The organism is Chryseobacterium sp. CFS15 (assembly GCF_031118795.1).
In the GTDB taxonomy this organism is placed as follows: Bacteria; Bacteroidota; Bacteroidia; order Flavobacteriales; family Weeksellaceae; genus Chryseobacterium; species Chryseobacterium indoltheticum.
Map to the genome: position 1 here is coordinate 346029 of NZ_JAVHYL010000004.1, position 56331 is coordinate 402359.

Annotated in this window: 66 protein-coding genes and 3 tRNA genes (2 of these 69 running past the window's edge); 23 read left to right on the forward strand and 46 right to left on the reverse strand. The window is 34.6% G+C overall.

Going from position 1 to position 56331, the window contains the following annotated elements:
* The 21 genes from secY to rplC all read right to left on the reverse strand — a co-directional run.
* On the reverse strand, positions 1-808 hold the 5' portion of the coding sequence (secY, locus tag OH814_RS08650) for a preprotein translocase subunit SecY (protein ID WP_074230969.1). The gene continues 572 nt to the left of window position 1, outside the view; only the first 808 of its 1380 coding nucleotides appear in the window; the start codon lies at positions 806-808; its stop codon lies beyond the left edge, outside the window.
* Positions 809-817: 9 nt separating this feature from the next.
* Positions 818-1267, reverse strand: a complete 450-nt coding sequence (gene rplO, locus OH814_RS08655; RefSeq protein WP_308827899.1) for a 50S ribosomal protein L15 — start codon at positions 1265-1267, stop codon at positions 818-820.
* A 19-nt stretch (positions 1268-1286) separates the two neighbouring features.
* Positions 1287-1463: a 50S ribosomal protein L30 gene (gene rpmD, locus OH814_RS08660; RefSeq protein ID WP_007839493.1), complete on the reverse strand. Its 177-nt coding sequence runs from the start codon at positions 1461-1463 to the stop codon at positions 1287-1289.
* Between the two features lie 10 nt (positions 1464-1473).
* Complete coding sequence (gene rpsE / locus OH814_RS08665) at positions 1474-1995, reverse strand: 30S ribosomal protein S5 (RefSeq protein WP_034678028.1); 522 nt, start codon at positions 1993-1995, stop codon at positions 1474-1476.
* A gap of 18 nt (positions 1996-2013) precedes the next feature.
* Entirely contained in the window at positions 2014-2367 is a 354-nt protein-coding gene (gene rplR / locus OH814_RS08670; protein ID WP_076557477.1) for a 50S ribosomal protein L18, read from the reverse strand.
* A gap of 14 nt (positions 2368-2381) precedes the next feature.
* The gene (rplF, locus tag OH814_RS08675; RefSeq protein WP_076557475.1) at positions 2382-2927 is read right to left on the reverse strand and encodes a 50S ribosomal protein L6; all 546 of its coding nucleotides are present in this window, start codon (positions 2925-2927) and stop codon (positions 2382-2384) included.
* Between the two features lie 17 nt (positions 2928-2944).
* Complete coding sequence (gene rpsH / locus OH814_RS08680) at positions 2945-3343, reverse strand: 30S ribosomal protein S8 (protein WP_076557473.1); 399 nt, start codon at positions 3341-3343, stop codon at positions 2945-2947.
* 148 nt (positions 3344-3491) lie between these two features.
* On the reverse strand, positions 3492-3761 hold the full coding sequence (gene rpsN / locus OH814_RS08685; protein ID WP_047442254.1) for a 30S ribosomal protein S14: 270 nt from the start codon (positions 3759-3761) through the stop codon (positions 3492-3494).
* Positions 3762-3764: 3 nt separating this feature from the next.
* Positions 3765-4316 carry a 50S ribosomal protein L5 gene (gene rplE / locus OH814_RS08690; RefSeq protein WP_076557471.1) on the reverse strand — a complete coding sequence of 184 codons (552 nt, stop codon included), beginning with the start codon at positions 4314-4316 and terminating at the stop codon, positions 3765-3767.
* A 13-nt stretch (positions 4317-4329) separates the two neighbouring features.
* Positions 4330-4656, reverse strand: a complete 327-nt coding sequence (rplX, locus tag OH814_RS08695; protein WP_076557469.1) for a 50S ribosomal protein L24 — start codon at positions 4654-4656, stop codon at positions 4330-4332.
* A gap of 22 nt (positions 4657-4678) precedes the next feature.
* Positions 4679-5047 carry a 50S ribosomal protein L14 gene (gene rplN, locus OH814_RS08700; RefSeq protein ID WP_034684837.1) on the reverse strand — a complete coding sequence of 123 codons (369 nt, stop codon included), beginning with the start codon at positions 5045-5047 and terminating at the stop codon, positions 4679-4681.
* Between the two features lie 2 nt (positions 5048-5049).
* Positions 5050-5304 (reverse strand): 30S ribosomal protein S17, encoded by a 255-nt coding sequence (gene rpsQ / locus OH814_RS08705; protein ID WP_034678021.1) that lies wholly within the window; start codon positions 5302-5304, stop codon positions 5050-5052.
* 14 nt (positions 5305-5318) lie between these two features.
* Complete coding sequence (gene rpmC, locus OH814_RS08710; RefSeq protein WP_074230962.1) at positions 5319-5504, reverse strand: 50S ribosomal protein L29; 186 nt, start codon at positions 5502-5504, stop codon at positions 5319-5321.
* 12 nt (positions 5505-5516) lie between these two features.
* The gene (rplP, locus tag OH814_RS08715; protein WP_076557467.1) at positions 5517-5942 is read right to left on the reverse strand and encodes a 50S ribosomal protein L16; all 426 of its coding nucleotides are present in this window, start codon (positions 5940-5942) and stop codon (positions 5517-5519) included.
* Between the two features lie 78 nt (positions 5943-6020).
* The gene (gene rpsC, locus OH814_RS08720) at positions 6021-6758 is read right to left on the reverse strand and encodes a 30S ribosomal protein S3 (protein ID WP_076557465.1); all 738 of its coding nucleotides are present in this window, start codon (positions 6756-6758) and stop codon (positions 6021-6023) included.
* Between the two features lie 8 nt (positions 6759-6766).
* Complete coding sequence (gene rplV / locus OH814_RS08725; protein ID WP_066679843.1) at positions 6767-7165, reverse strand: 50S ribosomal protein L22; 399 nt, start codon at positions 7163-7165, stop codon at positions 6767-6769.
* A gap of 2 nt (positions 7166-7167) precedes the next feature.
* A complete protein-coding gene (gene rpsS, locus OH814_RS08730; RefSeq protein WP_066679844.1) occupies positions 7168-7446 on the reverse strand; it encodes a 30S ribosomal protein S19 in 279 nt (92 codons plus the stop codon).
* Between the two features lie 2 nt (positions 7447-7448).
* Complete coding sequence (gene rplB, locus OH814_RS08735) at positions 7449-8270, reverse strand: 50S ribosomal protein L2 (protein ID WP_076557463.1); 822 nt, start codon at positions 8268-8270, stop codon at positions 7449-7451.
* Between the two features lie 22 nt (positions 8271-8292).
* Positions 8293-8583: a 50S ribosomal protein L23 gene (gene rplW, locus OH814_RS08740; RefSeq protein ID WP_047442263.1), complete on the reverse strand. Its 291-nt coding sequence runs from the start codon at positions 8581-8583 to the stop codon at positions 8293-8295.
* Positions 8584-8586: 3 nt separating this feature from the next.
* Entirely contained in the window at positions 8587-9216 is a 630-nt protein-coding gene (gene rplD, locus OH814_RS08745) for a 50S ribosomal protein L4 (RefSeq protein ID WP_076557461.1), read from the reverse strand.
* Positions 9207-9833 carry a 50S ribosomal protein L3 gene (rplC, locus tag OH814_RS08750; protein ID WP_076557459.1) on the reverse strand — a complete coding sequence of 209 codons (627 nt, stop codon included), beginning with the start codon at positions 9831-9833 and terminating at the stop codon, positions 9207-9209. Before rplC ends, rplD begins: the two co-directional genes overlap by 10 nt.
* Before the next feature lie 241 nt (positions 9834-10074).
* On the opposite strand from rplC, the gene OH814_RS08755 reads away from it, so the two are divergent.
* Genes OH814_RS08755 through OH814_RS08765 form a run of 3 tightly spaced genes read left to right on the forward strand, consistent with a single transcriptional unit; the run spans position 10075 to position 14234 of the window.
* Positions 10075-10488, forward strand: coding sequence for a hypothetical protein (locus OH814_RS08755; protein WP_308827900.1), 414 nt, complete (start codon positions 10075-10077; stop codon positions 10486-10488).
* Positions 10488-11462 (forward strand): hypothetical protein, encoded by a 975-nt coding sequence (locus tag OH814_RS08760; protein WP_308827901.1) that lies wholly within the window; start codon positions 10488-10490, stop codon positions 11460-11462. The genes OH814_RS08755 and OH814_RS08760 overlap by 1 nt, the downstream gene beginning before the upstream one ends.
* Positions 11463-14234, forward strand: coding sequence for a hypothetical protein (locus OH814_RS08765; RefSeq protein WP_308827902.1), 2772 nt, complete (start codon positions 11463-11465; stop codon positions 14232-14234). It abuts the gene before it with no gap.
* Positions 14235-14277: 43 nt separating this feature from the next.
* Here the strand turns inward: OH814_RS08765 and OH814_RS08770 are convergent, their stop codons facing one another.
* The 10 genes from OH814_RS08770 to rpsL form a co-directional block, all read right to left on the reverse strand.
* Complete coding sequence (locus OH814_RS08770) at positions 14278-15117, reverse strand: GLPGLI family protein (RefSeq protein ID WP_308827903.1); 840 nt, start codon at positions 15115-15117, stop codon at positions 14278-14280.
* A gap of 264 nt (positions 15118-15381) precedes the next feature.
* On the reverse strand, positions 15382-15867 hold the full coding sequence (locus OH814_RS08775) for a low affinity iron permease family protein (RefSeq protein WP_076558028.1): 486 nt from the start codon (positions 15865-15867) through the stop codon (positions 15382-15384).
* Positions 15868-16015: 148 nt separating this feature from the next.
* A complete protein-coding gene (locus OH814_RS08780; protein WP_308827904.1) occupies positions 16016-18202 on the reverse strand; it encodes a TonB-dependent siderophore receptor in 2187 nt (728 codons plus the stop codon).
* A gap of 136 nt (positions 18203-18338) precedes the next feature.
* Positions 18339-19166, reverse strand: coding sequence for a GLPGLI family protein (locus OH814_RS08785; protein WP_308827905.1), 828 nt, complete (start codon positions 19164-19166; stop codon positions 18339-18341).
* A gap of 211 nt (positions 19167-19377) precedes the next feature.
* On the reverse strand, positions 19378-22239 hold the full coding sequence (locus OH814_RS08790) for a metallophosphoesterase (RefSeq protein WP_308827906.1): 2862 nt from the start codon (positions 22237-22239) through the stop codon (positions 19378-19380).
* Between the two features lie 77 nt (positions 22240-22316).
* Positions 22317-23108, reverse strand: a complete 792-nt coding sequence (locus OH814_RS08795; protein ID WP_308827907.1) for a T9SS type A sorting domain-containing protein — start codon at positions 23106-23108, stop codon at positions 22317-22319.
* Positions 23109-23557: 449 nt separating this feature from the next.
* Positions 23558-23863 carry a 30S ribosomal protein S10 gene (gene rpsJ / locus OH814_RS08800; RefSeq protein ID WP_002661363.1) on the reverse strand — a complete coding sequence of 102 codons (306 nt, stop codon included), beginning with the start codon at positions 23861-23863 and terminating at the stop codon, positions 23558-23560.
* Between the two features lie 17 nt (positions 23864-23880).
* A complete protein-coding gene (fusA, locus tag OH814_RS08805) occupies positions 23881-25998 on the reverse strand; it encodes an elongation factor G (protein WP_076557439.1) in 2118 nt (705 codons plus the stop codon).
* 6 nt (positions 25999-26004) lie between these two features.
* Positions 26005-26481, reverse strand: coding sequence for a 30S ribosomal protein S7 (gene rpsG, locus OH814_RS08810; RefSeq protein WP_027387226.1), 477 nt, complete (start codon positions 26479-26481; stop codon positions 26005-26007).
* A gap of 23 nt (positions 26482-26504) precedes the next feature.
* Entirely contained in the window at positions 26505-26918 is a 414-nt protein-coding gene (gene rpsL, locus OH814_RS08815) for a 30S ribosomal protein S12 (protein ID WP_031503575.1), read from the reverse strand.
* 459 nt (positions 26919-27377) lie between these two features.
* Here rpsL and OH814_RS08820 point away from each other — a divergent pair, with 459 nt between their 5' ends.
* From OH814_RS08820 to OH814_RS08845, 6 genes are all read left to right on the forward strand, one after another.
* On the forward strand, positions 27378-27854 hold the full coding sequence (locus tag OH814_RS08820; RefSeq protein WP_074230950.1) for a Dps family protein: 477 nt from the start codon (positions 27378-27380) through the stop codon (positions 27852-27854).
* 94 nt (positions 27855-27948) lie between these two features.
* A complete protein-coding gene (gene pncB / locus OH814_RS08825; RefSeq protein WP_308827908.1) occupies positions 27949-29127 on the forward strand; it encodes a nicotinate phosphoribosyltransferase in 1179 nt (392 codons plus the stop codon).
* A gap of 40 nt (positions 29128-29167) precedes the next feature.
* Positions 29168-29638 (forward strand): YciI family protein, encoded by a 471-nt coding sequence (locus OH814_RS08830; protein WP_308827909.1) that lies wholly within the window; start codon positions 29168-29170, stop codon positions 29636-29638.
* A 3-nt stretch (positions 29639-29641) separates the two neighbouring features.
* On the forward strand, positions 29642-30169 hold the full coding sequence (locus OH814_RS08835; RefSeq protein WP_308827910.1) for a hypothetical protein: 528 nt from the start codon (positions 29642-29644) through the stop codon (positions 30167-30169).
* Between the two features lie 9 nt (positions 30170-30178).
* The gene (gene rmuC, locus OH814_RS08840) at positions 30179-31672 is read left to right on the forward strand and encodes a DNA recombination protein RmuC (RefSeq protein ID WP_308827911.1); all 1494 of its coding nucleotides are present in this window, start codon (positions 30179-30181) and stop codon (positions 31670-31672) included.
* 56 nt (positions 31673-31728) lie between these two features.
* Positions 31729-32496: an RNA methyltransferase gene (locus OH814_RS08845; RefSeq protein WP_308827912.1), complete on the forward strand. Its 768-nt coding sequence runs from the start codon at positions 31729-31731 to the stop codon at positions 32494-32496.
* A gap of 66 nt (positions 32497-32562) precedes the next feature.
* Here OH814_RS08845 and OH814_RS08850 read toward each other — a convergent pair whose 3' ends face one another.
* Positions 32563-32790, reverse strand: coding sequence for a hypothetical protein (locus tag OH814_RS08850; RefSeq protein ID WP_308827913.1), 228 nt, complete (start codon positions 32788-32790; stop codon positions 32563-32565).
* A gap of 184 nt (positions 32791-32974) precedes the next feature.
* Here OH814_RS08850 and OH814_RS08855 point away from each other — a divergent pair, with 184 nt between their 5' ends.
* Both OH814_RS08855 and OH814_RS08860 read left to right on the forward strand, forming a co-directional pair.
* A complete protein-coding gene (locus tag OH814_RS08855) occupies positions 32975-34141 on the forward strand; it encodes a hypothetical protein (RefSeq protein ID WP_279196682.1) in 1167 nt (388 codons plus the stop codon).
* On the forward strand, positions 34125-34706 hold the full coding sequence (locus OH814_RS08860) for a hypothetical protein (protein ID WP_115620458.1): 582 nt from the start codon (positions 34125-34127) through the stop codon (positions 34704-34706). The genes OH814_RS08855 and OH814_RS08860 overlap by 17 nt, the downstream gene beginning before the upstream one ends.
* Here the strand turns inward: OH814_RS08860 and OH814_RS08865 are convergent.
* Together OH814_RS08865 and OH814_RS08870 are read right to left on the reverse strand one after the other, a co-directional pair.
* Positions 34655-35230: a 5-formyltetrahydrofolate cyclo-ligase gene (locus OH814_RS08865; protein WP_308827914.1), complete on the reverse strand. Its 576-nt coding sequence runs from the start codon at positions 35228-35230 to the stop codon at positions 34655-34657. The genes OH814_RS08860 and OH814_RS08865 overlap by 52 nt on opposite strands.
* Before the next feature lie 194 nt (positions 35231-35424).
* The gene (locus OH814_RS08870) at positions 35425-36780 is read right to left on the reverse strand and encodes a rhodanese-related sulfurtransferase (RefSeq protein WP_308827915.1); all 1356 of its coding nucleotides are present in this window, start codon (positions 36778-36780) and stop codon (positions 35425-35427) included.
* 293 nt (positions 36781-37073) lie between these two features.
* Between OH814_RS08870 and OH814_RS08875 the strand changes: the two genes are divergently transcribed.
* Positions 37074-38600 (forward strand): trypsin-like peptidase domain-containing protein, encoded by a 1527-nt coding sequence (locus tag OH814_RS08875; protein ID WP_076557415.1) that lies wholly within the window; start codon positions 37074-37076, stop codon positions 38598-38600.
* A 70-nt stretch (positions 38601-38670) separates the two neighbouring features.
* Here the strand turns inward: OH814_RS08875 and OH814_RS08880 are convergent, their stop codons facing one another.
* From OH814_RS08880 to OH814_RS08890, 3 genes are all read right to left on the reverse strand, one after another.
* Positions 38671-39123 (reverse strand): hypothetical protein, encoded by a 453-nt coding sequence (locus tag OH814_RS08880; RefSeq protein WP_076557412.1) that lies wholly within the window; start codon positions 39121-39123, stop codon positions 38671-38673.
* Complete coding sequence (locus OH814_RS08885; RefSeq protein ID WP_066679870.1) at positions 39123-39503, reverse strand: RidA family protein; 381 nt, start codon at positions 39501-39503, stop codon at positions 39123-39125. The genes OH814_RS08880 and OH814_RS08885 overlap by 1 nt, the downstream gene beginning before the upstream one ends.
* A 104-nt stretch (positions 39504-39607) precedes the next feature.
* Positions 39608-42196, reverse strand: a complete 2589-nt coding sequence (locus tag OH814_RS08890) for a putative LPS assembly protein LptD (protein WP_076557410.1) — start codon at positions 42194-42196, stop codon at positions 39608-39610.
* Positions 42197-42248: 52 nt separating this feature from the next.
* On the opposite strand from OH814_RS08890, the gene OH814_RS08895 reads away from it, so the two are divergent.
* From OH814_RS08895 to OH814_RS08940, 10 genes are all read left to right on the forward strand, one after another.
* Positions 42249-43541 (forward strand): N-acetylmuramoyl-L-alanine amidase, encoded by a 1293-nt coding sequence (locus OH814_RS08895; RefSeq protein ID WP_076557408.1) that lies wholly within the window; start codon positions 42249-42251, stop codon positions 43539-43541.
* A gap of 55 nt (positions 43542-43596) precedes the next feature.
* Positions 43597-43671, forward strand: a tRNA-Glu gene (locus tag OH814_RS08900).
* A 120-nt stretch (positions 43672-43791) separates the two neighbouring features.
* Positions 43792-44355, forward strand: a complete 564-nt coding sequence (locus OH814_RS08905; RefSeq protein ID WP_308827916.1) for a hypothetical protein — start codon at positions 43792-43794, stop codon at positions 44353-44355.
* A gap of 6 nt (positions 44356-44361) precedes the next feature.
* Positions 44362-46485 carry a cation:proton antiporter gene (locus tag OH814_RS08910; protein ID WP_308827917.1) on the forward strand — a complete coding sequence of 708 codons (2124 nt, stop codon included), beginning with the start codon at positions 44362-44364 and terminating at the stop codon, positions 46483-46485.
* Positions 46486-46687: 202 nt separating this feature from the next.
* Positions 46688-47008 (forward strand): hypothetical protein, encoded by a 321-nt coding sequence (locus OH814_RS08915; protein WP_076557402.1) that lies wholly within the window; start codon positions 46688-46690, stop codon positions 47006-47008.
* 77 nt (positions 47009-47085) lie between these two features.
* Entirely contained in the window at positions 47086-47340 is a 255-nt protein-coding gene (rpsT, locus tag OH814_RS08920) for a 30S ribosomal protein S20 (protein WP_076557400.1), read from the forward strand.
* 10 nt (positions 47341-47350) lie between these two features.
* A tRNA-Glu gene (locus OH814_RS08925) sits at positions 47351-47422 on the forward strand.
* A gap of 98 nt (positions 47423-47520) precedes the next feature.
* Positions 47521-47592: transfer RNA gene (locus OH814_RS08930), tRNA-Glu, on the forward strand.
* Between the two features lie 131 nt (positions 47593-47723).
* Positions 47724-48380, forward strand: a complete 657-nt coding sequence (locus OH814_RS08935; protein WP_308827918.1) for a FadR/GntR family transcriptional regulator — start codon at positions 47724-47726, stop codon at positions 48378-48380.
* A gap of 50 nt (positions 48381-48430) precedes the next feature.
* The gene (locus OH814_RS08940; protein ID WP_308827919.1) at positions 48431-49636 is read left to right on the forward strand and encodes an MFS transporter; all 1206 of its coding nucleotides are present in this window, start codon (positions 48431-48433) and stop codon (positions 49634-49636) included.
* A 240-nt stretch (positions 49637-49876) separates the two neighbouring features.
* Here the strand turns inward: OH814_RS08940 and OH814_RS08945 are convergent, their stop codons facing one another.
* The 3 genes from OH814_RS08945 to OH814_RS08955 are packed head-to-tail and all read right to left on the reverse strand — an operon-like array spanning position 49877 to position 52695.
* On the reverse strand, positions 49877-50818 hold the full coding sequence (locus OH814_RS08945; RefSeq protein WP_308827920.1) for a transporter: 942 nt from the start codon (positions 50816-50818) through the stop codon (positions 49877-49879).
* 10 nt (positions 50819-50828) lie between these two features.
* A complete protein-coding gene (locus OH814_RS08950) occupies positions 50829-51875 on the reverse strand; it encodes a cytochrome c peroxidase (protein ID WP_308827921.1) in 1047 nt (348 codons plus the stop codon).
* Entirely contained in the window at positions 51868-52695 is an 828-nt protein-coding gene (locus OH814_RS08955) for an MbnP family protein (RefSeq protein WP_308827922.1), read from the reverse strand. Before OH814_RS08955 ends, OH814_RS08950 begins: the two co-directional genes overlap by 8 nt.
* Before the next feature lie 114 nt (positions 52696-52809).
* Here OH814_RS08955 and OH814_RS08960 point away from each other — a divergent pair, with 114 nt between their 5' ends.
* The gene (locus tag OH814_RS08960; protein WP_308827923.1) at positions 52810-52959 is read left to right on the forward strand and encodes a hypothetical protein; all 150 of its coding nucleotides are present in this window, start codon (positions 52810-52812) and stop codon (positions 52957-52959) included.
* A gap of 9 nt (positions 52960-52968) precedes the next feature.
* Here the strand turns inward: OH814_RS08960 and OH814_RS08965 are convergent, their stop codons facing one another.
* The 6 genes from OH814_RS08965 to OH814_RS08990 form a co-directional block, all read right to left on the reverse strand.
* Positions 52969-53337 carry a hypothetical protein gene (locus OH814_RS08965; RefSeq protein WP_308827924.1) on the reverse strand — a complete coding sequence of 123 codons (369 nt, stop codon included), beginning with the start codon at positions 53335-53337 and terminating at the stop codon, positions 52969-52971.
* A gap of 4 nt (positions 53338-53341) precedes the next feature.
* A complete protein-coding gene (locus OH814_RS08970; RefSeq protein ID WP_308827925.1) occupies positions 53342-54016 on the reverse strand; it encodes a superoxide dismutase in 675 nt (224 codons plus the stop codon).
* 121 nt (positions 54017-54137) lie between these two features.
* Positions 54138-54821, reverse strand: a complete 684-nt coding sequence (locus tag OH814_RS08975) for an SCO family protein (RefSeq protein WP_308827926.1) — start codon at positions 54819-54821, stop codon at positions 54138-54140.
* Positions 54808-55083: a YHS domain-containing protein gene (locus OH814_RS08980; protein WP_308827927.1), complete on the reverse strand. Its 276-nt coding sequence runs from the start codon at positions 55081-55083 to the stop codon at positions 54808-54810. The genes OH814_RS08975 and OH814_RS08980 overlap by 14 nt, the downstream gene beginning before the upstream one ends.
* An 82-nt stretch (positions 55084-55165) precedes the next feature.
* Positions 55166-55528, reverse strand: a complete 363-nt coding sequence (locus OH814_RS08985; protein WP_308827928.1) for a hypothetical protein — start codon at positions 55526-55528, stop codon at positions 55166-55168.
* A gap of 323 nt (positions 55529-55851) precedes the next feature.
* Positions 55852-56331: the 3' end of a heavy metal translocating P-type ATPase gene (locus OH814_RS08990; RefSeq protein WP_308827929.1), read on the reverse strand. The gene runs 1467 nt beyond the window's last position; only the last 480 of its 1947 coding nucleotides appear in the window; its start codon lies off the right edge, out of view — the gene reads right to left on this strand; it ends in the stop codon at positions 55852-55854.

A 56331-nucleotide genomic window follows, 5' to 3' on the forward strand; every position in this document is an offset into this window, starting at 1 on the left:
CTCCCCTTGCTTGAGCTCTGCTTACATACTGAATAGGGATTTTTCTTACTGCAACAGATAATACTACTGCCAAAAGAACCACCAACATCCAGAATATTACTTCGATCATAATCATGATAGAACCTAATCCTCCTTTTCCGTTTTGTACTGCAATTTCCTGTACAAATGCTTCTGGTAATCTAGATAAAATACCTACCATAATAAGGATAGAAATACCATTTCCTATACCTTTATCGGTAATTTTTTCACCTAACCACATTGCAAATACAGAACCTGCAACCAAGATTACAATACTTGGCAACCAGAACATAATAGAGTTTGGATCTATGAAATATGCAGACTGGAACTGAGCATAAGGTAAGAACAACTGAGTAATAGAAGTTAAATAAGAAGGTGCCTGTACAAGACAAACCCCAATCGTTAACCATCTAGTAATTTGATTCAATGTGTTTCTACCAGACTCTCCGTCTTTTTGAAGTTTCTGAAGATAAGGAATTGCCATTCCCATCAACTGAACAATAATAGAAGCAGAAATATAAGGCATGATACCCAACGCCATTACGGAAGCGTGGCTGAAAGCTCCTCCCGTAAACGACGAAAGCAAGCCAAGGAGACCTGCTCCTTGCTTGTTACCGCCTTGATTTTTATAATGCTCTAAGAGATCTCCTACTTCTGCAAGGTTAATTGCAGGTAAAGAGATGAAAGATGCGAATCTATACACAAGGATAATCCCTAAAGTAAATAGAATTTTATCTCTAAGTTCCTTAAGACTCCAAATATTTTTGAGGGTTTGTATAAATTCTTTCATTAGTAATTATTATAAGGTAATTGCTTTTCCACCTGCTTTAGCAATAAGCTCTTCAGCAGATTTAGTGAATTTGTCAGCAGTAATTGAAACCGCAGATTTCAATTCTCCTCTCCCCATAATTTTCACTATTTCGTTTTTAGTTGCCAGACCGTGCTGTACCAAAATTTCTTTTGTAATATCTCCTGTTACAGATTTATTTTCAATTAAAATTTGGATATCATCAAGGTTAATAGCTCTATATTCTTTTCTGTTTACGTTTTTGAAACCGAATTTAGGTAATCTTCTTTGCAAAGGCATTTGTCCTCCTTCAAAACCGATTTTCTGAGAATAACCAGCTCTTGCTTTCTGACCTTTGTGCCCTTTTGTAGAAGTACCTCCTTTTCCACTACCTTGTCCTCTACCAATTCTTTTTGAACTAAATGTAGAACCTGCAGCAGGCTTTATGTTGTTTAAATTCATTTTAAAATTATTTTAAAAATTATTTTTGAACTTCAAGTAAGTGACTAACTGCAGCTATCATCCCTAAAATAGAAGGTGTAGCTTCGTGCTCTACAACTTGGTGAAGTTTCTTAAATCCTAATGCTTCAAGCGTTCTCTTTTGGGTTTTTGTTCTACCAATAGCGCTTCTTACTTGCTTTACTTTAATTGTTGCCATTGTTTTATTATTAACCGTTAAACACTTTAGTTAAAGAAACTCCTCTCATTCTTGCAATTTCTTCTGGTCTTCTGATGTCTAACAATGCTTTGAAAGTTGCCTTTACTACATTGTGAGGGTTTGAAGATCCTTTAGATTTTGAAAGGATATCGTGAATACCAGCAGACTCAAGTACCGCTCTTACCGCACCACCGGCGATAAGCCCTGTACCGTGAGAAGCAGGTCTCAAGAAGATATCTGCACCACCGTATCTAGCAGTAGTCTGGTGAGGGATAGTATGGTTCATTACAGGAACTTTTACCAAGTTTTTCTTAGCATCTTCTACTGCCTTAGCAATAGCAGAAGCAACTTCCTTAGATTTTCCTAAACCAAAACCGATAGTTCCAGCTTCGTCTCCTACAACAACAATTGCAGAAAATCCGAAAGCTCTACCTCCTTTAGTTACTTTTGTTACTCTATTAACAGCTACGAGACGATCTTTAAGTTCTAATCCTCCCGGTTTTACTCTTTCTATATTATCTAGTCCTAACATATTTCCGAAATTTAATGATTAGAATTTAAGTCCTCCTTCTCTCGCACCATCAGCTAGAGCTTTTACTCTTCCGTGGTATACGAATCCGTTTCTATCAAATACAATATTTTCAATTCCTGCAGCAAGAGCTTTAGCAGCGATTGCTTTACCTACAGCAGCAGAAATTTCACTTTTTGTTCCGTTAGCATCTACACCTTTCTCTCTAGAAGAAGCTGATGCTAAAGTTTTACCGTCTTTATCGTTGATTAACTGAGCGTAAATTTCCTTATTACTCTTGTATACAGATAATCTTGGCAATTCAGAAGATCCAGAGATTTTTCCTCTTACTCTTCTTTTGATTCTTATTCTTTTTTCTAATTTACTTAGTGCCATTTTCTTAAATTTTATTAAGCAGATTTACCAGCTTTACGTCTAACAATTTCTCCTACGAATCTTACACCTTTTCCTTTGTATGGCTCAGGCTTTCTGAATGAACGGATCTTTGCAGAAACCATTCCTAGAAGTTGCTTGTCATGAGACGTTAAAGTAATAATTGGGTTTTTACCTTTTTCAGTCAATGTGTCGATTATCACTTCTTTTGGAAGTTCTAGAACGATACCGTGAGAGAATCCTAAAGCTAACTCAAGTTTTTGACCTGCGTGTGAAGCTCTGTATCCTACCCCTACTAGTTCCAACTTTTTTGTGAAACCTTCAGTAGTTCCCACAATCATGTTATTGATTAACGCTCTGTATAAACCATGAAGCGCTCTGTGTTGTTTAGAATCTGATGGTCTGCTAACAGTTAACTGACCTTCGTTTTGTTCTAAAGTAATTCCTTCTGTAAGCTCCTGAGTAAGTTCTCCTTTGGGACCTTTTACAGTTACTACACCTTCTTTCTCAGTGATTGTAACTCCAGCGGGAATTGTTATAATTGCTTTACCAATTCTTGACATTTTCCTTTGATTAAAAATTAATAAACATAGCAGATTACTTCACCGCCTACTTTCTCTTCTCTAGCTTTCTTGTCAGTCATTACTCCTTTAGAAGTAGAGATGATAGAAATACCCAAACCGTTTAGTACTCTTGGAAGTTCACCTGAACCTTTGTACTGTCTCAAACCTGGTCTAGAAGCTCTTTGGATAGACTTGATAGCTGGTTTGCTTGTTTGTTTGTCATACTTCAAAGCGATTTTGATTGTCCCTTGAACAGCGCTTTCTTCAAACTTGTAGTTTAAGATATACCCTTGTTCAAATAAGATTTTCGTAATCTCCTTTTTGATTTTCGATGCAGGAATTTCCACCACTTTGTGGCCTGCGCTTTGTGCGTTCCTTACTCTAGTTAGGAAATCTGAAATTGGATCTGTTACCATTTCTTGTTTTAAATTATTGGTTAAAGAACAATCAGTATTGAAAAGACTTGAAGATTAAAATATCAGACTTCAGAAGATCTTGGGTCTGATATTTATTTTCTTTAGTATCTCGACAACTTAATTGTCCCGATTTTTTAATTAGTAATTATTACCAACTAGCTTTTTTAACTCCCGGGATAAGACCGTTGTTGGCCATTTCTCTGAAAGTTACTCTAGAAATACCGAAGGTTCTCATGTAACCTCTTGGTCTACCTGTAAGTTTACATCTGTTGTGTAATCTTACCGGAGAAGCGTTTTTAGGTAATTTCTGAAGTCCTTCATAGTCACCTGCTTCTTTAAGAGCTTTTCTTTTCTCAGCGTATTTAGCTACAGTAGCTTCTCTTTTGCGCTCACGCGCTTTCATTGATTCTTTAGCCATTTCTTAGTTCTTTTTGAATGGTAAACCGAAGTGAGTTAATAATGCTTTAGCTTCTTTATCTGTTTTCGCAGTAGTAACGAAAGTGATATCCATACCTTGGATTTTCTTTACTTTGTCGATTACGATCTCAGGGAAGATAATCTGCTCAGTAATACCTAAGTTATAGTTACCTCTACCGTCGAAACCGTCAGCTTTGATACCAGAAAAATCTCTGATACGTGGCAAAGCAGAAGAAGTTAATCTGTCTAAGAATTCGTACATTTTCTGAGCTCTAAGAGTTACCTTAGCACCTACAGGCATACCTTTTCTTAGTTTGAAAGCAGCTTCATCTTTCTTAGAGATAGTACCAACAGCCTTTTGACCAGTGATATTTGTAAGTTCTTCTACAGCATAATCGATGATCTTTTTATCAGCAGTAGCATCACCTAAACCTTGAGATAAAATAATTTTCTCTAGTCTTGGTACCTGCATTACTGATTTGTATCCGAATTCTTCCATCATTGCAGGAACAATCGTTTCTTTATATGCTTTTTTGGGTCTTGCTATATATTCCATGTGTTATTTAAAATTATAAAGTTTCACCCGTTTTTTTGTTGATTCTTACTTTCTTATCTCCTTCGATTTTATAACCTACTCTGATAGCTTTTCCGTCTTTACCAACTAAAGCTACGTTTGAGATATGAATAGAAGCTTCCTTCTCAGTGATTCCTCCTTGAGGGTTAGAAGCTGAAGGCTTAACGTGTTTTTTAACGATGTTTAGTCCTGCAACAATAACTCTAGGGTCTCTTCCTTCTTTTTTGATCACTTCAATAACTTCACCAGTTTTACCTTTGATATCTTTTTTACCAGTAGTAATGATTACGTTATCTCCTCTTTTTATTTTTAACTTTGACATTTTCTTTTAAAAATTTTTAAAATTAAAGTACTTCAGGAGCTAATGAAATGATTTTCATATATTCTTTGTCTCTCAACTCACGAGCAACCGGTCCGAAAACACGTGTTCCTCTCATTTCTCCTCCAGCGTTTAGTAAAACACAAGCGTTGTCTTCGAATTTGATGTACGAGCCATCTTTTCTTCTTACTGCTTTTTTTGTTCTTACTACAACTGCTTTAGATACCTGACCTTTTTTTGCGTTTCCTGATGGTGTAGAATCTTTAATAGTAACTACGATTTTATCACCAACTGAAGCATATCTTCTTCTGGTTCCTCCCAGAACTCTAATAACTAGTACTTCTTTTGCACCTGTGTTATCAGCAACTTTTAATCTTGATTCTGTTTGTAACATTATTACTTAGCTTTTTCAATGATTCTTACTAATCTCCATCTCTTACTCTTGCTCAAAGGTCTAGTTTCAGAAATTAAAACTGTATCTCCTTCGTTGCATTCGTTGTTCTCGTCGTGTGCAGTATATTTTTTCGTTTTCAAAACGAATTTACCATACATCGGGTGTTTTACTCTAGTCGTTTCACTAACAACAATAGTTTTTTCCATTTTATTGCTGGAAACCACTCCGATTCTTTCTTTTCTTAAATTTCTATCCATTGTAAAAAGGAATATTATTGTTTGTTAGTTAACTCAGTGTTTAATCTTGCGATTGTTTTTCTCAAATCTCTGATTTGGATCGGATTTTCAAGTGGACTGATTTTGTGAGCCAATTTCATTTTTGAAAATTGAGCTTTAGCTTCAGTCAATTTAGCTTGAACATCTTCAAGGCTTAGATTTTTAATTTCAGCTTGTTTCATTGTATTCAGAGATTAAAGAGGTTTAACAAAATCGTTAGCAACTATAAATCTAGTCGTAACTGGTAATTTCTGTGCAGCAAGTCTTAAAGCTTCTTTAGCGATATCGTAAGATACACCTCCAACTTCGAACATAATTTTACCTGGTTTTACTACAGCTACCCAATATTCTACAGCACCTTTACCTTTACCCATCCTTACTTCGGCTGGTTTCTTGGTAATAGGCTTATCCGGGAATATTTTGATCCATAGTTGACCTTCTCTTTTCATATATCTTGTCGCAGCGATACGAGCAGCTTCGATTTGTCTTGCAGTGATCCAAGCACCTTCGTTAGCTTTAATTCCGAAAGTTCCATAAGCAAGTTGATTACCTCTCTGAGCAATCCCCTTCATTTTCATCTTATGAACTCTACGGAATTTGGTTCTTTTTGGTTGTAACATAATTTCTTAAATTTTAGATTTTAGAATTTAGATTTTAAAAAAGTAACGGTCATTTAAAAACTATCCTCTAAAATTTTATTAATTATTTTTTTTATCTCTTGAAGGTCTTCTGTTATCTCTATCTCCTCTGTTTCCACCTCCTGAAGGACCACCTTTTTTCTGTTGTCCTACTAGCGGCATAAGATCTCTCTTACCATAAACTTCTCCTTTCATGATCCAAACTTTAACTCCTAACTTACCGTACTGAGTTAATGCCTCACCGATATGATAGTCGATATCTGCTCTGAAAGTAGACAATGGGATTCTTCCGTCTTTGAAAGACTCAGATCTTGCCATTTCAGCACCGTTCAATCTACCAGAGATTTGAACTTTGATACCTTCAGCACCCATTCTCATTGTAGAAGCGATAGCCATTTTCACAGCTCTTCTGTAAGAGATTCTGTTTTCGATTTGCTTAGCGATACTGTCTGCAACTAATACTGCATCAAGCTCAGGTCTTTTGATTTCGAAAATATTGATTTGAATATCCTTTTTAGTAAGTTTCTTCAATTCTTCTTTTAACTTGTCAACTTCCTGACCTCCTTTCCCGATGATTAATCCCGGTCTAGCAGTAGTGATTGTTACGGTTACTAATTTAAGTGTTCTTTCAATATAAATTTTTGAAATACCACCTTTAGATAATCTTGCTTCAAGGTATCTTCTGATTTTGTAGTCTTCCGCGATTCTGTCTCCATAATCGTTTCCGCCAAACCAGTTAGAATCCCATCCTCTGATGATACCTAATCTGTTACCAATTGGATTTGTCTTCTGTCCCATACCTTGAATTAATTTTCTTTTGTTCCTAAGATTAGTGTAATGTGGTTTGATCTTTTTCTGATTCTGTACCCTCTACCTTGTGGCGCTGGTCTCAGTCTCTTCAATTGTCTTGCACTGTCTACAAAAATTTCTTTAACGATAAGGTTAGCTTCTTCGATATCTGCACCTTCGTTCTTAGATTGCCAGTTAGCCATCGCAGAAAGAAGTACTTTCTCTAATTTGTTTGAAGCGTCTTTTTTCGAATATTTTAGGATGCTTAAAGCTTTTTCAACTTCTACCCCTCTGATGATATCAGCTACTAATCTCATCTTTCTTGGAGATGAAGGGCAATCGTTGTGTAATGCTTTTACTACATCTTGATTTGTTAATTTACGTGCTAATGCACTTTCTCTTTTTCTTGATCCCATGATTATCTGCTTCCTTTGTTTTTGTTACCACCATGACCTCTGAAAGATCTTGTTGGAGAAAATTCGCCTAGCTTGTGACCTACCATGTTTTCTGTAACGTAAACCGGGATAAAAGATTTCCCGTTGTGCACAGCAATAGTTTGTCCTACAAAGTCTGGAGAGATCATTGATGCTCTAGACCAAGTTTTGATAACAGTCTTCTTACCAGACTCTACATTTGCCTGAACCTTCTTATCTAAAGTATAGTGAATGAATGGTCCTTTTTTAAGTGATCTTGCCATAATTATTTTCTTTTAGATACGATGTAACGGTTAGACACTTTGTTTTTCTTTCTAGTTTTGTAACCTTTAGCCGGCATACCGTTTCTAGATCTTGGGTGACCTCCAGAAGAACGTCCTTCACCACCTCCCATTGGGTGATCTACAGGGTTCATTACTACTGGTCTTGTTCTAGGTCTTCTACCTAACCATCTGCTTCTACCAGCCTTACCTGATACAGTCAACTGGTGATCAGAGTTAGAAACAGATCCAATCATTGCATAGCACTCAGTAAGGATCATTCTAGATTCTCCTGAAGGCAATTTGATGATTGCATATTTTCCGTCTCTTGAAGTCAACTGAGCTGAAGAACCAGCACTTCTTGCTAAAATAGCACCTTGACCAGGCTTCATTTCAACACAAGAAATTACAGTACCCAATGGAATATTTTTCAATTTCATTGCGTTACCGATGTTCGGTTCTACGCTTTCGCCAGAAATAATTTTTTGGTCAACTTTGATTCCGTTTGGAGCGATGATATATCTCTTCTCTCCGTCTGCGTACTCCACTAAAGCGATGAAAGCAGTTCTGTTTGGATCATATTCTACAGTTTTTACCGTTGCTTCAACATCATGCTTGTTTCTTTTGAAGTCGATAATTCTGTATTTCTTTTTGTGTCCACCTCCGGTGTAACGCATGGTCATTTTACCAGTTTGGTTACGTCCACCTGACTTACTAATACCAACTGTTAGAGATTTCTCTGGTTTGTTGGTAGTAATTTCCTCAAAATTGTTTACAATTCTGAATCTCTGTCCTGGGGTGATAGGTTTTAATTTTCTAACAGACATTACTATTATTTATAATTAATAATTAATTTACAGCAAAAATGTCGATTACTTCCCCTTCAGCAAGAGTGATAACCGCCTTTTTTAATTTGTTTGTCTTCCCTACTTGAAGACCTTTTTTCGTGTATTTCGAAGAAACTTTAGGAGCATAAATCATGGTTCTAACGTCTGCTACTTTCACACCGTAAGCTTGCTCTATTGCATTTTTAATCTGGATTTTATTCGCCTTAGGTTGTACTAAGAAAGAATAAGCACCTCTTAAATCTGTAAGATAGTTTGCTTTTTCTGAAATAACTGGTTTAATAATTAGTGACATGATTTATTTCTTTAAATTTTCCTGGAATTTTTCAACTGCACCTTCTAAGAAAACGATCTCACCTGCGTTGATTAAGTCATAAGAAGAAATTTCGTTGAATTTCATAACTTTAGTCTTAGGCAAGTTTCTTGAAGATAAATATACATTCTTGTTAGTATCAGGAAGAATGAATAAAGACTTCTTATCGTTCAATGCCAATGCATTCAAGATAGTAACGAAATCTTTAGTTTTAGGAGCAGCGATGCTCAAACCTTCCACGATTCTAATGCTGTTGTCTTTCATTTTTTGAGAAAGAACAGATTTTTTTGCTAATCTCTTAAGAGCTTTATTCAATTTGAATCTGTAGTCTCTTGGCTTAGGACCGAATACTCTACCTCCACCTCTAAAAGTAGGAGATTTAATATCACCGTATCTAGCAGAACCAGATCCTTTTTGCTTCTTAAGTTTTTTAGTAGAAGCAGTAATTTCGCTTCTTTCTTTTGATTTATGAGTACCTTGACGCTGAGCAGCAAGATATTGTTTTACTTCTAAGTAAACCGCGTGCTTATTTGGCTCAATTCCGAATACTGTTTCGTCTAGAGTTACTTTTTTTCCGGTTTCTTTTCCTGATGTATTTAATACTACTAGTTCCATTTTCTGATAATTACATAAGAATTTTTAGCTCCCGGAACAGCACCTTTTACTACTAAAAGATTTTGTTCTTGATCCACTTTTAATACTTGAAGGTTTTGTACAGTTACCTGCTTACCTCCCATTCTACCTGCCATTCTCATTCCTTTGAATACTCTCGAAGGATCCGATCCCGCACCGATAGAACCTGGAGCTCTAAGTCTGTTGTGCTGACCGTGAGTAGCTTGCATTACACCTCCAAAACCGTGTCTTTTAACAACACCCTGGAAGCCTTTACCTTTTGAAGTTCCTGTTACGTCAACAAATTCACCTTCAGCGAATAGATTAACTTTTACTTCCTCTCCTACTTTTACTTCGTCTACGAATTCTCTGTAGAATTCTACCAACTTAGCTTTAGGAGCAGAACCAGCCTTTTTAAAATGGCCAGCTAACGCTTTACCAACGTTCTTTTCACTCTTGTCATCGAAACCTAACTGAACAGATTTGTATCCGTCCTTTTCAATGGTTCTGACCTGTAAAACTGAGCAAGGACCTGCCTGAATAACGGTACACGGCATATTTTTGCCGTTTTCGTCAAACAGAGAAGTCATCCCAATTTTTTTTCCAATAATACCTGACATTATTTATATAATATGTTATAAAATTTTCTTGTATTCACTCTCATTTTTCGGGCGCTCAAATAATTACCAAGTTTGAATTGGGCATATTCCTCCCCTAAAATGAGTGTGCAAATGTATGAATAAAATTTAATTTGACAAATATATATTGCAAAATATTTTGATTTTTAATGATTTAGAGATTTGCACAGATTTTGAAAACAATTTCTTCTGAATAATTTTTTAATTTTGAGAAAAAAGTAATATGAAAAACATTTTCACCACACTCGTTTTATTCTTCGGAATCATTTCTTTTGCACAAACTGCTATACCGTTTACAGGAAAAAGAGATTTTAATATCGAACAGGGAGCAAGCGGCTCAGGAACTCCCGCTTATTATCTGGATGTAAAGAAAAACGGAAACGTGCATTTTGGCTTTCTGCAAATCAATCAGGCCGACGGAAAAGAAACCAAGGAAGAGATGAATGCCGGAAAATATAATCCCAAAGTAATGAAAATACATTTCAAAACATACAATGAAACTTTCTATGTGAAATTTGATAAAGAAAAAATCTACCTTACCGATGAAACCGGCAATATTAAAAGGTCTGACGACTGCTGCCCAGTTTCTGAAATGGCAGAACTCAACTGTAACTGCGAAAGTATTCTTTATAAATAATGAAAGTCTTATCACTTCTTTTTGCTATTCTTTTAGTTACCTCGTGCAACAACACAAAAGAACATCCTTATTCATTTTACTACTGGAAAACCCATCTTAAATTAAATGAAACTGAAAAAAAATCGTTGAATGAATCTACAGAGCCGTATTTGTATACTCGTTTTTTTGATGTTGATAAAGTTGGTGGGAAATTTCAGCCTGTTGCTGTGATTACAAAAGATAAAAGTTTCGAAACAGATAAACTTATCGTTCCGACAGTTTTTATAACCAATCAGACTTTTTTGCATATTCAAAAAGAAGAAATACATTTTCTGGCCGAAAGCATTCATCAGCTAATTCAAAAGAAAGCTAAAGATTATCAATTAAAAATAAATAACGAAATTCAAATCGATTGCGATTGGACGGCAGGAACTAAAGATGATTATTTTGAATTTTTAAAAGAATTAAAAAAGATCTCCGAAAAAGACATCACTTGTACTCTTCGACTTCATCAGGTGAAAGATAAAATTCTCACCGGAATTCCACCCGTTGAAAAAGTGTATCTCATGTGCTACTCTACTTCTTCGCCATTAGAAAACTCAGATAAAAATTCGATTTTAGATTTGAATATTCTGAAAAGTTACTTATCGAAGCTGGAAGATTATCCGATAAAGAAAATTGAAGTCGCTCTCCCAATTTATTCGTGGGGAATTGTGACCAATCATTTAGGAAAGCACAAACTCATTAATGCACTTTCTGCAAAAGATCTGGATAATCCAGATTTCAAAAAGATTTCCGATAACGAAATTGAAATTCTGAAAGACGGTTTTTATTTTGGAAATTTCTTAAACAAAGGCTTCAAAATAAAAGTGGAAGAAATTTCGCAGGAGCAGCTTAATAATGCAACAGAATTTTTAGACAAAAAAATAAGTCATTACAACATTATATATTATCAATTAGATAGTAAATTTGTAGAAGGACGGAATTTTAAATAGATGGAAGCACGAAGTTTGATGATGGAAGTTTCCAAAAACAAAAAAATAAATAAAACACCAAAAATAAATATGAAAAAGTATATTCTATCCATAGCCGTAGCATCACTTTTCTACACTAAAACTGAAGCTTGTGCATGGTCTGATCCTGATTATGATTATTTTAATCTTTTCACGCAGAGTATAATCAAAGACAAATCGTATCTGCCTTTTTTACATAACTATTCTGACCGATTTTACACCAATTACAAACCGTCTCAGATTCCTAATGAAAACATAGAATCTTGGAAGAAGTTTTTCGGTAATCAACTGAGTTATACGGAGACCGATTATCTGGTGAATAAAATTCCAATGGCAGATTTGAATGATCTTAAAAAAGGCAGTCCCAATAATCAGTTATTAAAAAAATTAGGTTCAGGTTTTTATGCAAAATACCGTGAAGCGATAGATTATTTAATTGAAGCAAAATATCTGGAGCCTTACATGAAGATTAATTATGTAGAAAGTCCGGATTCTTTTTATTACCGAGAAAATGACAGTGATAAAGATGCTACCCAATTAGATTACAACAAAACCATTTCGGCACTTACCTCATTATATAGCGCCGCCAGAAATCCAGAAATCAAACAGCGTTACGGATATCAGTTGGTGAGATTCAATCATTACACAAGAAATTATGATGCGGCTTTGGACGCATTCAAAAAATATGTACAACCTATTTCGTTGAAAGGCGCACCTTATTATATGGCACTCGATCAGTTGGCCGGAGCCCAGAGAGGTTTGGAAATGGGAACTGAGGCCAACTGGAATTTCTTTCAGGTTTTTATGAATTCTAAAAGCCGTAAAGAATCTTCTTTTGTTTCGATGAAACTTTCAGACACTGCTTCTTTCAACAATATTATGAAACGAGCCGGAACGAATGAAGAAAAAAACATGGCGTATTTTCTTTTAGGCTATGAAGATTTTACCAATCCTATTCCGATGATGGAAAAGATGTACGACATTGATCCCGATTCTGAAATTTTGAAAGTGATGGCCGCAAGAAGCATCAACGAGTTAGAAAGAAATTATCTTCCGACCTATTATTATGCTTCAAAAGATTCCAACTCCACTTCAGCTAAAAAAGATACCACCGCAGAAAAACCGGAAGTAAAGAAAAAGGAACTGAGTTTCTGGCAGAAAATAGTGCTCTTCTTTAAAAATCTCTTCGGCGGTAAAAAATCTGATAAGACCAATGATAAATCTGAGCAAAGCAATGATGATCTATTTGCAAATCCGGACAGGATTCCAACGTATGTAAAGAACAATTCTTATTACTATTCTCAGAATGAAAACCAGAAAGATTTTCTGGACGATTTAGAGAAATTCACCACAAAAACCAAAGAAAAATCTAAAGATGAATATTGGCAGATTGCCGATGCTTATTTGAAATTCCTTAAAAAAGATTACGAAGAAAGCAGCGAAATTTTAGCAGATATAAAAACCAGCAACCCAGAATATCTTGAAGAAATCAAGAGAATGAAAGTGCTGAATGATATTGTTTCGCAACCTAAAATTGATGCGGAATACGAAAATCATTTAATAAAAGATTATGCTGAATATTTTGTTGAAAAACCACCGGTTAAAAAAGACAGCACAGAAATCAATGAATACGAATATTATGGTGAAGTTCCTTCCACAAAAGATTTCCTGAAAGATGTTTTAGCCAACCGCTATTTCCTTCAGGGCGAAGATGGAAAATCTTTCCTGATGAATAATAAACTTTCTGATCTTCAGTACAACCCAAATTCAAACTTGGTAAAAAGTGTTGAAGAGTTTTACAGAAAACCGAATAAGACCCAGTTTGAGCAGCAAATTATCGCCAAAAACCTTGATGCTGTAGGAAACATCGATGCTTTCTTTGCCAACATTTATGGTGACAGAGCGATGAGATCGGCAGATTTTGACAAAGCTAAATCTTACTATCAAAAAGCTGTAAGCTTTGCAGGAATCCCGCGAGACAATTACGAAAAATACAATCCTGAAACCGGAAAATACGAGAAACTGGTTTATAATGGTGAAAACTACGACGGTTACAACGGTATTTCAAGCTTAGTTTTTGGCCATAATGTTTGGGAAAGTTTCCAAAGTCCTGAAGCAGAAAGTATGAAGGCTGAAGATTTTACCGCATTTCCATTTATTAAACCCAAAATGAATAAACTTGAATTGGCAGATGCATTAATTCAGCTCAAAAAAATAGGAAACGGAAAAGATGCAAAATCGGCTAATGCCAATCAGCTGATCGGAAACCTGCTATACAACACATCAATTCTTGGGTATTACCGAGAGCTTTTTGTGATGGATATTGACAACAGCAACGGCGGAAAATATGATTTCTGGAATACCAAAAGAGAAAATCCGTATCAGTATTATTACAAGAATTTTACGTTCACTACTTTTATAGAACCTGATAATTTTGATCTTGCTATCAATTATTACAAAAAAGCATATGACCTTTCGAGCGATAGAGAACAAAAAGCGAGAGTTCTTTTCCAGATGGCGAGTGCCGAACAGGGGAAATATTATCAATATGAAGCTAAAAACCAAGCGAACATTGATTATGCTGATCCGAAATGGTCTGAGAAAAATGATGCTCACGAAAAACAAATGGGTGATCTGAAAAACCAAAAATACAGAACCTATTTTGCTCAGCTCAAATCTCAATATTCAAATACAGAAACCGCCCGCGAACTTTTGGGAAGTTGTACGTATTTTGAATATTTTATGAAGCGATAAATTATAAAATTAAAGCCTTACAGATTTAGTAAGGCTTTATTTTTTATTCTAATTCAAAAGGGTCGTAAAGAAGAGGTTTTGATTTAACAACCATCGGTGAACCATCCTCATTTAAAGCTTTACCATGAAAAGCACCCGGATTATCATGATACGTTTTTTCAACTTCTCTAAACTTTGTTCTGCTTATTTTCAGGATTCCTTTGTCGTTTCGTAGATAAATATCCATTGGTTTTTTATCAATTCCAACTGCTGTAAAATGATATTTATTTTGTGAATCTTCAAGTTCTAAAATCAAACCCGGTAAACCTTCAAAAATATAAGGACCATTGTTTACAGGAATATCTGCTGTGTACCAAGCGACAAATTCTCTTCCTCTGTATTTTACGGTTGCCTTTTTACAGCTGTAATCAAGAATTCTCTTCGATTCGTTATGAAGTTGCCACTTCAATTCCGGCTGTGGTTCTTCATATTCGTATTTTGTTTTGTATCTTTTTTGATAAGTAACTTTTTTATCAGCTGCCGATTTTAGACTTTCCATATTCCATAAAGGATTGTATATAAAAAGTTGATTCATTTCTCTGGAACCCACATTTTCAAGATGAGAAAATTTCTCAAACAAAGAATCTTTCTGTAATGTTTTTGTATCGCTGAACTTTGAATAGTTTTCGCCGATTTGTAAAACACACAACCCTTCTCTCGGATTTTGAGAAATCTTTGTGTCTTTTAAAAATTTAAACTGATAATAAATATTAAGATTGCTCTTCTCAAAAACTTTTGCATCGTAAGATGATGCTTTCATCGAAAAATTATCGAGAATTTTAGTTTGCTGAGCAGAAATTAAAACCGAGCAAAAAATCAACATTGGAATGAAAAACTTCATCATATAAAAACTTTAAGCACAAAATATACTAAAAATTATTGATTCTAATTTATTGCCCAAAAAAACACTTGAGTGTCATAAGAAACTGAATATAATATTTTACCACGCAAAGATTTTAATTTTCAAACCAATTATTTTAAGGAGCAAAGAATGGCGACAAAGTCGCTACTGAAGCTTGAATAAAACGAGACCTTCATAGAAATAAATTTATTGACTAAATAACTAATTTACATTTTATTGCTTAATCAGAGTTCACGTTAAATAAGCTTATTTATTTTGCTTAGCTAGCCATTCATCATGCTTCTTTTTGAAAAAGTCATGTTTATAATCCTGATTTCTTTTCGCGGCATCTATAGAATGTGATGCGTGAATATCATTGTCTTCTTCAGCAAAGTCAGCAAGTTTCTCATAATAGCAATGTAGCTGGTCGAGTTCTTTCTCGGTAAGATCTTCGATATCAACAATCCGGTTACTTGCTTTTTCGTTGGCAGCAATCAGTTCATTTAATTTAATTTGAATGGCTTTAGAATCTTTATTTTGAGATTTCTGAATCAGAAAAACCATCAGAAAAGTAATAATCGTTGTTCCGGTATTGATAACCAACTGCCAGGTTTCGGAATAATTAAAAACAGGTCCGGAAACTGCCCAAATTACCACGATCGCAACCGCTCCCAAAAACGCATACGAACTGCCCGTAAATTTGGTTGCCCAATTTGAAAATTTCTCAAAAATACTTCTATCTGATGTCGCCATTATTTTTTTATTAAAAATAATAAAAAATCGCTCATCTGTAAAGACGGGACTCAACAACTTTTTATCATTCAATTAAAAAAAGGAAAGCCTCTGAAAAACTTCAGAGACTCTCCCGATATAGATAAAACTATTACTTGAAAATTATCTATTAAAATTTATAATTAATTTGTGCTGAGAAATTTCGTGGCTGAATCTGGTCAATATACCCACCTCTGAAATACGAATTGTATCCTACAGAATCAAAGATATTATTGAAGAAAACTCTTAAACCTAAACCGTTTTTAAACTTATAACCCACTTGTGCATCAACTGTTGTATATTCCGGCATATTGAAAGGTTTTTCTCCAGGCTGCGTTCCGTTTACATGTCCTCCAACTGCAGTAGTATAAATTTGTTTATAATCATCCACAGGTCTTATTCCTACATAATAAATACCTGCTCCAATGTCAAGACCCTCTAAAATACCTTGATTGAATTTGTAATTTAACCAGCCATTAGCAGAATGTTTTGGAGTATTAATTGGCGCTGAACCATTAACGAATGAAGGACTATCCTGATATTTAGCATCTACATAAGCCCAACCTGTCATAATCTGTAAGTTGGGAAGAATCTTTCCAATCAATTCTACTTCCATGCCTCTTCTTTGAAGTTCTCCTGCTAAAGCGTATGTTCCTGTACCATTGTTGCCGTTCAAAATTTCGTACGACAAATTATCTGTTTTTATATCAAAAAAGGTAAGGTTGAAACGTAATTTTTCATTTAACCAATCAGATTTAATTCCGGCTTCCCATTGTTTTGTTGTTGAGGCACCTACAGTTCCTCCGGTAGCCAACACATTGTTTGCACTTCGCAGACCTGTAGTCGTAGTATATGAACCAAAAACATTCATATTTTCAATTGGCGAGATCATCAATCCAAAAGATGGATTCCAAGCATAATTTTTGTCTTTATCTGAACCATTTAATCTGCTGTAACGAAGTCCTAAATGTGCCTTTAAATATTTATTAAAAGTAACAACATCCTGAGCCATTAAACCCATTGTAGGAGCTAATGTATTTACGATAGGATTTTTATTAATCAAAGCAAAGTTTCCGGCGTCAATATTTGAAGGAAGAATATTATTAATATCATTTAAAACGTTGATTTGGTCAACATCTTTTGCATTATAAGAAGTTGTAGTCACATCAGATTCTTTCCAGTCAAAACCAACCTGAAAAGTATGTTTCATAAAGCCTGTCATTACATCTGCACCAATGAAATCAAATTGAAAAACTTTATTTAAATCTTCACGTTCAGATTTTGCCAAAGTTCTATTTCTAATTTCATTTGGATTATTTCGATCGATTGGAGCCAAAGCTGCCCCTACGATATTTGTGCTATAAGAAGAATTCATAAATGCAGCTCTTACTTTCAACTTATCAGTAAGTCTTCTTGTGGCTGTGGTAGAGAAGTTAAAAGTCTCAGTCGCTGCATTATCGGTAGCAAAACCTAAAAATTTTTTTCCCGGCATCTGGTAAATAGCTTCCGTGTCACCTTTTGCTAAATTTACCGTTCCTCTATCGGGAGTTGTATTGTTTTTCATGTAATCCATTTCGGCAACAATCTCCGTTTTGTCATCCGGACGGAAAGCTACTGATGGATTCACATAAATACGATCTGTATTTACAAATCTTCTGAAACTATTATTGTCTTGATAAGCTGCATTTAAGCGAACTGCAATCTTACCTTTATTATCTAAAACTCTTTGAAAATCAACAGTCGGTCTGTAAAAGTCCCAACTTCCGTATCTGAAACCAACATTCGTTTCATTAATAAATTTTGGAACTTTAGTCACCACATTGATTACTCCTCCTGCAGAACCGAGACCATCACCAATTCCCTGAGTTACCGCCGCAGATCCTTTAATCACCTGAATACTTTCTACACCCTGCATATCGGTAAGCATTCCTCCGGTACGGAAATCAGAATCCATCATGACTCCGTTTTTCAAAACAGGAACTCCACGATATCCTCTTATAGACATACTTTCTCTAGTTCCGCCATAGCTTCCAAATTGGGTTACACCAGGAATATTTTTTGCAACATCAGTTACGGTAAGCCCACCCAAATCTTCAATTACTTTGTGAGAAACTACAGAGATGCTTTGAATTTGATCTCTCGGTTTAAGAGGTAATCTTGTAATCACTTCCAAACCTTCCGGTTGTTTGTTTTTTTCTCCAAAAAGTTCTACCTCTTCAATTGTGGTTTCTTTTCTGATTGTATCGTTTACTTTTTGTTGTGCTTTAGAAAAAGCGACTCCCAAAATTAGCAATGAGACAGATACCGTTTTTTTCATTTCATAAATTTGAAACAAAAATATTATTTTTATTAATTCTAAATAAATTATATCAAGTGACAATTATCACTTCTGTTAAATTTATCCCAAAAAACACTTAGTTTTTAATGAATTTCCAAAAACACAGGATAGTATTTTAATTAACAGGATACTTTATCGCCTTATCAATCTCGATTGGATTGTTTTCTCTACGCATTGCTTTTCTTCGTTCATCTGACATTCCTTTTAGCTGGTCTAAACTTTTTATCTGAACACTCGAAACATAAAAGGTATTTTCAGGATTTGTATTAGATTTGAAAGCTTCAGCGATATCCTGTAAAGGATCGTTGTAAAGTTCTAACTGCTTTTTTACAATGCTTTTCTCCGTAACGGGAAGTGGTTTTTTCCCGGCAAAACTTTCAAGGAACTTAGCTTCATACGTTTTAGGTAGTTTCATACTTTTTGAAAGCTTAAATATGAAATTATTCTTATCGTCTTCAATCTCGAAAATCAATCCGGGAAGCCCCCGAAATTTGTACGGACCTTCGCTCAGATTAACGTCTTTTGAAAACCATGCGATCCAATTTCTTCCGCCAAAAGTTGTCGTTGCTTTTTGTAAAGTATATTGCCCGTCAACTTTGGTATCATTCAAAAGCTTCCAATTCATTTTGTCGGTTGATTTTAAAGAGAAAAAATCATTCATTAAAATTAATGAAGTATTTTCAAAAGAGTTCTTTTTTCTGATAAGAGCAGGAAGATGATCGTCCCATCTCGATACATTTTGATCCCTAATAATATTTAAAGAATCTGTTTCGGCATAAGAATAAGGATAAAATTTAATATCATCAGTATTGATATCCAAAATCATATTTTCGGCAGCCAATTCTGTTGCTGTTGAATCTAATTTGTAATGAAACTGATAAACGAATCGATGTGTTTGTGCTGAAATGATTAAAGGAAACAATAATAAAATCAGTTTTTTCATATATTTATTTTAATCAAAAATATCAATACTATTTGAATTAATATTAATTTATCATTAGATATTTAGTTTACATCATTCAAAATTGAAAACAAAAAATCCCTCTTCTTTCGAAAAGGGATTCATATTTAAGGTGTTGCTAAAAAACTTCCGACTTCCATCATCCATCTTCCAGCTTATTTATCACACTTTAATGAGAAAATGTATAACTCGCTTATTTCACCAGTATTTTTCCTGAAATTACATTTTCTTTTTCGTCAACTATACTATAAAAATAAACTCCTTCGTTGCTAAAGCTTGTTGGGATTTTATTGATTCCTTTTGTAAGAATAGTCGTTTTCACCAATCTTCCTTCAGCGCTTAAAATATGTAAAACGCCTTTACTTCCTAAAAAGTCCACGGTTAGTATATCGTCTTTTTTGAGTAAAGTGGGATATACGGTTATTTTACTTTTTAAAGTATTTTCTGTGTTACTGAGTGTTTGGGTATTAGTTTTTATAAAGAAAGCACCAAAACCAGTAACCGGGAATTTTACAGACCAAATCTGCATTATTGGATCCCAAGTGATGTCGCTATCCGCCGGATTAATAATTGATTCTTGTCCTGAATAACTTTGTGGTAAACCTGAGCCATCCTGAGATGTACCAAGTATTTTTGACACTCTTATATTGGCAATGCCTTGCGTATCTCCTGCAGCAATTGGAAGTTTTGTTGAATTGATTATATTAAAACTATCAAAATCTTCTTGTGAGAAATAAAGAGTCAAGTCACCTGTTGCATTATTCGTAGCGCCATTTTGCATATTGATTTCCTGATGTCTTTTTACAAAAGCAGGATGCTGTGTAGGATCTATCCATTCTTTTACAGAAAGTGTCCCTGTAATATCGGAAATATTTCCCATCGTAGTAATTTTCCCTATTGTATTGTAACATATTCCCAAAGGATGTGTTCCCGTATTTTGTACAGTAGAATTTATGGCAATGTTTTCTTGAGGAAGAGTAATATTGTTTGAAACAGTTTCCAAAAGTGTCAATACATTGGGCGAATTGCTGGTTTTAAGCTGATAAAAATTACAATTTTCATATAATAATGCGATTACGGTTCCGTCTGTATTAAATGTAGACTCATGATGAATATCAACCATGTAGGCTTTATTGTTATAGAGTGACGTGATAGAATCTGCTACTATCGTATGTCCCATAAAGGTTTTGTAGCCGTCTAGATTCAGCAATATAGTATCCATCTCTTGTTGTGTGATCAGATTTTGTGAAATACCTCTGTACCAATAGAGTCCACCTGAATTTATTGTTGCACAGTTTCCTGTACAAGGAGCATTGGCTATCTTCTGTCTGGCCAAATCATTCATCTGAGTATATGATAATCCTAGGTTAGCAATTGTTGGGCTTACCCCTCCATGAAGAAAAATATAGGGTCCTATTTTTTCAATGACATTTTTACTTCTGAGCCATCTTCCCAGTTCGCTTGTTGCATCGTGAATATTACTGATATTTTCTTGCATCAACTCAGAACTTATAAAATATTTATCATCCACATAACGCAAATCATTTATAAGATTCATCACATCATGATTTCCTAAAATAAAATGAATTTTACCTCCCGCAGCAGCAGATTCAGCCTCTAGTTTATAAATAAGCCACAGACATTCTATCACTTGTGTTCCACGGTCAAACATATCTCCTGCAAATACTATCCGCCCTTTACCATAGATCCATTCATAGTTATTATTTATCACACCTGCCTTTTTCAAAAGAGAAACCAATGCGGGCATATTGCCTTCAATATCAGAAAAAACCAACATTTTCTGAGGCAATGGATAAGTCGATTTTTCTGTAGGATACTGCGTACGTAGATTTACCTGAAAACTTGTACCATCACCTACAGGACATGTAATTGTCTGTAATCCTGAAGATGGTAGGGTTTGAGTTATTAATTGTCCGTTGGTAATATGATGTACTATTTTTTGCCCGTTTCTGTCGAGAACATATGGACCGTCATTTTCTATCACAGTAGTGTTATCAATAAGCAGTTCGGCGTCAAAAGAAACATCTGAACTGCCGGTATTTTGATTATGAAGTTCGATGGCAATAGTATTATCTCCCTGGTGAAATCTTGCTCCAGTAAGAATATAGGTATTGTATGCATTTTCATCAGAGATTGCACCGGTGGTACCAGTTGTGTATGTGATGGTTCCTGTCGGCATAAGTTCAGAACGTTTTGCTTCAACGCCATTAATATATATTACAACGCCATCATCATGCCTTATGTTAAGTTTAAACAAAACATTTTGGGGATTAAAAGGCAGATTTATTTTTTTTCTGAAATAATAAGCCAATGAAGGATTTTTCTTGATAAGTATTGTTGCTTCATCACCATCTCCAAAACCTAATTCGCCAAGACCTGAAGGCCAGCTTGTGTCGTTAAAGGTTTCCGCATTCCAGTTTGCAGGGGGAGCGGTTTCAACATTCAAATACTTCCAACTGCTGTTTTTGGGAAATACTACCTGAGGAACAACCAGCTCGGCATCGAAAGAAACATCCGAACTACTTGTGTTTTGATTATGAACTTCGATGGCGATTATATTTTCACCAGTCTGGAAGCTTGATCCTTGAATTGCATAAGAATGATATTTGTTCTCTTCACTATTAGGAAGGAAATCTGTAGTCCCTGTAGTAAACGTCACAGTTCCAGTAGGCATCAATGATGTACGTATTACTTCTACCCCATTTACATACACGATTGCCCCGTCATCATGCTTAAAATTAAGATTAAAAATCATACCGGCAGGATTTGCAGAAATCGTAACTTTTTTTCTGAAATAATAAGTGACTGATGGATTCTTTTTAACGAGCACTGTTGCCTCATCGCCCTCACCATAGCCGAATTCACCTGCCCCCGAAGACCAGCTCGTATCATCAAAGCTACTTGCGTTCCAAGTGGAAGGCGGTGCTGAATTTATATTCAGGTATTTCCACACACTTTCTTTCGGAAATATCACTTGCGCCCTTACTAAAGCGAAAGTAAACATTATCAAAATAAAAAATATTATTTTTTTCATAAATTTGTTTTTAGAAAAAATGGTCGGAATCTCTTCTGACCATTTTTCGATTAGTATTCAATAAGGTTTTAACACGCTTATTTCACTATAATTTTACCTGAAAGTATATTTTCTTTTTCGTCAGCTATACTATAAAAATAAACTCCTTCGCTACTAAAGCTTGTTGGGATTTTATTAATTCCTTTTGTAAGTACAGTAGTTTTTACTAACCTTCCTTCAGAGCTTAAAATATGCAAAACACCTTTACTTCCTAAAAAGTTTACATTTAATAGATCATCTTTTTTAAGTACAGTAGGATACACACTTATTTTGTTTTTTAAAGTATTTTCTATGGTACTGAGTGTTGAAGAAAAAACCAGCTCAGCATCGAAAGAAACATCTGAACTAGTTGTCCTTTGATTATGGACTTCGATGGCAATTGTATTTTCGCCAGCTTGGAAGCTAGATCCTTGTATTGTATAAGAAATATAAGTATTTTCTAGATTATTAGGAAGGAAATCTGTTGTTTCTGTAGTATACGTCACAGGTCCAGCAGGCATCAATGATGTACGTATTACTTCTACCCCATTTACATATACGATCGCTCCGTCATCATGCTTGAAATTAAGATTAAATGTCATACCGGAAGGGCTTGTAGAAAACGTAACTTTTTTTCTGAAATAATAAGTTATTGATGGATTCATTTTTACGAGAACTGTCGCCTCATCACCCTCACCAAAACCAAATTCACCCGCACCTGACGGCCAACTAGTATCATTAAAGTTGCTTGCGTTCCAAGTGGAGGGTGGTGCTGAACTTATATTCAGGTATTTCCACATACTTAGTTTTGGAAATATTGCTTGCTGTGCACTTACTACAGCAAACGTCATCACAAAAGAAATAAAAAGTAATAATTTCTTCATAATTTGTGTTATTATTGATTAATATTAGTGTTTAAATTACTATAATTTACACATTTCTAAGCTATTAATTAATTTTAACCTGACCGTTAATTATTTATGTAAATATTTTATGTTAAATAAATTTTGTAGGACTACTAATAATATTTATTTATTTTAAAAAGTATTAAATCATAAATCTTTATGAGAAAATATCCAAACTATAGAAATGTTAAAATCTGTTAAAAAAAAACGCTAATCAAACTCGAAATTTCATAATTATTTCTGATCATATTGTAAAAAGTATTTCTTCTTTTTTCTGAAAATGGGTTTGTGAATCCTTTAAAACAAAAAAATCCCTCTTCTTTCGAAAAGGGATTCATATTTAAGGTGTTGCTAAAAAACTTCCGACTTCCATCATCCATCTTCCAGCTTATTTATCACACTTTAATTTCTACGTCAACTCCTGAAGGAAGTTCTAATTTCATTAGAGCATCAACAGTTTTAGAAGAAGAAGAGTAGATATCCATCAATCTCTTGTGAGCTGATAACTGGAACTGCTCTCTTGCTTTTTTGTTAACGTGAGGAGATCTCAACACTGTGAAGATTCTCTTATTCGTTGGCAATGGAATTGGTCCGTTTACAACAGCACCAGTAGCCTTTACCGTTTTTACGATTTTCTCAGCAGACTTGTCTACCAAGTTGTAATCGTAAGATTTTAGTTTTATTCTGATTCTTTGTGACATTTCTTTACTTTAAAAAATTAACCTTTTGCTTTAGCAATAATATCTTCAGCAACGTTTTGAGGAGTAGCCTGGTACTTCTCTAATTCCATAGAAGAAGTAGCTCTTCCTGATGAAAGTGTTCTTAGAGTCGTAACATATCCGAACATTTCAGATAATGGAACTGAACCTTTGATAACAACGGCACCGTTCTTTTCTTCTTGTCCACTGATTGTACCTCTTCTCTTGTTAAGGTCACCAATGATGTTACCCATATATTCTTCCGGAGTTACAACCTCCAACTTCATAATAGGCTCCATAATTACTGGCTTAGCAGCACGTCCCGCTTCTTTAAATCCTAATTTAGCAGCTAATTCGAAAGAAAGTGCATCAGAATCCACCGCGTGGAAAGATCCGTCTTTAAGAGTAACTTTAATACCTTCAACTTCGAAACCAGCCAAAGGACCGTTCTTCATTGCAGCTTTAAAGCCTTTTTCAATTGCAGGAACAAATTCTCTAGGAACGTTACCACCTTTGATCTCATTGATGAATTCTAAACCAACTTTACCTTCCTCAGCAGGTCCAAGTTCAAATACGATATCCGCAAATTTACCTTTACCACCAGATTGTTTTTTGTAAACTTCTCTGTGCTGAGCAACTTTTGTTAAGTTTTCTTTGTATTCTACCTGAGGTTGACCTTGGTTAACTTCAACTTTGAATTCTCTTCTCATACGGTCAACAATGATATCTAAGTGAAGCTCACCCATACCAGAGATAATCGTTTGTCCTGAAGCCTCGTCTGTTCTAACCGTAAATGTAGGATCTTCTTCAGCTAATTTAGCTAGAGCGTTACCCATTTTATCTTGGTCAGCCTTAGTTTTAGGCTCAACAGCGATACCAATTACCGGATCAGGGAAAACCATCGATTCTAGAACGATTGGGTTTTTCTCGTCACACATAGTATCACCAGTTTTGATAGATTTGAAACCTACCGCAGCACCAATATCACCAGCTTCAATATATTCTACCGGGTTTTGCTTGTTAGCGTGCATCTGATAGATTCTTGAGATTCTTTCTTTATCTCCTGAACGAGTGTTCAAGATATAAGAACCTGCATCTAGTCTTCCAGAGTATGCTCTGAAGAATGCCAATCTTCCTACGAAAGGATCGGTAGCAATCTTAAATGCTAAAGCCGCGAAAGGCTCGTTTACATCTGGTTTTCTGAAAATCTCAGCATCTGTTCTTGGGTCAGTACCTTTGATATCATCTTTATCTAATGGAGAAGGCAAGTATTTACATACTGCATCCAACATAAACTGTACTCCTTTGTTCTTGAATGAAGAACCACAAGTCATTGGGATAATAGATAAATCGATAGTAGCTTTTCTAAGAGCTTCGTTGATTTCGTCTTCAGAAATTGAATCTGGATCTTCGAAGAATTTCTCCATCAAAGTATCATCATAATCTGCTACTGCTTCAACTAATTTCTCTCTATATTCCAGAACTTCATCTTTCATGTCTTCCGGAATTGGAACTACCTCGAAAGTAGCACCTTGTCCAGCTTCATCCCAGATGATCGCTCTGTTTTTAATTAAGTCTACAACACCTTTGAAATCTTCTTCAGCACCGATTGGTAAAACGATAGGAACTGCGTTTGATCCCAACATTGTCTTAACCTGGTTTACCACGTTAAGGAAGTCAGCACCTTGTCTGTCCATTTTGTTTACGAATCCCATTCTTGCAACTTTGTAGTTGTCAGCAAGTCTCCAGTTTGTTTCAGACTGAGGCTCTACTCCATCTACTGCAGAGAAAAGGAATACCAATCCATCCAATACTCTCAAAGATCTGTTTACTTCTACTGTGAAGTCAACGTGTCCCGGTGTATCGATGATGTTGAAGTGGTAAGGTTTAGTATCAGCTAAAGGTTTTCCTTGGTCTGTTGGAAAGTTCCAAGAACAAGTAGTTGCAGCAGAAGTAATTGTAATACCTCTTTCTGCTTCCTGCTCCATCCAGTCCATTGTAGAAGCACCATCGTGAACTTCACCAATTTTGTGGTTTACACCTGTATAGAATAAAATTCTTTCTGTAGTGGTAGTCTTACCCGCATCAATGTGCGCAGCAATACCGATATTTCTTGTAAATTTAAGATCTCTTCCCATTTCAGATTAGAATTTAAAGTGTGAAAACGCTTTGTTAGCTTCCGCCATTTTGTGAGTATCACTCTTTTTCTTGTAAGCAGCACCTTCTTCTCTTGAAGCCGCTACAACTTCATTAGCCAATTTCAAAGCCATAGACTTATCGTTTCTCTTTTTAGAGTAGCTAATTAACCATTTCATTGCCATAGAAATTTTTCTATCAGCTCTGATTGGCATAGGAATCTGGAAGTTTGCTCCACCTACTCTTCTAGAACGTACTTCTACGTGAGGCATAACGTTAGTTAATGCATCTTTCCAGATTTCAAGGGCAGTCTTTTCAGTTTCTCCTTTTTTAGTTTCTACGATATCCAATGCATCATAGAATATTTTGAATGCGATTGACTTCTTACCGTCAAGCATCAAGTTGTTTACGAATCTAGTTACCAATTGATCATTAAATTTTGGATCTGGTAACAACGGTCTTTTTTTCGCTTTTGTCTTTCTCATTGTTTCTGTACCTTATTTAATGATTATTTTTTCTTACCTTTAGCTGGAGCAGCTGCTGCCTGACCTGGTTTAGGTCTCTTAGCTCCATACTTAGATCTTCTTTGAGTTCTTCCGTTAACTCCAGCAGTATCCAACGCACCTCTTACGATGTGGTATCTTACTCCTGGTAAATCTTTTACTCTCCCCCCGCGTACCAATACTATCGAGTGCTCTTGAAGATTATGTCCTTCACCTGGGATATAGGCGTTAACTTCTTTACCGTTTGAAAGTCTTACCCTTGCAACTTTTCTAAGTGCAGAGTTAGGTTTCTTAGGAGTGGTAGTATATACTCTCGTACATACACCTCGTCTTTGTGGACAAGAATCAAGTGCAGCCGATTTACTCTTCTTGGTAAGTGCGACTCTTCCTTTTCTAACTAATTGTTGAATAGTAGGCATTTAATTGCTTTTATTTTAGGGTGCAAAAATAATAATAATTTTTTAATTGACAACCAGTTATGTAGAAATAATAATCTTTATTTAATTTAAACTAACCTTATGATTATATATAATCTACATCAAGCAGGGAGATACAGCTCACTATAAAAACTTTTATGTCTTCAAAAATATTATATATTTTTAGCTATGAAACATTTAATTCCTGATTAATTGGAACCGCAAATTTGATTTTAAATGATTTATTATAATTTATCTTACTTTATATAGCTAAACTAATCTCACTTTTTTTCAAAAAGGTAATATAGTTATCATCTATAAGTACTCTACAATTTCGGCACAATATTTCCTTAACTTAGAGATATCAAAAATAAACTTATGAAATCGCCATCATTTGCTATTATAAACAATACTGGAGATATGAGCGATTTCATATTACCTTAAAAAATAAATTATATACATATGAAAAACGCTAATATTATTGGTTTAAAGGAAGCCGACTGCCAAAACATTTCAGAAAAACTGAATATTCTACTTGCTAACTACTCCGTATTTTATCAAAATACAAGAGGATCTCACTGGAATATTAAAGGCGAGCAATTTTTTACATTACACCCCAAGTTTGAAGAATTATACAACAGTTTAGTTTTAAAAATCGATGAAATTGCAGAACGTATTTTGACTTTAGGAGCAACTCCGGCACATAATTATTCAGATTACCTGCAGGTTTCTACCATTAAGGAAAGCAAAGAAGTAAGCGATGGCAACAAAAGTGTAGAGATTATTCTAAATTCTTTTAAAGTTGTCATTGATTTACAAAGAGAACTTCTAGACATTACAGACAAAGCTGGCGACGAAGGTACCAACTCACAAATGAGCGATTATATTACCGAGCAGGAAAAAGAAGTTTGGATGTACAACTCTTATTTAGGGAAGTAAAAACCAGACAAAATCATTACAATATTAAAAAATCGTCTTACATTTAGGCGATTTTTATTTTAAATAAACTAAATTTGTGTTAAAATTACACAATATGCGAAATATGACTTTTAACTCCATTCTCGACAACGATTTCTATAAAATCACCATGCAAAACGCTGTGGTAAAACTTTTCCCGAGTCAAACTGTAAAGTACGAATTTATCAATCGTGGGAAACATCATTTTCCTGAAGGCTTTGATCATGCTTTAAGAGAAATCGTCAATAAAATGGCCGAACTGAAACTCACTAAAGACGAGAAAAAATTTCTGGCAAAAACCTGTCCTTATCTAGATCTTCCTTATTTAGATTTTCTTGAAGGCTACCATTACGATCCGTCTGAAGTAAAAATTCTGCAAACCGGAAACGATTTATCAGTAACGGTTGAAGGACTTTGGTATCGCACGATTCTGTGGGAAGTTCCATTATTGGCTCTAATCAGCGAGTTGCATTACGAAATGAATCACATGGAAAGAGATTCAAACGAAACTGTAATGGCCAAAACATTAGAGAAAGCAGATTCATTAAATAAATTAGGCGTCACATTTGCCGAATTTGGTACAAGGAGAAGACATTCTTATAAAGTACAAAACCTGGTGATGGAAGCTTTAACCCAGAAAAAAGAATCTACATTTATAGGAAGCTCCAATGTACATTTTGCAATGAAATACGGTGTAAAGCCAATTGGAACCCACGCCCACGAATGGTTTATGTTTCACGGAGCTGAATTTGGTTTTAAAATGGCAAACGAATTAGCGCTTGAACATTGGGTTGATGTTTATCGCGGTGATTTGGGAGTGGCGCTTTCAGACACCTACACTACCGATGTTTTCTTTCAACAGTTCGATAAAAAATTCGCAAAACTTTTTGATGGCGTTCGTCATGACAGCGGCGATCCGTTAGAATTTGCCGATAAGACGATAGCTCATTATCAGCGTCATTCAATTAATCCATTATTTAAGTACATCATTTTTTCTGATGGCTTAAATCTTGAAAAAGTAGAAGAAATTACCAATTACTGCAAAGGAAAAATTGGAGTTTCTTTTGGAATCGGAACTAATCTTACCAATGATGTCGGTTTAAAACCAATGAATATCGTAATGAAATTAATCGGCGTACAATCTTTAAATAAAGAATGGATTCCTACCGTAAAACTATCTGATGAACATGGAAAATACACCGGTGATCCGAAAATGATCGAATTAGCAAAAGAATTTTTAAGAATTAAAGATTAAAGTTTAGATTTCAGACTTATAAATTAAATTGTTATTGATCATGAAAATAAAAATTTATTTATCCCTCTCCTTTTTGATGGCAACTTTATCTTTTGCCCAACAAAAGAAAACAGAAAAGCCGAAATTCAATCAGGAATTAGCGACATCCCTCGGCGCAGACAAATATGGTATGAAAGCTTACACCATTATAATGCTGACAACCGGTTCTGCAAAAATTGAAGACAAAGCAAAAATGGGAAAATTAATGAAAGGGCACATGACAAACATAGGAAAATTAGCTAACGAAGGAAAAATTATTGTAGCCGGACCTTTCTTAGAAAAGAACAAAGAAAATTACCGCGGCATGTTCATCTTCAACACTAAGTCCAAAGAAGAAGCAGAATCTTGGGTAAAAACTGACCCTGCAGTTGCAGCTGGAGTTTTTAGTTATGAAATATTTCCTTGGTATGGTTCCGCAGCTTTGCCTTTATATCTGAAACATCATGATGAGATTTCAAAAGAAACTCCTTAAATTATGAATTCAAAGATAAAAATTCTACAGCAGTTAAGAATTCCAATTCTTTTAATTGTAGCTTTTATTAGTGTCTCATGTAATAGTTTTGAGGATAACTTCTATTCGCAACTAAAAACTAAATCTGAAATTTATCATAAAACAAAAAAACTTCAGCAGTTTGATCTCAGTAAAATCACCAATTTTGATTGGGATTATTTCCAGTATATTAGAGGAAATGAAAGTGTTGAAATTTCCGCTTATGACATTAAAAAAAGTCTGGATTTAAATTTTGATCCTAAAACTTTAGATTTAAATAAAACAAGATTTTACTTTTTCAAAAACAAAAATTTAATCAGGGAAATAGAAATTAATTCGGAAGATTTTAAAACTCCATATTTCACTATTAATTACTGTAATAAAGACATCAATAAGATACTCAGAGAAGAAAGGGTTTTTTCTCTTCCGCTGAAACAAACATTTTACTATTCCCAAATTGCCGAAGGAAATAATTTAAAATTTTCCCAAACCACAAATATTTTCTTTTCGTAATTTTGAGAAATGGAAATCACTTACCTGATCATTGGATGTTTTGCCGGAGCTATTATTGGCGCAGTTCTCATTTATTTTATTTTGAAGTCATCTATGGTTCTAAGAAGTTCTTATGATGAACTCAATTATTTAAATATTAAAACTAAAGCAGATTTAGAGAACTTAAATCTGAAAATTCAGGATTTAGATCAAGCCATTAAGAATGAAAAAGATTTTAATCTTCAACAGTCTGATCTTTTAAATGATCTTAAAAATGAATTCTCCAAAATTTCAGCAGAAAACACTTTTCTTCAGACTCAGTTTGATGAGCAAAAACTTTTAAATCAAAAGCAAAATACTCAAATTGAATCGATTCTGAATGAAAAACAGCATTTATATGCTAAAAACTCAGAATTAACTGCTCAAAATGAAGGTTTACATCAATCACTAGAAACTCAGAAAGAAGAAATTAAAAAAATTCAGGAAGAAGGAAAACTTCAGTTTGAAAATTTGGCCAACAAGATTTTAGAAGAAAAAACAGAAAAATTCACAACCGTTAATCAAAATAATCTAAAAAATATTCTTGAACCTTTTCAGGAGAAAATCAATGATCTAAAAAATAAAGTCAATGAAGCTTACGAAAAGGAAAACAAAGAACGTTTTTCCCTTGCTGAAAAAGTAAAAGAACTTGCTCTGCTCAACCAACAAATTTCCGAAGATGCTAAAAAACTCACCAAAGCCCTGAAAGGAGAAAGTAAAACTCAGGGAAATTGGGGCGAAATGATCCTGGAAAGTATTCTGGAAAAATCGGGATTGGTAAAAGGAAGAGAATATTTTCTGGAGCACGAGCTCAGAGACGAAGATAACAAAGCTTTATTTTCAGAATTTTCGGGCAAAAAAATGCGTCCGGATGCAGTTGTAAAATATCCTGACGAAAGAAATGTAATCATTGACTCTAAAGTTTCTTTGACCGCTTTTACTGAATTGGTGGACGAAACAGATTCTGATATTTATCAAATAAAAGTCAACCAGCATTTATCATCCATAAAAACCCACATCAGCCAATTGAGCCAAAAAGCTTACGATGATTATGGGAAATCGCTCGACTTTGTGATGATGTTTATCCCAAGTGAACCGGCTTATATTGCTGCAATGCAGGCCGATCAAAACCTTTGGAATTTTGCTTACGAAAAGAGAATTTTACTTTTAAACCCGAGCAACCTGATCACTTCTTTAAAACTGATCGCCGATCTTTGGAAAAGAGAATATCAAAACCGAAATTCTATGGAAATTGCCGATCGCGGTGCTAAATTATATGATAAATTTGCCGGCTTTGTAGAAAATCTTGAAAAAGTTGGGAAGAATTTAGACCAGGCAAAAAATGTTTATACAGATGCTTTCAAGCAGCTTTCTACCGGAAATGACAATCTGATTGCTCAGACCCAGAAATTAAAATCTCTAGGAATTAAAAATAAGAAAGAGCTTCCACAAAGCTTGATCAATGGTATAAATAATGATTTATAATTGATAAATGATTTTTAAAAATTATTTTTGCATCAATTATCAATCATTTACCACTTATGATCATCGAAAGTTTCCAGAACGAAAAGATAAAACACGTTACCAAACTCCTTACAGACAACCGCTTTCGTAAAAAGTCGGGAGTTTTTGTGGTAGAAGGGCAACAGGAAAACGAAAGAGCTCAGCAGTATCATTTTGAAGCCGTAGAATTTTTTATCTGCGAAAATATTTTCAAAGGAAAGACTCCTAAAGAAAAAATTCACTTTGTCAATGATAAGGTTTATGAGAAAATTGCGTATCGTGGGAGTTCAGAAGGGATCATCGGAATCTATAAAACCAGAGAAGCTCCTCTTAATAGCTTTAAACCAAAAGAAAACTCAACCATAATTATTGTTGAAGGCGTTGAAAAGCCCGGAAATCTGGGTGCAATCTTAAGAAGCTGTGAAGCTTTTGGAATTGATGCCTTGATCGTTGCTAACGGAAAAACAGATTTTTACAATCCAAATGTTATCCGATCTAGTGTAGGTTGTCTTTTTGGAATGGCCGTTTTTCAGGCTGACAACAATGAGGTCTACGAATTTTTACAGAAAAACAGCTTCAACATCTATACAACCATAATGGATGAGACTTCAAAAGATATGTTTGAGCGAGATTTCAAAAAGCGTTCAGCAGTTTTATTTGGTACTGAACACTCGGGATTGAGTAACTTCTGGTTTGGGAAAGGTGAAAATACATTAATACCAATGACAGGAAGTATTGACTCCTTAAATTTGAGTAATGCCGTAGCCATTACCTGCTATGAAGCTTTAAGACAAAAGAAATCTTAAACGATAAGACATAAAAAAACCGTCTCGCTAAGCGAAACGGTTCTTTTATTGTAGCAGTAGCTAGAATTATTTCTTAACTTTAGCTGAATCAGACTTAGCTTCAACGCTATCTTTCTTCATATCAGTTGTAGTGTTGATAGAATCTTTTTGAGCATCAGCAGTAGAATCTAAACCAGACTGGATTGAATCAGCGTTGTTCTCGATAGAATCGTTAGTACCAGTTGTAGCTTCACCTTTCTTACAAGCAACTAAAGAGATAGCAGCGATAGCAGCTACGAATAATGACTTTTTCATAATAAATTAAATTTAATTTTGTTAATATTGTTTTTTAAATCTTTTTCTCTGTTCGGTTATTTGAACAAGACAAAGGTATAGCAGATATAAAATTTGTTTATGAAAAATAATTGTAATAACTTTGTAAAATCGTTTTACAAATAAACAAAACTGATAATCAACAATTTAACTACTTTTTTATAAAGTGACAGATTTAGACCTCTTACATTTTGAGCAGCTCAAAAAGGACGTTCAAGCTCAATATTTGAAAGAATACACCCCTTCTTATGATGAAATATCTAAGTGGAAGGGTATTGATATCATCTATTTTCAGGAAGACCTTAGGAAAAAAGCCAAAGGGAACATCAGTGAAAAATCTTTTTACACTTATTTTAAATCATCTCCTGTATCAAAATTACCTCGTATCGACATGCTCAATTTATTGAGTATTTATGCAGGTTACGACTCTTGGTACGATTTTAAGAAGAAGCATCTTTTTGCCGGAGAATTACTAAGTGATGAAAAGGATCTGAGTGATGAAGAACTGAAAGAATTAGAAAAAACAGTTTCGAGCGCATTAAACTTACCTAAAACCGAATCCGAACCTAAAAAGATGGAGTTTAACAGTGAAGAAAACACTGTTTTACAAAACAACAATATTGAAAATCAGCCAATTGAAAAAAAACAACCTATTTCGGAAATTGCTGAAAGATCAGAAATAAAACCTTTAAAAAAGAATCATCAAAGGACTGCATGGATTGCTGCAACATTGGTTTTTGTAACTTTATTGGGTCTTTTGGGTTTTAAAGATGAAATTTTTCAAAAAACTTATGTCTATTGCTTTACAGATGCCGACAGAAATCTAAACGTTCAGCGTGATATTGAGATTAAAGTAATCAAAGAAAATGAATCTCCGATTTTATACAGAATAAAACCAGGTGAATGTTTCAGATATCCAACAAAAGACAAAACACTGAAAATGCTGATCAGCTCTACGGTTTATGAAGATCTTGAGGTCAACAGAAATCTGGAGAATGCTCCTGAAAATGAAACAATAGAGCTCAAGCCTGATGATTATAAAATGGCACTTTATTATTTCTCTATAAAAGATATTAACGGAGAAAACTCTGAACAGCTTATCAAACAGAAAAGAAAGCAGCTGGAAAATCTCATCAGCAATATGGCTACAATAACGCAGGTTTATGACAGTGATATCTACGGCCTTGAAACTTTAGATAAGCAGGATTATATTACTTTGGTAACGACACCTACCACTTCACTAAAGAACCTGAACGTAATCGAAATGAAAAAAGATAAAGGAAAAATAGTATCTATCAAATTTAAAATCTCAAACCATGAAAACAATAAATAACTTTTTGTTTTTAACGATACTTCTTGGCGTGATTATGACCGCCTGCACAAAAAAAGAAGAACACAACAATATAAGCGATCTTGAAAAATTAAGAAACACAAACAATATCAATGTCCCGATGGACAGCACGCAAGCGATTAATTCTATTACTCTGCAAAAAGTACAGGATGTGCTTGATCTGTCTACGCTTTACCTTTCCGGAAATAAAAAGACAGAAATAGACACTGCTATTTACTCAAAAATTGAAAAATATTTTCAAAAATCTGATTCTACTACTTTTCACGGGCTGTTTAAAGAACTTGAAAGCCTTAAAGTAAAAAAAGTGAAAGTGAGCAACATTAATGTTTTTAAGAAAATTAATGATAAAGACACCTTAGATTTCGCAAAGTTTAATGTGGAATATATTGGCGATAAAAATAAATCGATAGGAAATTTCGAAAGAAGTGCACAATATACGCTTGTCTCTAAAGCGACAGAAAAAAATAAAGAATTTAAGTTTTACTTTATTAAATTCTATTCTGATTTAACAGAAAAAGACAGCACATCAGTAGCTGTCACAAGATAGTCTAAGGGGATATCATTTTCCCGGACATCATCAATTATATCATCGGGGTTAAAATAATTAACTCCGATTTTTTTTGAATTTTTTGAAATATTTTTAAAGAACTGATCATAAAAACCTTTTCCATATCCTACTCTATTCCCTTTAAAATCACAATAAAGCAAAGGAGTAATCACAAAATCAAAATCTAGCACTTCCGAATCTTCATTTGAAACAGGCTCTGAAATCCCCCAATTATTGGTTTCAAATTGAGTGTCGAAGAAAATTTCAACAGAAATTAATTTTGTATCGACAATTTTAGGAACAAACACTTTTATGTTTCTGCTTAGAAAATAATCAATAAAAATCTGGGTATTTATTTCTTTAAATTTTTCAATCGGAATGAAAATATGGACTCTCTGGTTGGAAACCGGTTTAAAAAAATTGATGAAATTTTCAAAAATTCTTTCAGACAAAAGGAAAACCACATCTTGTGACAGATTTTTTCTTTTTTCGAGATATATTTTTCTGATTTCTGATTTTTTCATTCTCAAATTTACAAAAAACAGCTTTATACAAAGCCATTTTAGAGATAGCGCTTCTACGGAGCTCCAAATTTTGTTGCAGTATTTATCTACACAGATGAAAATCCTACGGAGTTTTCCAACAACATTTAATTCAACAAAAAAGTTTGCACTCATATGGAGCGCAAACTTTATATTATTATAAACCTGAGAAATTTCTATCCTAAAATTTTATATATCTTATCAGACAGACGAACCCTGAACGGAAGCTCAAAAGTAATTTGATCTCCTGCTTTTGCTGTTTCACAAGAGCTGCCATCAACCAGCATTTCGGTAATTGTAATTTCCTGTTCACCGGTTGTAGGACCAGAGATTAAAATCTTATCTCCAACTGAAACTTCATTATTTTCAATTAAAAACTGGGCAATCTTTGATTTTGTGTAGTAATGTTCAGCTTTTCCGAGCAGCGTTTTTTTGACAGCAATCTTCTGACGAATATTTTTTGAATCAACTTTCGCTAAAGGTTTATTGGGTAAATCACCTGATTTTTTAAAGGTCAGAGCATCAGATTTTCCTTTTCTGAAAACTTTATTTCCTACCTGCAATCCCTTTCTTAGTGCGACTTGTTCTTCTACTGGTAAATGCGTTATTTCTAAACATTCTGTTGAACAACAGTTTTCCATTGCCGTCTTACAGTCATCACATTGTATAAAAAGCAAATGGCACGCATCATTGGCACAATTGGTATGATTATCACAAGGCTTTCCACATTGATGACACTGTGAAATAATATCGTCGGTAATTCTTTCACCTAACCGATGATCAAACACAAAGTTTTTACCGATAAACTTACTTTCTATATTTTCTTCTTTGATCTGACGGGTGTATTCAATAATTCCACCTTCCAATTGGAAAACATTTTTAAAACCCTGATGTTTAAAATAAGCGCTGGCTTTTTCACAACGGATTCCTCCGGTACAATACATCAGCAGATTTTTATCTTCTTTAAAATCCTGAAGTTGTTTGTTGATAATCGGTAAACTTTCTCTGAAGTTTTCTACATCCGGAGTAATGGCGCCTTCAAAATGACCGACTTCACTTTCGTAATGATTTCTAAAATCCACGACAATCGTATTGGGGTCTTCAAGCAAATTATTGAATTCTTGTGCTTTAAGGTGAATTCCTTTATTGGTCACATCAAAAGTATCATCGTTCAGTCCATCGGCAACAATCTTATGCCTAACTTTAATTGTTAATTTTAAGAAAGAATGGTTGTCTTGCTCAATAGCTACATTGAGACGAATGCCTTTCATAAAATCATAGGCTTCCAGCGTATTTTTAAAATCGTCAAATTGATCTGCAGGAATACTCATCTGAGCATTAATTCCTTCATGCGCAACGTAGATACGACCCAATGCATCAAGTGCATTCCAGGCTATAAATAATTCGTCGCGAAATTTTTTGGGATCTTCAATTTTGGCATACGCATAGAAAGACAAAGTAAGGCGTTGCTTACCGGCTTCATCAATAAGCTGAGCTCTTTCTTCTGCGCTTAAGGTGTTATACAGTTGCATGCTATAAACGTTTTAAGTGAGAAAAATATTTCTGCAAAGATAATACTTTTAAACTGAGTTCATCAAAGTGATAATTATCACTAGGATATTCCTGAAGTGGTAAAATTGTCAGTATTTTTTTTAATTAATTCTTAAGCTTTGTTAATAATACTTCGTAAATTATGACTTAAGATATAAAATGACACAATACTCGTTAAATTTTAGTTAAAACGGTAACACAGCATAGTAATTGCATACTTATTTAACAGTAAATTTGTGTTCAACAATACAATAATTAAAACAGAAAACATACAATGAAGAGTACTTTTAAAAAACTTTTACCATTTGCCGTTGTGGGAATCCTATCAGGAGCTACTACTGTTGGCGTACAACAATATTTAGTTCACGATTCTAATAACGGGGATCAATCTTATTTTACCAAATCAAATAACGCCTCTTTTGTAGGGATGAATACTGCAACCGTGGGTGATGATTTTGTGAAAGCGTCTAAAATGACCGTACCAGCTGTTGTTACGATTAAAAATTATCAAAACAGGGCATCAAGCAGAGCTTCTGAGCAGGATTTGTTTGACTTCTTTTTTGGTGATCCTCTTGGAGGGAAAGGTCAACAAAGACAAAAACAACAGCAAGCACCAGAGAATATGCCTTCAGGGTTAGGATCGGGAGTGATTATTTCTCCTGATGGGTATATTATTTCAAACAATCACGTTGTGGCGGGAGCCAATAAGCTTGAAGTTGTTTTAAGCAATAAAAAATCCTATATCGCAACATTGGTAGGTACAGATCCCAACACCGATATTTCATTATTGAAAATCGAAGAAAAAGGTTTGCCTTATTTAAACTTTGCCAATTCTGACAATATTGAAGTTGGACAATGGGTTCTAGCAGTAGGAAATCCGCTTGGACTGAATTCTACAGTTACAGCGGGAATTATTTCTGCTAAAGGAAGAGGAATAGGAATTCTGAGCGGACAGGGAAAAGCAACAAATCCAATCGAAAGCTTTATACAAACTGATGCCGCTATTAATCCCGGGAACTCAGGAGGAGCATTGGTGAATGTGAATGGTGATTTAATTGGAATTAATTCTGCGATCTCATCAACAAACGGATATTATCAAGGATACGGATTTGCTGTTCCGGCGAATTTAGCAAGAAAAATCATTGAGGATATCAAGAAATTCGGTATTGTACAAAGAGGTTTCTTAGGTGTAAACTCTTTAGATCTATCAAATGATCAGCAAGTTGCTTTTTACAACCAAGAAAAGAAAACCAATATAAAACCGGGTTCAGGAGTTTATATTATTGGACTTCCAGACAATAGTGGTGCACAGGATGCAGGAATGAAAATTGGTGATATCATTACTAAAATTGATGGAGTCAACATTACAGATTTTGCTGATCTCTCTGTTGCCATCGGAAGTAAAAGACCAGGTGACAAAGTACAGGTGACCTATACAAGAAACGGAAAAGAGACAACGTCAACCGTTACCCTGAGAGATCAAAAAGGTGGAACTTCTGCCAGAACTAAAGCCGATCTAAGCGTTACCGAAAAAATAGGTGCCGAGTTCCAAAGTCTGGATGACAGAACGAAAGCTTACTATGGATTAAGCAGCGGAGTTGTTGCTAAAAATGTAGTGGAAGGAAGCGAAATCGCTAAGGCGGGTATCGTTGACGGTTACATCATTACAGAAATTAACGGTAAGCCAGTAAATTCTCAGAAAGATGTAGAAAACTTATTAAATAAATTCACAGGAACAGGCCAGATAAAATATATGGATGATTACGGAAGAGGTTATCAAAGAGGATTCAAAATGCCTTAGTAGAAACAAACACTAAACAAAAAACGCTGCAGACTTTAAAATCTGCAGCGTTTTTTTATGTTTTTTAAAATTACTTTCTATTCATTTTTTCAGCAATTATTTTCTTTTTATTCCTTTCATAAATCACCTCAACGATTTTACCTCCCATCCATGCAAATGGAAAAAAGACAAGAAAAATAGAAATTTTATAAAATGTAGGATGATAAGGAAGAATAATTACATCAAGCATTGCAATAAAAAGCATGATGAAACCAATAAGAATCGCATAAGCTACTTTTGCATATTTTACAATCATCGCAGTAACAACGCCACCTACAGTAGTACCAAGCCCAGAAATAAAAAGCAGAAAGCCAAAAAAGGCATCGTTATTTTTCATGCTTTCTAAAAATCTCTGCCAATGCTCAAACGGAGCAAATGCATCAAAGGTAACCCACTTAGGAAAAGCCCTTATACCAAGAGTGATTATAAGCCCTGCAATCACAAGACCTACCAAAACCGCAAATGTATTTCTTATAAAACTCATTAATCCTGATGTGCAATCATAGAAATTTCGATATCAACATTCTTTGGCAGACAAGAAACCTGTACAGTCTCACGAGCCGGGAAGCTTTCAGCATCAAGATAAGATGCATAAATATCATTCATTACCGCAAAATCATCCATACTTTTAAGGAAAATACTCGCTTTAACAACATTTTTAAACGTCATGCCTGCTTCTGTAAGAATCGCTTCAAGGTTTTTCATTACCTGATGTGTTTCCTTCTCAATTCCTTCTACCAATTTACCCGTTGCAGGATCTACAGGAATCTGACCAGAGATATACAAAACTCCGTTGGCAAGATTTGCCTGAGAATAAGGACCAATAGCTGCAGGAGCATTAACTGTGTTGATGATTGTTTTCATATATAGATTTATTTACTTTAAAAATCATACCAAATCATTTACGATTTGAATATACTTTATTTTGGGTGCAAAGATAAAATTTATATTGTAAAATCAGTATGACTTTAGAAAGGTGCATTAGGCTGAGTAAAACTTCTGTCTTTATACTTCAATGCATCGCTTAATATATTTGCTTTAATTCCGATAAAGAAATCATACACTTTATATTGCCCAAAAGGAACCCAGTTAAAGTTAATGGTAAAACTACGCTGATCTCTTGAGAAACCTATTCTTGTGTAAGCCAGCTCCTTCGTCACCATATCGTAATGCGTACTTCCGTTGATATTCCAGTAAGGAGTAAGCTTTAAGCTTCCATCCAGACCGATGGATGCTATTTTATTAGCGGTTCTCGTTAAGTTTCTCGAATATTGATAATTGGCATTCACATTCAGGGTCCAGGCCTGATCAAAGTGTGCATAGTTATCATCATCAAAGAAGTAATTCTCGTTTCTGATTTCCCCTTTTTGCGAATAGGTTTTGGCGTAATCTTTTTTCTCTCCAAACAGTTCGCTGCTTAAAGGATAAGAAAGCTGCACATTGAAGCCTTGTACACTAAACGAACCGAAATCTTCTGTTCTAATACCTGTATCTGATCCCGGAGCAAATAAAATCTTGTATGGCTCAATAGATAAACTTGTATTTACGCTTAGTTTATTATCGAAGAAAGAAGACTGCCCGCTCACTGAAATAATCGACCATGGATGGCTTTTTGCAGCAAAGTTGTAATTCCCGCTGATATTTAAAGATTCGAAAATCTTCATTTTTTTCACTCCGGTAGAATCACTTTTAGACTTTACCTTCATTTCGATATTGTTACCAATGTTATAGCTTAAGGCTCCCACCATTCCCGTCGTCGGCGTTCCTACAATTCCTCTGTCAAAAATAGAATATGGCGTTAAAGCTCCATTAGCATTATAGAAATTTTTGAAATATCCGAATTGCTCACCGCCAAAATCAGGAGAATATGTGAAGCCAATACTTGGTGTCACCATATGTCGTATCGCTTCTATTGTAGATCCTTTTTTGAAGTTGAGCATTCCGTACAACTGAGTCTGCACACTTGCAGATGTAGAAAATATACTGTATCCTGCAATTTGCTTATTGATCTGGTCAACCTCTATATTCTGTACAGGATCATAATATTTGGTAAGCGTTTTTGTTGTTAAAGCATTATCAATTGTCGCTGACAAACTAAATGTAAAATACTTGGCAAAAGTCGTATTGGTTCCTAATGCAATATTATTTTTTAATCCTGTTTGTAATTTATCCCACATGGCGTCGGTAAACAGCTCTCCTTCTTCTGTACTTACAAAGTTAGAAAGGTTCAAGCCTGTATTTACCGTTATGTTTTCTAATAATCCGGATCTTACACCGGTTTTAGACTTAAATAAATAAAACTGATTGATCGCAACATTCATCTGTGGTAAACGCAAATCTGCCAATCCGGTAGCAAAATTCTGAGAATAAGAAGCTGTACCGGTAATGGTTGCCGGAAGTTTCAGAAATCTTTTGGTAAGCGTCAATGTAGAGTTTTGCTGAGTCCTCAAAACACTCTGATCCAAAATATAGTTGTTGTTCACCGTATTGTTGTAGAATGTCTGACTCGTGACATCTACGGATGCAGAAAATGTAAGGAAAGGGTTTGCTTTTGTATCTTGAGTATGCCTCCAAGCAATTCTGTATGTTCCTGTTTTACTGTAATTATCAAGACCTTTAATTCCTCTTACGGTGCTTCCGATATCTGCTGAGAAATTACCTGAATATCGGTATTTTTTAAGATAATTCATTTCAGGTCTTATCGTCCAGCTTCCTTTTGTATAAATATCTGCCAGAACTTTCAGATCGAAATGTTCTCCGATTGGCTGATAATATCCTATCCCGTTAAGGAAAAAACCGACATCTTCTCTTTCCCCAAAACTCGGAATCAAAATTCCTGCAGATCTTTTACTTGAAAACGGCAAAATCGCAAACGGCAAGATCAAAGGTGTTGGAACATCTTCGATGTACATTTGTGACGGACCTACAATTAATGACGAACTGTTTTTTCCTTTCTGCATTTTGATATAAGATGCCAAAAGGTGATAATCGGGTCTTGTGTCTTTTTTTTCTATATAATAAGTATCGGTCGTGAACTCTGCATGTCGCATCACGAAGACAGAATCGTTGTATTTTTTGGTTTTATCGGCTACAATTAATCCTTCACTTTCCTCAGTTCTTGCGTTATAAGCAATTGCTTCTCTGGTTTTCGTATTATAATTAAAGCTTTCTACTTCATACTTTTTCCCTGCCTGATTCACCTGAGCAAGCTCAAATACTTTGCCTAAAGAATCTAGCTTTCCACGGGCAAAAACCAGGCTTCTCTCTTCATCGATCGAGATATAATCTGCATCTATCTGCATATCCTGATATTTTACCTGAGCATTTTTATTCAGGTAAATCATCCTTTTCGGAACATCTCTACGAATGTCATCAGCTTTATAATCTACTACAGCGTCTAGAGATTCTTTGGGTGCAGCTATGGTATCCTTTTTGGAAATAGTATCATTAATTATCGTAGCTTTAACTACTTTTTTAGGACCTTCCTGTGCTAAAAAACTGTTAAAAATTAGGATAATTAAAAATTGTAATATATTTTTGAAGACGGTTTTGTCCAATTTTGTTCTGTATAATTTGGCTCAAAATTAATATAATTTTTATAACTGTATGATGTACAAACTAAATTTTAAAACAATTTTAGCATTTCTACTGATATTCTTCACCTCTTTTACTTTTGCACAAAAAAAATTCACTGTAGTTTTAGATGCAGGGCATGGGGGAAGCGATAACGGAGCCAACAGAAATTATCCCGATCTGGGTCTTGTTCAGGAGAAACATGTAACGTTGGGAATTGTGCTGAAATTGGGAGCAATGCTTGAGAAAAACAAAGAATTCAAAGTTATTTATACCCGAAAAATAGACGAATACCCTTCTTTGACAGACAGAACCAATACTGCGAACCGAAGCAGAGCAGATTTATTTATCTCTGTACACGTAAACTCTTCGCCTAGCCGTTCTGCAACTGCAAGAGGTACCGAAACTTTTGTACAAGGTCCTGCTCAAAACAGAGAAAACCTTGAAGTGGCAAAACAGGAAAATAGTGTAATTTATCTTGATGAAAAAGATAAAGAAACGTTTGCCTCTTATGATCCGTCTTCACCAGAATCTTTAATTGCCTTAAAACTACAGCAAAGTAAATATCTCGAAAACAGCTTGATCGTAGGAAGTTTCGTAGAAGGAAACTTTGAAAAAAGCGGTCGTTTTTCTCGTGGTGTAAAACAAGAAAACTTACACATTTTAAGAAGAAGTGCCATGCCTTCTATCCTTATTGAAACAGGATTCGTTAATAATTATGACGATGCTGCATTCTTAAATTCCGAAAGAGGACAAGTAGAAACAGCAGAAAATATCTATAAAGCGATTATTGATTACAAAAAAGCGGTTGACAGAAAAACAGGTGCACAAGTCATTACAAGAAAACCGGAACCTGAAAAACCGGCAGAAGTAGCATTGAAGAACGACTTCAGAATTTTATTGATGACCATGCCTGTAAAATACAATGATGGAGATCCTGAATTGAAGGGATTGAATTATATTCTTCCTATCAAAGAAAACGGATTGTACAAATACTATTACGGCGTTACCAATATGGCTTCTGTAAAAGATATCAACCTTAAAACAGCTAAAGATGCAGGTTTCAGAAACTCTTATGCGGTTGGATTCATGCCAAATCAGAAACTGAGCATTGGTTATTATAACATTGAAGTGTATGTAGGAAAAGACAAACTAAGCGCAAATTCTTATATTCTTCAAACCCTGAAAGACGTAGACCGAAACAAATCTAACGGAATGTTCTACTACACCTACGGAAAAGTTTATACCTTGGAAGATGCTGTAAAACTTCAAAAAGAATTGGAAAGCAAGGGAATAAAAAACACCGTAATTCAGAAGAACTTTAAATAACCCCTATAATTTTGAAGTTTAAAAATTTATTAATATTTTTGCAAACTCAAAATTTGGTCTATTCGTCTAGTGGTCAGGACTCAAGGTTTTCATCCTTGCAACAGGAGTTCGATTCTCCTATAGACTACCAAAAAGCTCTCTATTTCAGAGAGCTTTTTTTATGCGTTTTTATAAGATTACACCTATCCAAAGCCAAAAAACACAACAAATATTCTTGATTTTTTGTACATTTAGGCTACAACTTACTTCTATGAAAAAATCAATACTCTTAATTTCATTCTTATCAGTACTTTTTAGCTGCGACAACAAAGACAAAGCAAACGATTTAGCGCTGAGGGAACAGGAATTACTGAATAAAGAAAAATCATTTGCACAAAAAGAAGCTGAATACCAATCTTTACTAAAAATGAGAGACAGCATTTTTAATCATAAAAAATCAGATTCAATAAAAATTATGAAATGGTCTGATGAAATTTCCGGAGCGTGGACGGGCAAAGTAATCTGTACGGAATCGAACTGCAGCGATTATGTAGTGGGAGATCAGCGTACCGACACTTGGGAATTCGACAGCGATTCTATACAGCTATTTACAAAAATCATCAGTAACAATAATTTGGTAAGATTATATTCAGGTAAATTTGAGAATAATGAAATCAAACTTAATTTCAAAACCGATTCCACAGCAAAAAAACAGGTAGACATGAATGTCCTGCTTAATGAAATATCGCCAAACAAAATCAGAGGAACAAGAACCGTCTCAGTTGACAATTGCAGGGCAAGATTTTCTGTAGAATTAATACGTTCCACCAAATAAGCAGAGATGATTCTATTAAGCATACACAACCTCAGTCTCCCCATTGAAGATCCTGTATTGAAGTTTCTTTTGGTACTTATCATAATTCTTGCCGCACCACTTTTACTCAACAAAATAAAAGTTCCTCATCTTTTAGGATTAATCATTGCGGGTGCAGTAATTGGCCCAAACGGATTTAATGTACTGACAAGAGACAGCAGCATTGTAGTTACCGGTACCACCGGGCTGCTTTATATTATGTTTCTCGCCGGCCTGGAAATCGACATGGGAGATTTCAAGAAAAATAAATGGAAAAGCCTTACTTTCGGGTTATTCACCTTCATCGTTCCCTTTGTTTTGGGATATTTGGGAGGATATTATATTCTAAATTTTTCGGTATTAACTTCCGTACTTTTTGCCAGTTTATTTTCATCTCATACTTTAATTGCCTATCCGCTGATCAGCAAATTGGGCATCGCAAAAAACCCGGCAGTCAATATAACCGTTGGAGGAACGATGATTACAGATGTTTTGGCATTATTGGCTCTTGCCATCATTGTAGGTATGTCTCAAGGTGATGTAGGAACAGAATTCTGGGTAAAACTGTCGGTTTCTTTTATTGTTTTCGGGCTCATCGTTTTGGTGATTTTCCCGATGATAGGAAGGTGGTTTTTCAAGAAAGTAGATGATAAAATCTCACAATATATTTTTGTATTGGTTATGATTTATTTGGCTGCTTTATTGGCCGAATTAGCCGGAGTTGAAGCCATAATCGGAGCATTCTTTGCAGGACTTGCCTTAAACAGACTAATTCCGCATACTTCTTCGCTGATGAACCGTGTAGAATTTGTCGGAAACGCCATATTTATACCTTTTTTCCTGATAAGCGTCGGAATGCTGATCGATTTTAAAGTTTTTTTTGAAAGCTGGGAAACTTTGGAAGTTGCAGCCATTATGCTTGTTGCGTCCATTGGAGGAAAATATCTTTCGGCTATTGCCACACAAAAAACATTCAGACTTTCTAAAGAAGAAGGAAAACTTATTTTCGGTCTTAGTTCCGCTTCCGCAGCAGCAACATTAGCTTCAGTAATGGTCGGTTACAATATCATCATTTCAGAAACAGAAACCGGCGAACCTGTGAGGTTATTAAACGAACATATTCTTAACGGAAGTATTTTACTCATTCTTGTTTCATGTACCGTTTCATCATTTATTTCCATGTCGAGTGCTCAGAAGATCGCAGAACAGGATAATGAAGAAACAGTTTCCGGGAACAGCCATGAACAGGAAAATATTCTTTTAGCTTTAAATCATGAATCTACTGTAGAAAGAATGGTAAATCTCGGGATTTTAATTAAAGCTCATTCGAACACCGAAAATTTATTTGCTTTAAATGTTATTAATGAAGAAAAAAATGAATCTTCAGAAAAAAATGCAGACAAGCTACTCCATCAAGCTACCGATACAGCCGCCGCCGCAGATGTGAAAATACAGCCTTTAAAAAGATATGACAACGATGTCATCATCGGCGTAAACAATGTAATTAAAGAACAAAACATCACCGATCTTATTATCGCATTAGAAGACAGCAAGGGTTTTTCGCCGTCTTTTACAGACAATCTTTACAATGGTTATCTGCAGCGTGATGATGTCAACGTTCTGGTTTATCATGCCATTCAGCCTTTAGCAACTATAAAAAACCATGCAGTAATGATTCCTGAAAATGCACATAAAGAAGCCGGATTTTTTCATGCTTTGCTGAGAGTTTGGAATATTGCAAGAAATTCGGGAGCAACGATTACCTTTTATGCTTCAGAAGAGATCCTGAACATTTTACAGAGGATCATTAAAAAAGCCAATATTGAAGCTGAATTTATCATAATGAGCAGATGGAAAGATGGCGAAGAGACCGCGGCTCAGCTCAAAGATAATGAAGCCCTTATTATTTTTATGGCAAAAAGAGGAATGAAATCATATATTCCACAAATGAGATTGATTCCTGAGCTTCTAAACAAAAATTTGAGTGATAAAAATTATTTACTGATTTTCCCTTTTTCAGAATTCGACAGTACAAATTCTGAGAAAAGATCGGTAGGGAATCATAATGATTTTATGGAAATAGGGAATATTGTAAATAATGTCTTCAGATAAACATGCTGAAAAACAAGCACGTAAAACTAAACATCAGTAAATTTTCATTCAAAATTAAATTTGATTTTGTTTAAAATATGAAAAACATTACTTTTGCAGAAGTTTAAAGACTGAGCAATCAGTCGACAGGATAAAAACCGGTAAACTTTACTCTAAAAAAGTAAATAAACACAGGCCTCACAAGACTACCAAATTTTACATCATGCCGAATTTAAAAATTCAAGAAGCACAACTTCTTTTTAATAAAATTCGCTCGAACCCGAAAGGGTATGATTTAAAAACTAGTACGGAAGGGATTACAGGCAAGGATGATAAAATTAGTTTCAAACTCTACAAGAGCGGAGAAAAAAGTATTTTTGAAGTAACCATCGACGGACTTACTTTTTCCAACTCTACCGGAGAATGGAATAATGCAATGATTATGTTGGAAAACATCATCACAAAATTAGGGAAAGAAACTGAAAATATTAAAGTACAACAAGCCTTAGACAAGCTTAAAAAGTACCTTTCAGAAGAAAACTAAAAAAAGTTAAAAATAATCAAAAATAAATTTGGTGGGTAACGAAAAAGTCTATAAATTTGCACTCACATTTAAACGATATGGCTAATCATAAATCAGCACTTAAAAGAATAAGACAAAACGAAGTTAGAAAAGTTCGTAACAGATATTACCACAAGACTGCTAGAACAGCAATCAAAGTGTTAAGAAATGAAGAAAATAAAACTTCAGCAACAGAACAGTTGCCTAAAGTTATCGCATTATTGGATAAATTAGCTAAGAAAAATATTATCCACAAAAATAAAGCGGCTAACTTGAAAAGTAAATTGACTAAGCACGTTAATAAATTAGCGTAATTATATAGTTGGCCCGTTCGTCTATCGGTTAGGACCTCAGATTTTCATTCTGGTAAGAGGGGTTCGACTCCCCTACGGGCTACTAAACTTAATTACTACTAACCGGGTAATTAAAATAAGAGTTGAAACTTATTAAAACAAAAAAGCTAACCCTGTGAATTTATTTACAGATTGGTAGATGGCCCGTTCGTCTATCGGTTAGGACCTCAGATTTTCATTCTGGTAAGAGGGGTTCGACTCCCCTACGGGCTACAAAAGAGATTTCATATTTTGAGATCTCTTTTTTTATTTGTAATATGGTCAAAAGTCATCAATAAAAATCTTCTAATATAAAATTAAAAGTTATACTTTTGCAATTCATCAGATGATATGATGTTTTAACTATGCAGATTCAAAGAAAAACTTTAGCGCAAGAAGTTGCAGATAGATTAATCGAAGGGATATCCAGCGATGACTATGCTATTGGCGAAAAACTTCCGATTGAATCTGAACTTATGAAAATTTATGGAGTCGGCCGATCAAGTATTCGGGAGGCTATAAAAATTTTATCTATTCAGGGAATTCTTAGTGTACAACAAGGCGTGGGAACTTTTGTCGTTTCTAAAAACGCTCACGAAACATTAGATTCTCAAATGAATAAAGCACAGATTGAAGAAGTACAGGAAGTACGTTCACTGCTTGATTCAAAAATTGCAGCAAAGGCAGCGATCAACCGAACTGAGGAAGATTTAAAAACAATTAAAAAATATCTTGATTTCAGAAATCAATTTGCAGAAGAAAATCTGGCAACAGAATGTTATCAGGCAGATATTAATTTTCACTTAGCTATCGCAGAATCTTGCGGTAACAATCTTTTAAAAGAAATTTATAAAGTAGCAACCAAACATATCATGAGCTCTTTCGAAACAAGACATCATAATAATACAGAATCATTTAAAATTTCTCAAAAAATACATACAGATCTTTTCAACGCAATAGAAAATGGAGATGCAGAGAAAGCTTCTGGCATTGCTCAAAAAATTGTAGATCAGATTTATTAAAAAAAATTTAATAAAATTCATCAGATGATATGATGAATAAAAATAATACTATGGAAAATATAACGACGAAAACAATTGACACTACAAAAATTGTTTATCCAATTCTCTTTATGATCAGTTTTTCTCATTTTTTAAATGATCTGATTCAATCTACCATTCCTTCTTTGTATCCGATTCTGAAAGGAGAATTCAGTTTATCATTTGCTCAAATCGGAATTATCACATTGGTATTTCAACTTACTGCTTCAATTTTACAACCATTTGTTGGAATTTATACCGATAAAAAACCAAATCCAAGATCTTTGGCGATTGGTATGGGATTATCAATGGCAGGATTACTTTTGTTAGCGGCTGCTCATCAATATTATGTTATTCTAATTTCTGTTGCATTAATCGGAATGGGATCTTCTATTTTTCATCCTGAAGCTTCAAGAGTTGCACAATTAGCATCGGGCGGACAAAAAGGGTTGGCACAATCAATCTTTCAGGTCGGTGGAAATTCAGGAAGTGCAATCGGACCTTTATTAGTTGCCTTAATAATTCTTCCTTTAGGACAGGGATATGTAAGTTTGTTTGCTATTGCAGCTTTCATCGGAATCATCGTATTGTGGAAAATCGGAAATTGGTATGCTGAAAGATTATCTCTGAAGAAATCAGCGAAACATCCAAGCGATATCATTGAGATACAATTATCCCGTAAAAAAGTTTTATTTTCTATTAGTATTTTATTGGCTTTGGTGTTTTCAAAATACATTTATCTGGCTTCAATGACCAACTATTTTACCTTCTTTTTGATTGATAAATTCCATGTTTCGGTACAAGATTCTCAACTTTATTTGTTCATATTTTTAGCCGCAGTTGCCTTAGGTACAATTTTAGGGGGAAAATTGGGAGATAAATACGGCAGAAAAAAGATTATCTGGATTTCCATTTTAGGAGCTGCACCGTTTACACTTTGCCTTCCTTATCTTTTATTATTCTGGACGATTATCTTTGCCGTTTTTATAGGATTGATCATTGCTTCAGCATTTTCTGCAATATTAGTTTACGCTACAGATCTTATGCCTAATAAAATCGGATTGGTTGCTGGTTTATTTTTCGGATTTATGTTTGGAATGGGCGGAATAGGTTCTGCGATATTAGGAGCTGTTGCAGACGACACCAGTATAGAATATGTCTTCAAAATCTGTGCATTCTTGCCGTTAATGGGAATTATCACCGCTTTTTTACCCAATATAAAAGGACATAAAAAATAGTCCTCACCAAAACTGATGAGGACTTAATAGAATTTTAGGCTTAAAAACTCACTTTAAAAAGTAGCTTTCTGCCTAAAATTCTATTTTAATTAAGAGTTTGTTTAAATTTCATCAAAAAGCTGCCTTTAGGGTTGGAGAAATAATTTTGATGAAATTTCCAAGACATTTTTCTTTTTCCCCAACCCTAAAGGGAGTAAAAAATGACTTGACAATTCTATTTTGAATAATTTTAAGCTAGCTTTAAATACCAAAATTGATAAAAACACTGAATCGGGATTTTGCTTCAATATCTCCTCCTGCCAAATTGGTATATGCGGGAAGCATTAATTCTGTTCCCAAACTCACCTTTTTGTAAGAAGCTTCAAAACCTAATTTTCCATACAAAGCACTTCCTGCGGTTTTCGGAAGGTCTTCTTTATACTGACGGTTTCGGTCATAAACCTCCCCTTGCAAACCAGCTTTTGCAGACAAAATCATTTTCTCAGTTCCTACAATTTGGTAAAATCCGGTAGCGGAATAATTCCATTGGTTTCCAAACTGATAATGTTTTTTGTTCTCTGTTTTAATCGTATAATCGGTATTGAGAAGTATAGCCAATTTATTTCTTTGAAATCTATAATTCAAAACTGCCTGATAATCCCAACTTCCGGTTCCCAATTGAAAACTCGGGTTCACTCCTGAAATACCTTTTTCATCAAAATTTCCCAGCGGAACTTTCATACCTACTCCACCATTCAACTCATGCTTATTATCTTTCGAATTGATCAGTTTATAAATTCCCATCAGATTAAAATCTCCGATTCCGTTGATATTAATGTCGCCCTGTAAAGTTTTCTTTTCATGAAAATGAAACGGCAGACTTGCATAAACACTTAATTTTTGACTTATAGGTATTTTCGCCCAAAGCTGAATCGTATTGAAATACTGATCCTGTGTCAAGTCATTGACAAATAAATTTTCTTTCGCTTTATAATGCTGAGCAAAATATTTAACACCAATAAACTGTGGATTCAATAAAGATTCAAAACCTGAAGATCCATTTCCCGCAGCACATCCGCAAGCATCACATTCATTGAATAAAATTTCACTCAGATCATTTGGATTATATAAACTGTCATTGATTGTTTTAGCCTGATTTAAAGTAAATAAAACCAGACTTATGATTAAAAATATCTTCTTCATGTTAAAATAATTATTCCGCAAACTTTGGATTAGTAATAAAATTCTTATCAGATAAAGTCTTTAGAAAAGTAATAATAAATTGTTTTTCCTGAGTATTCATCGCGATTCCGATATGATTATTTTGTTTCAGTTGTGAATCTAGATTTGGATTGTCTTCTACACTATCTGAATAAAAATTGAGCACTGCTTCCAATGTATAAAATCTTCCGTCATGCATATAAGGTGCGGTATATTCTACATTTCTTAAACTTGGAACTCTGAATTTCATCCAGTCATTTTGATCAAGCGTCACCCTATGTCGTCCTGCATCTTTGAATTGAGTATTATAATACATTCCGGTATTTCTGAAACTTTCATCGGTAAATAATTCTCCGCTGTGACACGATGCACATTTCTGTTGAAACAAAGCCATTCCTTGAGATTCTTCAGAACTAAAACTCTCTTTTCCTTGTTTAAAACGATCATATTTTGAATCACCTGAAATTAAAGTAGCCATAAACTGAGACAAAGCTTTCAAAACTTTTTCTCCGGTAATATTCTCGTCTCCATAAGCCTGTTTAAACAATTTTTTGTAAACCTCATCTTTGCTAAGTTTTGAAATCGCTTCAGGCATCGAACTATCCATTTCGTTTACATCTGTAATGGGAATAATCGGTTGTTCATTTAAATTGTGAATCACGCCATCCCACATATACCGTTTCAGAAAAACCATATTCTGAATCGCCGGTGCATTTCTGATTCCTATTCTGTCATCAATTCCGTGACTTACCGTATGACCGTGATGGGTAAAAGCATTTTCCTGAATATGACAGAACCCGCACGAAATCGTATTATTACGTGATAATCTACCTTCATAAAATAATTTTCTACCCAACTCTACTCCATTTTTTGTGATAGGATTTTCTGATGGGTCGAAAGTCATTTCCGGAAAATAAGACGGAAACTGAAGACTTATCACTTCATCTTTTTCTAAAGGCTGAATCACCTCATCTGAACAAGAAATAAAATTTAGAATAGATATTAAAAGCAGCCCTGTTTTAAAAATCTTCTTAATCATTGTGAACATGGTCTACTTTAAACATTTTGGTTAAATTATTTGTCACATTCACCAAATGTTGGTTAGAACCCATCGCCATATTATTAGTTGATGAAAGGCTTAGAGCAGTTTCTCCACTTAAATATTGGTTTAAATCAGCGATAATATGAATTGAAGGTTTTATCGTTCCTGAAATTCTTGCAGTTGTCGGAAGATCCAAAGTCACTTCACGGTAAAGATCCGGAGTGTTGTTTGCCGTTACATTTCCCATGTTTCCGGTGTGATTCATAAATTCGGTGTTGGCAGAAGCTGTTCCATATTTCCCTTCTAGTTTTACGAAAATATAACCTGCAGCCCAAGACCAGGTCAAACTTTCCTTTTTAGCTTTTTCCCAGAATTCTGCCTGTCCGTTTTGCCCTAATAAATAAGCATTCTGACTGATTCCCAATCCGAATTTTATTTTTTTATAATTGTTTTTCGGAATTTCATCTAAATCTAGATACACAATTCCGGCAACTGCTTTTTCCTGATTGATAATGAAAGCACCTTTGTCTGGATTATTTTCGTTGTATTTAAATTCATTTCCATTTTCGTCAATCAAACTGATATTGCTGATGACGTATTTTAAAGTTGAAAACTGATGTTTTTGTCCGCCTGAAGAAGTTTGAGTGGTCTGATTGAGTACAATATCCCCGAGATTATTAAACCCGTTTTCGAACTTGAGCTGAAGTTTCCCTTTTGTTTCCGGTGATGAATCGTCTTCATCGCTATTTCTACATGATGTAAAAGTGAAGAAAGTAAAGGCAATAGATAATAATGATAAAAATTTATAAATTTTCATATGAAAGTTTCTTATTTTTTTAATGGTCATATGCAATCGCCTACCTAAATAGTGTTTACTTTCGAACTTTAGCAAAGGCGATTTCATTTGATTTTTAATTATTAGTGATAAAATATGTTGAGATGCCCCATCGCGATAGGGATGGAAGCGGTTATCCTTTTTTGGGATTCTGACGCAAGGAAGAATCTAAAAAAAGATATGAGCGGACAGCCCGACCCGAGTGGCTGCAAAAGCCATGGAAAGGGGATCGCCCAAAACATTTAAAATAATGCACTAAAAAACCGGTGGTCTGAAAATGTGTTTTAAAAACAGAAAAGAATAGCCTGTTTTATAAAGAAAATTTGAATAAGAAAAGACTGGCTTTTCTGTGGTATTGACTGCGATAATTTCAGGAAGAATATAAATATCAAGTAATTTCTGCCCAGAATTTTTTGTTTTGTGTAAAGGTGAAGAATCTGTATCGTTCGTTTTTGCCAACTCTTTGGCAAGATAACATTTTCCGTTACAGTTGAGTGCAACATTTTTTGTGTTGACACAAAGCTCTTCGCTGATGTATTGATAATTTACAGCATACTCCACCAACGGTATCAGAGGTCTGAGTACCGTAAAAAAGGTGAGAAATATGCTGCAAATTAAATTCAAAAGATTATTTTTTGCTTAGAGCTTCATCATATCTTCTGCTGATTTCTTTCCAGTTGGTTACATTCCAAATGGCAGTTAAATAATCAGCTCTTTTGTTCTGATATTTCAGATAATAGGCGTGTTCCCAAACGTCAATTCCGAAAATTGGAGTTCCTTTTTCTTCCACAACATCCATCAAAGGATTATCCTGATTTGGCGTTGAAGAAACGAATAATTTTCCGCTTTTATCCACAGAAAGCCAAGCCCAACCAGACCCGAAACGCTCTGCTCCTGCTTTAGCCATTTTTTCTTTAAAAGCATCCATACTTCCGAAAGCATCGGTAATCGCTTTTGTTAATTTTACAGAAGGCTTTGTATCTTTTTGTGGAGTAAGAACTGTCCAGAATAACTCGTGATTGTAATGTCCGCCCGCATTATTTCTTACCGCCATTGGTAAAGTTCCTGCTTTTGAAAGAATTTCAAATAAAGTCTGCTTCTCCTGCGGAGTTCCTGCAATTGCTTTATTTAAATTGGCAACATAAGCAGCTGCATGTTTTGAATAATGAATTTCCATTGTTTGTGCGTCAATATTACCTTCCAGTGCATTGTATGCATACGGTAATGGAGTCTGCTTGAATTGTGCAAACGCAAATTGCGCCGCAAAAACTGCCGTAAATGCAGCTACTTTAAAAATCTTCATAACGTTTTGTTTATATGGTTGAACATTTAATTTTTTATGAGTTGGAAGCGGGGTGGTTGGAAGATGGATGATTATTCAGTCTGTTATTCAACTTCCAGCATCAAACTTCAAACTTCCTGCCTTATTTCAATAATTTCTTAATATCTTCAATTAAAATTTCTCTGTCAGGATGATATTTCCCATTCAGTTTAGGGATTTTTCCTTCTGCGTCTTCATAATTCAATCCTGAATAATAGAGAATTGGCATATTTTCTTTATTATATCTGCATCTGATATTTCCTTCTTTATCGACTAAGGCAATCATTCCGCTGTGATTGAGGTTTTCACTTTCATCTTCTTTATCTCCGACGTAGATATCAAATTGATCCGCAAGATTTCCAATATAAGTTCGATTTCCTGTCAGAAAATGCCAATTTGCAGATTTTGCACCTATCTTTTGAGCATGTTGCTTTAATAATTCAGGCGTGTCGTTTTCAGGATCAATACTGATTGAGATAATTCCAAAATCGGGATTGTTGATTTCATCTTCAATCGCTCTCATATTGGTATTCATCACCGGACAAATTGTAGGACATTTACTAAAGAAAAATTCAACTAAATATACTTTTCCCAGCATATCTTTGTTGGTGATCTTTTTATTATTCTGATCAGTCAGTTCAAAATCCGGAACTTTCATCACGGTATAAAGGCTGCTTTTAAAATAACTCATCCCGACACCAATTCCTAAAAACAGTAATGCAATAATCGCAATTGGAATAATAATCTTCTTTTTTGCGGAGCTTTCAGTCTTTTTATTTTTGGACATACTTCTCAGGATTTTTCTTAAACTCATCTTTACAGTAGCTACTGCAAAAACCGTACGTTTTTCCTTTATAAACTAACGTGTCTTTCATATCGTCTTCCGTTTTCATTTCACAAATTGGATCGATAGCATTGGCAAATTTCACTTTTTGAGCAGTGGTTTTCGTAGGAATATTTTTCTTTTTATGCTTTACTTTAGCTGTTTCCTGCGCACAGGCGAATAATGAAACAGACAAAAATGCTGTTAAGATAACTTTAGATTTCATAAATAGAATTTAAAATTAAGTTTAATTAATATGAATATAAGCCTTGATAAAAATCAAAACTAAAAGTTCAGGTATAAAAAAATTAAACTAAAGGAGGATGGAATATTCGGGAAAAATATTCTGAAGAATGTAATTGAATATGATTTGAATTGGGCTTTTCTGCTTTTAAATCAGCTGTACTGATATTCGAAAAAGATAGAATGTCATGAGATAGAAAAACATCTAACCCGGCAATCTTAATATTTTGTGCATTATTAGATTCCTTTTCTGTTTTTGCTAATTCTTTTTTTACAAAACACTTTCCTTTACAATCAGATTCTGTAATTTTTCTGTTCTCACAAAGGTTTTTCACAATGTAATCATAATTAATCACATAATTTAACATGGGCAAAACAGGACGAATTGCAATGGTAAAAACGATGAAAAAGGATAAGAAAAACTTCAAGCATCAAATCTTTACCACAAATATAGTGTAGAAAATTGAGTTGACGGATGATTTATGATGAAAGTCAGTTTTTAAGCTTGGAAGCGGGATGTTGGAAGATGGAAATTTTTGATGAGGGTAATTATCTAAATTAAAATTCCCGCAGATTGCACGGATTTGCGCAGATGTTTGAAATATCATGCGAAAATATTTAAGTTTTGGCTAAAGCCATTGAATTTTCAATTTGTAAGGCGGGCTAAAGCCCACCTCTATTGATAATTATTAGAACCTTTTGTAGTTTATTTGTAAAACGTCCAACATCCAGCTTCCGTCTTCCAGCATTATTAAAATTTCATTTTTTGAATTCTCACCGCATTCAAAATGGCGATTAACGCAACTCCAACGTCTGCAAAAACAGCTTCCCACATCGTTGCCAAACCTCCTGCTCCGAGAACCAGAACAATTGCTTTTACTGTAAATGCAAGGATAATATTTTGCCAAACTATCTTTTTAGTTTGCTTCCCAATATTGATTGCCATTGGGATTTTGCTTGGTTTATCATCCTGAATGACAACATCTGCGGTTTCAATTGTAGCATCGCTTCCCAATCCGCCCATTGCGATTCCGACATCGCTTAAAGCTACAACCGGTGCGTCATTTACTCCGTCTCCGACAAAAGCAACGGTTTCATTTTTCGCTTTCAGTTCTTTTACTTTATTTACTTTATCTTCAGGAAGTAAGTCTCCGAAAGCATTTTGAATTCCCAGTTCATTTGCAACAAATTGTACAACAGAAGTTTTATCACCACTCAACATTGTGGTTTT

Excerpts from the sequence above, each read along its gene's own strand:
- rplO (WP_308827899.1), bottom strand. The coding sequence starts at position 1,267 with ATGAATTTAAACAACATAAAGCCTGCTGCAGGTTCTACATTTAGTTCA.
- rpmD (WP_007839493.1), bottom strand. The coding sequence starts at position 1,463 with ATGGCAACAATTAAAGTAAAGCAAGTAAGAAGCGCTATTGGTAGAACA.
- rpsE (WP_034678028.1), bottom strand. The coding sequence starts at position 1,995 with ATGTTAGGACTAGATAATATAGAAAGAGTAAAACCGGGAGGATTAGAA.
- rplR (WP_076557477.1), bottom strand. The coding sequence starts at position 2,367 with ATGGCACTAAGTAAATTAGAAAAAAGAATAAGAATCAAAAGAAGAGTA.
- rplF (WP_076557475.1), bottom strand. The coding sequence starts at position 2,927 with ATGTCAAGAATTGGTAAAGCAATTATAACAATTCCCGCTGGAGTTACA.
- rpsH (WP_076557473.1), bottom strand. The coding sequence starts at position 3,343 with ATGGTAACAGATCCAATTTCAGATTTCCTAACTAGAGTAAGGAACGCA.
- rpsN (WP_047442254.1), bottom strand. The coding sequence starts at position 3,761 with ATGGCTAAAGAATCAATGAAAGCGCGTGAGCGCAAAAGAGAAGCTACT.
- rplE (WP_076557471.1), bottom strand. The coding sequence starts at position 4,316 with ATGGAATATATAGCAAGACCCAAAAAAGCATATAAAGAAACGATTGTT.
- rplX (WP_076557469.1), bottom strand. The coding sequence starts at position 4,656 with ATGTCAAAGTTAAAAATAAAAAGAGGAGATAACGTAATCATTACTACT.
- rplN (WP_034684837.1), bottom strand. The coding sequence starts at position 5,047 with ATGTTACAAACAGAATCAAGATTAAAAGTTGCTGATAACACAGGTGCA.
- rpsQ (WP_034678021.1), bottom strand. The coding sequence starts at position 5,304 with ATGGATAGAAATTTAAGAAAAGAAAGAATCGGAGTGGTTTCCAGCAAT.
- rpmC (WP_074230962.1), bottom strand. The coding sequence starts at position 5,504 with ATGAAACAAGCTGAAATTAAAAATCTAAGCCTTGAAGATGTTCAAGCT.
- rplP (WP_076557467.1), bottom strand. The coding sequence starts at position 5,942 with ATGTTACAACCAAAAAGAACCAAATTCCGTAGAGTTCATAAGATGAAA.
- rpsC (WP_076557465.1), bottom strand. The coding sequence starts at position 6,758 with ATGGGACAGAAGACAAATCCAATTGGTAACAGATTAGGTATCATCAGA.
- rplV (WP_066679843.1), bottom strand. The coding sequence starts at position 7,165 with ATGGGATCAAGAAAAAGAGAAAGTGCATTAGCACGTAAATTAACAAAT.
- rpsS (WP_066679844.1), bottom strand. The coding sequence starts at position 7,446 with ATGGCAAGATCACTTAAAAAAGGACCATTCATTCACTATACTTTAGAT.
- rplB (WP_076557463.1), bottom strand. The coding sequence starts at position 8,270 with ATGTCTGTTAGAAAATTAAAACCTATCACCCCAGGACAGAGATTCAGA.
- rplW (WP_047442263.1), bottom strand. The coding sequence starts at position 8,583 with ATGTCACTAATTATTAAACCAGTTATTTCAGAAAAAGCAAACTATCTT.
- rplD (WP_076557461.1), bottom strand. The coding sequence starts at position 9,216 with ATGGAACTAGTAGTATTAAATACATCAGGAAAAGAAACCGGAAAAAAA.
- rplC (WP_076557459.1), bottom strand. The coding sequence starts at position 9,833 with ATGTCAGGTATTATTGGAAAAAAAATTGGGATGACTTCTCTGTTTGAC.
- OH814_RS08755 (WP_308827900.1), top strand. The coding sequence starts at position 10,075 with ATGAAAAACATTTTCACCACACTCGTTTTATTCTTCGGAATCATTTCT.
- OH814_RS08760 (WP_308827901.1), top strand. The coding sequence starts at position 10,488 with ATGAAAGTCTTATCACTTCTTTTTGCTATTCTTTTAGTTACCTCGTGC.
- OH814_RS08765 (WP_308827902.1), top strand. The coding sequence starts at position 11,463 with ATGGAAGCACGAAGTTTGATGATGGAAGTTTCCAAAAACAAAAAAATA.
- OH814_RS08770 (WP_308827903.1), bottom strand. The coding sequence starts at position 15,117 with ATGATGAAGTTTTTCATTCCAATGTTGATTTTTTGCTCGGTTTTAATT.
- OH814_RS08775 (WP_076558028.1), bottom strand. The coding sequence starts at position 15,867 with ATGGCGACATCAGATAGAAGTATTTTTGAGAAATTTTCAAATTGGGCA.
- OH814_RS08780 (WP_308827904.1), bottom strand. The coding sequence starts at position 18,202 with ATGAAAAAAACGGTATCTGTCTCATTGCTAATTTTGGGAGTCGCTTTT.
- OH814_RS08785 (WP_308827905.1), bottom strand. The coding sequence starts at position 19,166 with ATGAAAAAACTGATTTTATTATTGTTTCCTTTAATCATTTCAGCACAA.
- OH814_RS08790 (WP_308827906.1), bottom strand. The coding sequence starts at position 22,239 with ATGAAAAAAATAATATTTTTTATTTTGATAATGTTTACTTTCGCTTTA.
- OH814_RS08795 (WP_308827907.1), bottom strand. The coding sequence starts at position 23,108 with ATGACGTTTGCTGTAGTAAGTGCACAGCAAGCAATATTTCCAAAACTA.
- rpsJ (WP_002661363.1), bottom strand. The coding sequence starts at position 23,863 with ATGTCACAAAGAATCAGAATAAAACTAAAATCTTACGATTACAACTTG.
- fusA (WP_076557439.1), bottom strand. The coding sequence starts at position 25,998 with ATGGGAAGAGATCTTAAATTTACAAGAAATATCGGTATTGCTGCGCAC.
- rpsG (WP_027387226.1), bottom strand. The coding sequence starts at position 26,481 with ATGAGAAAGACAAAAGCGAAAAAAAGACCGTTGTTACCAGATCCAAAA.
- rpsL (WP_031503575.1), bottom strand. The coding sequence starts at position 26,918 with ATGCCTACTATTCAACAATTAGTTAGAAAAGGAAGAGTCGCACTTACC.
- OH814_RS08820 (WP_074230950.1), top strand. The coding sequence starts at position 27,378 with ATGAAAAACGCTAATATTATTGGTTTAAAGGAAGCCGACTGCCAAAAC.
- pncB (WP_308827908.1), top strand. The coding sequence starts at position 27,949 with ATGCGAAATATGACTTTTAACTCCATTCTCGACAACGATTTCTATAAA.
- OH814_RS08830 (WP_308827909.1), top strand. The coding sequence starts at position 29,168 with ATGAAAATAAAAATTTATTTATCCCTCTCCTTTTTGATGGCAACTTTA.
- OH814_RS08835 (WP_308827910.1), top strand. The coding sequence starts at position 29,642 with ATGAATTCAAAGATAAAAATTCTACAGCAGTTAAGAATTCCAATTCTT.
- rmuC (WP_308827911.1), top strand. The coding sequence starts at position 30,179 with ATGGAAATCACTTACCTGATCATTGGATGTTTTGCCGGAGCTATTATT.
- OH814_RS08845 (WP_308827912.1), top strand. The coding sequence starts at position 31,729 with ATGATCATCGAAAGTTTCCAGAACGAAAAGATAAAACACGTTACCAAA.
- OH814_RS08850 (WP_308827913.1), bottom strand. The coding sequence starts at position 32,790 with ATGAAAAAGTCATTATTCGTAGCTGCTATCGCTGCTATCTCTTTAGTT.
- OH814_RS08860 (WP_115620458.1), top strand. The coding sequence starts at position 34,125 with ATGAAAACAATAAATAACTTTTTGTTTTTAACGATACTTCTTGGCGTG.
- OH814_RS08865 (WP_308827914.1), bottom strand. The coding sequence starts at position 35,230 with ATGAAAAAATCAGAAATCAGAAAAATATATCTCGAAAAAAGAAAAAAT.
- OH814_RS08870 (WP_308827915.1), bottom strand. The coding sequence starts at position 36,780 with ATGCAACTGTATAACACCTTAAGCGCAGAAGAAAGAGCTCAGCTTATT.
- OH814_RS08875 (WP_076557415.1), top strand. The coding sequence starts at position 37,074 with ATGAAGAGTACTTTTAAAAAACTTTTACCATTTGCCGTTGTGGGAATC.
- OH814_RS08880 (WP_076557412.1), bottom strand. The coding sequence starts at position 39,123 with ATGAGTTTTATAAGAAATACATTTGCGGTTTTGGTAGGTCTTGTGATT.
- OH814_RS08885 (WP_066679870.1), bottom strand. The coding sequence starts at position 39,503 with ATGAAAACAATCATCAACACAGTTAATGCTCCTGCAGCTATTGGTCCT.
- OH814_RS08895 (WP_076557408.1), top strand. The coding sequence starts at position 42,249 with ATGTACAAACTAAATTTTAAAACAATTTTAGCATTTCTACTGATATTC.
- OH814_RS08905 (WP_308827916.1), top strand. The coding sequence starts at position 43,792 with ATGAAAAAATCAATACTCTTAATTTCATTCTTATCAGTACTTTTTAGC.
- OH814_RS08910 (WP_308827917.1), top strand. The coding sequence starts at position 44,362 with ATGATTCTATTAAGCATACACAACCTCAGTCTCCCCATTGAAGATCCT.
- OH814_RS08915 (WP_076557402.1), top strand. The coding sequence starts at position 46,688 with ATGCCGAATTTAAAAATTCAAGAAGCACAACTTCTTTTTAATAAAATT.
- rpsT (WP_076557400.1), top strand. The coding sequence starts at position 47,086 with ATGGCTAATCATAAATCAGCACTTAAAAGAATAAGACAAAACGAAGTT.
- OH814_RS08935 (WP_308827918.1), top strand. The coding sequence starts at position 47,724 with ATGCAGATTCAAAGAAAAACTTTAGCGCAAGAAGTTGCAGATAGATTA.
- OH814_RS08940 (WP_308827919.1), top strand. The coding sequence starts at position 48,431 with ATGGAAAATATAACGACGAAAACAATTGACACTACAAAAATTGTTTAT.
- OH814_RS08945 (WP_308827920.1), bottom strand. The coding sequence starts at position 50,818 with ATGAAGAAGATATTTTTAATCATAAGTCTGGTTTTATTTACTTTAAAT.
- OH814_RS08950 (WP_308827921.1), bottom strand. The coding sequence starts at position 51,875 with ATGATTAAGAAGATTTTTAAAACAGGGCTGCTTTTAATATCTATTCTA.
- OH814_RS08955 (WP_308827922.1), bottom strand. The coding sequence starts at position 52,695 with ATGAAAATTTATAAATTTTTATCATTATTATCTATTGCCTTTACTTTC.
- OH814_RS08960 (WP_308827923.1), top strand. The coding sequence starts at position 52,810 with ATGTTGAGATGCCCCATCGCGATAGGGATGGAAGCGGTTATCCTTTTT.
- OH814_RS08970 (WP_308827925.1), bottom strand. The coding sequence starts at position 54,016 with ATGAAGATTTTTAAAGTAGCTGCATTTACGGCAGTTTTTGCGGCGCAA.
- OH814_RS08975 (WP_308827926.1), bottom strand. The coding sequence starts at position 54,821 with ATGTCCAAAAATAAAAAGACTGAAAGCTCCGCAAAAAAGAAGATTATT.
- OH814_RS08980 (WP_308827927.1), bottom strand. The coding sequence starts at position 55,083 with ATGAAATCTAAAGTTATCTTAACAGCATTTTTGTCTGTTTCATTATTC.